Below are 53,581 nucleotides of genomic sequence, written 5' to 3'. Positions count from 1 at the left end.
AGGCCAAGAAAAGACGACCCCGCTGCCCGTGTCCCCCTCGCTGGTGGCGAGGGGGCAGCCTGCGATGCTCGAAGCTGGGGTGCGCCTCGGAACTCGCTGCGTTCTTCGAACTCCGCTCAAACATCTGCGGCGAGCCAGATGACGAAGCGCGTGTGTCCTGCGGCACACGCGCCACCCCAGCTTCTGCGCTTCTCGGCACGGTCAGAAGGGGGTGGAAGCGGGCTCCATACGGGCCATTGCTTCGCTCGGCCTGTGGTCCTTCGCTGCGCTCGGCTCGCCAGAGCGATTGCGCCCCGCCCGTCGGCAGCGCCTAGCGCGACCCGACACCCGGCGCAGCTGCGAAGCAGCAGCCGTTTGGACCCCGCTCCCCACCCCTACTGGCTGCGCCGAGAAGCGCAGGGCCTGGGGTGGGTGCGTGTGCCGAAGGACACACGCACTTCGTGATCTGGCTTGCCGCAGCTGTTTGAGCGGAGTTCGAAGAACGCAGCGAGTTCTGCGGCACCACCCCAGGCCCGAGCATCGCAGGTTGCCCCCTTCGCCCACCGGGCGAAGGGGGACGCAGACTGGGGGCCGCCTTCTCTTTGGTGACTTTCTCTTGGCGGCCAAGAGAAAGTTACTGCGCCGCCGGGCGCACACCCCGGCTCCCGCCCTTAATCAAAGCATGCAGCCACCATCAAAGCATGCAGCCACCACGCGCCGCAAGCACCGCACAAGACGCAAAGAGCTACCTCAACACCAACACCGGAATGTGCGAATGGGTCAACACATGCTGCGTCTCACTCCCCATCAACAACCGCTTGACCCCCTTGCGCCCATGCGATGCCATCACGATCAGATCCGCCTTGTGCTTCCTGGCAGCCGCGATGATCGCCTCGGCCACCAGGTCGGATTTGTGGACCACGGCCTTCACCGTGATGCCACGCGCTGCGCCGCGGGCCTTGACGGCATCGACCATGGCCTGTGCGGCATCGTTCCACTGCTGCTCGATGCGTTTCACATCGCTCATCTCCACGGGCATGCCGCCTTCGAAGTAGCTGCGCGGGTAGCGCGGCACCACCTTGAGCGCGATGACGGTGGCCGAGGTCAGCTCGGCCAGAGCGAGGCCATGGTCCACCGCCTTCTCCGAGAGGGTGGAGCCATCGGTGGCAATCAGGATGCGTTGGTACATGGTGGTCTCCTTGCTTGTAGATAGTGCAAGCGTACGGGCCATGATGTTCCCCGCCTTGATCCAGGTCAACAAGCCAACCGGGCTGCGGCGATAGGCTTGAGCCATGTCAAATGCCACCCCCAGCCCCGCAGATGCAAGCTCGCAGGTGACCTCGCCACAGCAGCTGCACACCGCACTGCTCGATGATCCGCAGGAGTGGCCTTCCTTCGGCCGCCCCTGCGATGGCCACGGTGCGCCGGTGGAGTCCGCCCCTGGGGACGCACCCGCGTGGGAATCGCATGTAGTGCTCTCGGGCATGCACTGCGCGGCCTGCGCCCTCAGCATCGAAGACGCGCTGCGCAGTGTGCCTGGCGTGATGCAGGCCGATGTGAGCGCCACCACGCACCGTGCGCGCGTGGTGTGGCAGCCCTCGCAGGTGCTGCCCTCCAGCTGGTTGGCCGCCGTGGCCCGCGCGGGCTACCAGGCGTTGCCGGCCATGGACGCGCTCGCACGCACCCAGCGCCAGCAGGAGAGCCGGCGCGCGCTGTGGCGCTGGCTGGTGGCGGGATTTTGCATGATGCAGGTGATGATGTACGCGTGGCCCGCCTACGTGGCGCAACCGGGCGATCTGTCGCAGGAGATGGAGACGCTGCTGCGCTGGGCCTCGTGGGTCATCACGCTGCCGGTGGTGTGCTTTGCCTGCGGCCCGTTTTTCGCCAGTGCGCTGCGCGATGTGCGGCTGCGCCGCGTGGGCATGGACCTGCCCGTGGCGCTGGGCATGGCCATCACCTTTGCCGTGAGCACGGCGGGCACCTTCGACCCGGCGGGCATCTTCGGCAAGGAGGTGTACTTCGACTCGCTCACCATGTTCGTGTTCTTTCTGCTCACCGGCCGCTGGCTGGAGCTGCGCCTGCGCGACAGCACGGCCGGTGCGCTGGAGGCGGTGATGAACCGCCTGCCCGACAGCGTGGAGCGGCGCAATGCCGATGGCGCATTCTCCCGCGTGGCCACGCGCCGCCTTGAAGTGGGCGATGTCATCCGCGTGCTGCCGGGCGAGGCCTTCCCGGCCGATGGCCGCATCACCGACGGCAGTACGCATGCCGACGAGGCTCTGCTCACCGGCGAGTCCACCCCCGTGGCGCGCCCGCTGGGCAGCACCGTGGTGGCGGGCAGCTACAACCTGCAGGCGGCGGTGCAGATGCGCGTGGAGGGCACGGGCAGCGCCACGCGCTTTGCACAGATCGTGGCGCTGATGGAAAGCGCATCGCTGCAGAAGCCGCGCCTGGCGCAGCTGGCCGACCGCGTGGCGCGGCCCTTTCTCATCGCCGTGCTGCTGGCCGCCGTGGTCGCCGCCGCCTGGTGGTGGCCCAGCAGCCCCAGCCACGCGCTGATGGTGGCGGTGGCGGTGCTCATCGTCACCTGCCCTTGCGCGCTGTCGCTGGCCACACCGGTGGCCATGCTGACCGCCGCCGGCACACTGGCACGCCATGGCCTGCTGGTGCGCAACCTGCAGGGGCTCGAAGCCCTGGCGGCGGTGGACACCATCGTGTTCGACAAGACCGGCACGCTCACACGCGATGGCATGGCACTGCAGGGCGTGCACACCATCCCCGGCCTGGCGCGGCACGATGCCCTGGCGCTGGCCGCTGCCCTGGCGTGCCAGTCCATGCACCCCGCGTCACGCGCCCTGTGCGCGGCGGCGGATGGCGACTCCGGTCGCTGGGCCGCCACCAATGTGGTGGAAGAAGCGGGGCAAGGCCTCACCGCCCGCGTGATCGACACCACCGGCGCGGTGGCCCCGCGCCGCCTGCGCCTGGGTTCTGCGCGCCATGCGGGCGTGGGGGCGGGGCAGGGCGCCGACAGCGCGGCCCTGCAGGTGGTGCTGTCTGAGGAAACCGATGAGCGTGGAGCGGCCGTTGAGCTGGCCCGCTTCACCCTGGCCGAGAGCCTGCGGCCCGAGGCCCGCGCCGTGGTGCAGGCGCTGCAGCGCGAAGGCGTGGCGGTACACATGCTCTCGGGCGACCGCATGGCGTCGGTGCAGCGCGTGGCCATGCAGGCCGGCATCGTGCACGCGCAGGGTGATTGTTCGCCCGGGGGCAAGCTGGCCGCGCTGCAGGCACTGCAGTCGCAGGGCCGCCAGGTCGCCATGGTGGGCGACGGACTCAACGATGGGCCGGTGCTGGCCGGGGCCCATGTGTCCTTCGCCTTCGGCAGCGCCGTGCCGCTGGCGCGCTCGCGCGCCGACTTCGTGGTGCTGGGCGGCAGCCTGCAGCTGGTGCTGCAGGCCGTGCTGCTGGCGCGCAAGACGCTGCGCGTGGTGCGCCAGAACCTGTGCTGGGCTGCCGCCTACAACGCGCTGTGCGTGCCGCTGGCGGTGCTGGGCTATATGCCGGCGTGGCTGGCCGGGCTGGGCATGGCATTGAGCTCGCTGCTGGTGGTGCTCAACGCCTCGCGCCTGGCCCGGCTGGTGGGAGAGGAGAGGCTTGCACAAGACGCTGCTGGTGCCCTCCCCAGAACCGCGCTGGAGACCGTGTGATGGACATCCTGTACCTGCTGATCCCCCTGTCCGTGGTGCTGGTGCTGCTGATCCTGGCCGGCCTGTGGTGGGCCGTCTACCGGGGCCAGTTCGAGAGCGTGGAGCAAGAGGGCGAGCGCATTCTCCGGAATGATTGACATGCGTCAATACCCACCGGGCCGTGCTGCAGGAGACTCACTGCAACACAAAGAGGTGCCCGATGGATTTAACTCACAACACAGCTGCCGCGCACTACAACGACACAGTCGTGCGGCAGTTTTCTATCATGGCAGTGGTATGGGGGGTGGTGGGTATGTTGGTGGGCGTCATCATCGCCGCCCAGCTTGCCTGGCCTGAACTCAACTTCGGCATTCCGTGGCTCAGCTACGGGCGCCTGCGGCCACTGCATACCAACGCCGTCATCTTCGCCTTTGGCGGCTGCGCGCTGTTCGGCACCAGCTACTACGTGGTGCAGCGCACCTGCCAAGTGCGGCTGTTTGCCGCACCGCTGGCCGCCTTTACCTTCTGGGGCTGGCAGCTCGTGATCCTGGCGGCGGCCATCAGCCTGCCCATGGGTTATACGTCGGGCAAGGAATACGCCGAGCTCGAATGGCCCATCGACATCCTGATCACGCTGGTCTGGGTGTCCTACGCCATCGTGTTCTTCGGCACCGTGGGCATGCGCAAGGTGCGCCACATCTACGTGGCCAACTGGTTCTTCGGCGCCTTCATCCTGGCCGTGGCCATTCTGCACCTGGTCAACAGCGCCGCGGTGCCTGCGGGCTGGATGAAGAGCTACTCGGCCTACGCCGGTGTGCAGGACGCCATGGTGCAGTGGTGGTACGGCCACAACGCGGTGGGTTTCTTCCTCACCGCAGGCTTCCTCGGGATGATGTACTACTTCATCCCCAAGCAGGCTGGCCGCCCGGTGTACAGCTACCGCCTGTCCATCGTGCATTTCTGGGCGCTGATCTTCACTTACATGTGGGCCGGCCCGCACCACCTGCACTACACCGCGCTGCCGGACTGGACGCAATCGGTGGGCATGGTGTTCTCGCTGATCCTGCTGGCCCCCAGCTGGGGCGGCATGATCAACGGCGTGATGACCCTGTCGGGCGCCTGGCACAAGCTGCGTGACGACCCCATCCTGCGTTTTCTGATCGTGTCGCTGTCGTTCTACGGCATGTCCACCTTCGAGGGCCCGATGATGTCCATCAAGACCGTCAACGCCCTGAGCCACTACACCGACTGGACCGTGGGCCACGTGCACTCCGGCGCCCTGGGCTGGGTGGGCCTGATCTCCATGGGCTCGCTGTACTACCTGATCCCCCGCCTGTTCGGCCGCGAGAAGATGCATTCCGTGCCGGCCATCGAGCTGCACTTCTGGATGGCCACCCTGGGCATCGTGCTGTACATCGCCGCGATGTGGATCGCCGGTGTCATGCAGGGCCTGATGTGGCGCGCCATCAACCCCGACGGCACGCTCACCTACACCTTTGTCGAGAGCGTCAAGGCCACCTACCCCTTCTATGTGGTGCGCCTGGCGGGCGGCCTGCTGTACCTGGGCGGCATGCTGGTCATGGCTTGGAACGTGTGGGCCACCGCCATCGCCGGCCGCTCGGTCAAGGTCGCCATCCCTGCTGTGCACTCTGCCCATGCAGCCGCCCACGCCTGAGCCTGTACGAAAGACCTGATCCATGTCTGACAACAAGACCCCTGCGACCACCGGTTTCAGCCACGAAAAGGTGGAGACCAACAACTTCCTGATGATCGTGCTGATCTTGCTGGTGATCGCCATTGGCGGCCTGGTGGAGATCGTGCCCCTGTTCTTCCAGAAGTCCACCACCGAGGCCGTCAAGGGCGTGGAGCCCTACACCGCCACGCAGCTCATCGGGCGCGATATCTACATCCGCGAGGGCTGCTACAACTGCCACTCGCAGATGATCCGCCCCTTCCGCGCCGAGACGCTGCGCTACGGCCACTACTCGGTGGCTGGCGAGTTTGTGTACGACCACCCCTTCCAGTGGGGCAGCAAGCGCACCGGCCCCGACCTACACCGCGTGGGCGGCAAGTACAGCGACGAGTGGCATCGCATCCACCTGACCAACCCGCGCGACGTGGTGCCCGAGTCGAACATGCCCGCCTACCCATGGCTGGAGAAGACGCCTGTCGACGCCGCCGTTGCAGCCCCCCGCATGAAGGCGCTGCGCACCGTGGGCGTGCCCTACACCGACGGGCAGATCGCCGACGCGGCCGCCGAGCTCAAGGGCAAGACCGAGATGGACGCCCTGGTGGCCTACCTGCAGGTCATGGGCCGCGCGCTCAAGTAAGGAGTTTGAAATGGACATCACCACCATGCGCATCGTCGCCACTCTGGCTTCCCTTGCGTGCTTCGTCGGCATCTGGGTCTGGGCCTACCTGGGCAGCAACAAGGACCGCTTCGACGAAGCGGGCCGCGTGCCTTTCGAGCACGAATGACCGTGCCCGCCTCAAGAACAACAACGACCACATGAACAAGAGAGCACCCCATGAGTGACTTCACCAGCAATTTCTGGTCGGTCTTCGTGACCGCCGTGACCCTGGGCGGCATCATCGCCTGCGGCCTGCTGCTGTGGATGGCCGGCCGCAAGAAGGTCATGGCCACCGCCGACAACACCACCGGCCACGTCTGGGACGAAGACCTGGTCGAGATGAACAACCCCCTGCCGCGCTGGTGGGTGTGGATGTTCGTCATCACCATCGTCTTCGGCCTGGCCTACCTGGCCGCCTACCCGGGCCTGGGCACATTTGCCGGCAAGCTCGGCTGGACGCAGCTGGGCGAGTACCAGGCCGAGATGGACAAAGCCAAGGCAGAGCTGGCACCGCTGTACGCCCGCTTCGCCGACATGAAGCCCGAGGACATGGCGCGCGACCCGCAGGCCCATGCGATTGGCGAGCGCCTGTTCATGAACAACTGCGCGCAGTGCCACGGCTCCGACGCACGCGGCAGCAAGGGCTTTCCCAACCTGGCCGACAGCGACTGGCTGCACGGCGGCGCGCCCGAGAAGATCCGCGAAACCATTGTGCAGGGCCGCACTGGCGTGATGCCGCCCATGGCGGCCGCCGTGGGCTCGCCTGAGGACGTGCGCAACCTCTCGCACTATGTGCTGAGCCTCTCCAAGAGCCCGCACGACTCGCTGCGCGCATCGCTTGGCAAGTCCAAGTTTGCCGCCTGCGCTGCCTGCCACGGCATGGACGGCAAGGGCAACCAGGCCCTGGGCGCCCCCAACCTCACCGACGACGTGTGGCTGCACGGCTGGGGCGAAGCCGCCATCACCGCCATGATCAATAACGGCAAGACCAACCAGATGCCCGCCCAGGCCGAGAAGCTGACCGAGGCGCAGATCGCCGTGCTGGCCTCCTACGTGTGGAGCCTCTCCAACAACGGTGCCGCAGCCGCCGCGCGATGACCGTGTGACCTGAACCCTGGCGCACGGGCTTCGCCGCCATACGGCGGGCGGTAACGCGCCGGCCGGTGCATGCCCCGAAGGGCATTGCGCCCGGCCTCCTATTCGAGAACTGCCATGAAGCCACCCAGCGGGCCTGCCCGCAAGGTCATTCCCATCACCCCGGTCGCTGCCGCCCCTGGGGGCAGCACCGACACAGCGGCCGAAGTCGTGTCGCTGTACGAAGCGCAAAAGAAGATCTACCCGCGCTCCATCAGCGGCACCTTCGCCCGCTGGCGCTGGGCCATGGTGGCCCTCACGCAGCTGGTGTTCTATGTGGTGCCCTGGCTGCAGTGGGGCGAGCGGCAGATGGTGCTGTTCGACCTGGGCGCACGGCGCTTCTACCTGTTCGGGTTGGTGCTGTACCCGCAGGATTTCATCTACCTCACCGGTCTGCTCATCGTCAGTGCGATGTCGCTGTTCCTGTTCACCACAGTGGCGGGGCGCCTGTGGTGTGGCTTTGCCTGCCCGCAGACGGTGTACACCGAGATGTTCATGTGGATCGAGCACAAGGTGGAGGGCGAGCGCAGCGCGCGCCTGCGCCTGGATGCGGGTGGCTGGACCTGGGAGAAGATCCGCAAGAAGTCCGTCAAGCAGTTCCTCTGGATCAGCGTGGCGCTGTGGACGGGTTTCACCTTCGTGGGCTACTTCGTGCCCATCCGCGCACTGGGCGGCGAACTGCTGGCGCTGCAGGGCAGCTGGCAGATCTTCTGGGTGCTGTTCTACGGCTTTGCCACCTATGGCAACGCGGGCTACATGCGCGAGCAGGTGTGCAAGTACATGTGCCCGTATGCACGCTTTCAGAGCGCCATGTTCGACAGGGACACCCTGGTCGTCAGCTACGACGTTGCGCGTGGCGAACCCCGGGGCCCGCGCAACAAGACCGTGGATTACAAGGCCAAGGGCCTGGGCGACTGCATCGACTGCACGCTGTGCGTGCAGGTCTGCCCCGTGGGCATCGACATCCGCAACGGCCTGCAGTACGAATGCATCGGCTGCGGCCTGTGCGTGGATGCCTGCAATACGGTGATGGACAAGATGCACTACCCGCGCGGCCTTATCCGCTATGCCACCGAGAACGCCGTGGCCGCCCGCTGGAGCGGCGCGCAGATGCTGCGGCGCGTGCTGCGGCCCCGCGTGCTCATCTACAGCGCCATCCTGCTCGCGCTGTGCGTGGGCCTCACGGCCAGCCTGGCACTGCGCACCGCCTTCAAGGTCGATGTGGTGCGCGACCGCGCCGCGCTCTCGCGCATCGTCGCGGGTGGGCAGCTCGAGAACATCTACCGCCTGCAGATCATGAACGCCACCGAGGCCGGCCAGCGCTACCGCATCGGCGCGCACGGGCTCGATGGACTCACGGTGGCATCGGAGGCCGAAGTCGAGATCGGCGCCGCCGAGTCGCGCTGGGTCGCCGTGCGCCTGCAGATCCCCTACGGCTCTGCCCCGCCCGGCTCGCACTCTGTGCAGTTCGAGATCGAGGCCCTGGGTGGCGGGGGCCATGTCACCGAGAAGTCGGTGTTCCTGGTGCCACGCTGACCGTGCCCGCCAGCCGCTGCCGCCCCTTTGTTGTCCTTGTCCGTCAGGAGTAACCCATGCCATCCCCTTCCGTAGCCGCATCGCCCGCTGCCGCCCCCGCCGCCGCTCCCTGGTGGAAGTTCGGCCATGTCTGGCTGGTCATCTCCGGCCCGGCCATCGTCGTCGTCGCGGGCTTCGCCACGCTGTGGATCGCCATCGCCCGCCCCGACCCCGTGGTGGCCGAGGACTACTACCGCCAGGGCATCGAGATCAACAAGACGCTGGAGGACAACCCCAGCAGCCTGGCCCCCGCCATGAAGGCGCGCAACCATGCGGCCACGCCCGATCAGGACAAACCGCGTTGAGCAAATCAGAACAATCCAGGTGAAGGAGACAAACCCATGAGACTGCAGCGACTGATGTGGATCGCCTGGCCCGCCTTTCTGACAGCGGGCGTGCTGGAGATGCTGGTCTTCGCTTTCGTGGACCCGCAGGACATGCACTGGTTCGGCCAGCCCCTGGCCCTGTCGCGCGAGGGCGTCTACACCGTCGCCTTCTTCGTGTTCTGGCTGGTGACCATCGCTTCGAGCGCGCTCACCACGCTGCTGTCCATGTCGCCGTTCGAGGTCAACCGCTGCCCGGTGCCGGTGACGGAGCGACCTACAGATTGCGCACGGCACCACCCGCCCTGAGCAGGGCAGGGAAAACCGGGAGGGCGCGGGCTGGCACAGCTCTTGAATGCGGGCAGTGATGTCCCTACAGTAGCGGCTGGCCAGCACCATCGCTGTGCCTAAGCCTCGCACCCTCCCGCCATGTACCTGAGCCATGCCCGCGTAGAAATGCTGTCCCGCCTGATGGGCCGGCTGGAGGCTGCCGAACTGCCTGGCAGCGCCCCCTTGCGGCTGGCCGTAGGCAGCGACCTGCTGGCCCTGCTGCAGGCCGACCATTTCGCCTCGTACGCCTGGGACGACACCGCTCAGCGCTTTGGCGACCGCGCCTCCATCCACATGGACGACGCCAACCTGCAGGCCTACGAGGCGTACTACCAGTACCGCGACCCCATCACCCACCAACTGCGCCAGCGCCGCGAGCCCACCCTGGTCACGCAGATCCTGCCCCAGCACGAGCTCATGAAGACCGAGTTCTTCAACGACTTTCTTGCACGCGACGGCCTGCACCACGGCGTGAACCTCTTTGCCTGGGACGGCGAGCGCAACCTCGGTGACCTGCGCATCTGGCGCAGCCGCCAGCGAGGGCCGTTCGACCGCGACACGCTGGATTTGCTGCGGTTGGTGCAGCCGGCGTTCACCGGTGCGCTGCGGCGGCTGCGTGAGCGGCCGGTGGACACGGCGCTGGACGCGCCTGTACCCGCTTCACCCGACCCCTGGCAAGGCCTCAACGGCCGCGCCCGCGAAATCGCCCAGGCCCTGTGCGCCGGCTGGCCCGACAAGAAGATCGCGGCGGAGCTGGGGATTGGCTACTCGACCGTGCGCACGCATGTGGATGCGTTGTTCGAGCGGTTTGGGGTGCATAACCGGACGGAGTTGGTGCAGCGCCTGTTGGGGGCGGGGCGGCCGCACTGAAGTTCGACCAGGCAGTTGCTCAATCCCCGGCCCGATACCGGTAGTCCACCGGCACAAACGCATACTTCCCCTTGCCCTCATCGCGCAGATAGCCCACGCCCGGGTAGGGGATGTGCGCCGCAGCCACCATGCGCCGCTCTTTCGCCAGACGCGCGAACTGCTGCTTGCGCTGCGCCTTGGCGTCGTGGGGCACCACGTCGTAGACGATGGTCACGTCCGGCCGGGGCATCTGCACCGATTGCACGTGCAGGATGTCGCCGATGAATTCCAGCGCCTCGCCGCCCTTGCCCTGCAGCACGAAGAAGGCGTGGCCGGGCGTGTGGCCCGGGGTGGGGCGTGAGCGGATGCCAGGCACCAGCTCCACCGCGCCGGCGAAGGGACGCACCTGGCCCGATTTCACGTAGGGCGCCAGGGCCGTGGTGGCCTGCTCGAAATAGGCCTTGTCGTAGCCGCGCACGCCCTGCTGGTTGGCGGGGGCGAGGAAGAAGTCCAGGTCTGGCTTGCCCACGTGCACCGTGGCGTTGGGGAACACGCGCTGGCCCTGTGCATCGACCAGGCCGCCGCTGTGGTCGGTGTGGATGTGGGTCAACAGCACGTCGTTGATCTGCGCGGGCTCCACGCCCGCAGCCTTCAAGCTGGTCACCAGCTTGCCGCCCGCACCGGGGCCGAAGAAGGCGCCGGCACCGGCGTCGACCAGCGCCAGGCGGTCACCCGCGTAGACCAGGTAGGCGTTGATCGAGGCCTCTACCGGGTTGGCAATAAAGCCGCGCTGCAGCGCCTTGTCGGTCTGTGCGGGCGTGGTGTTGGTGAGCAGGGCGTGCAGGTCCTGCGGCACCGAGCCGTCGGACAGGGCGACGACCTGTACGCCGCCCACGCTGAAGCGGTAGAAGCCGGCCTGTTGGGTTGCGGTGGGAACGCTGGCCGGGGCGGCAGGCGCAGCGGCCTGGGCGATGGCCAGAACGGGGCCGAGCAGCGATGCGGCGACGGCCAGTGAAACGAGAGAACGGCGTGTAGTGGTCATGTCTTGGAATGGATGGAGTGAGGGAACGTCTTGAGAGGAGCCGTGGGCTCAGGCAACGCGGCCATGCGGAAACAGCTGGGCCTTGGCATCGGCATCGAGTTCGGCCTTGAAGGCATGCTGCGTGGCCAGGGCCATGGCCGCGATGGCGGCGGGCCGGGCATTGAGTTCGTCGAAGTGGCGCTTGATGTTCGGGAACTTCGCCCACGCCGCGTCGCCCAGCAGGTAGTGCAGGCCGCCGCACCAGCCCCAGAGCGACATGTCGACGATGCTGTGGTGGTCGTCGCCCAGCACATAGCGGCGCGTGGCCAGGCGTGCATCGAAAAGCGCCCAGTGGCGCTCGGCCTCGAAGAGGTAGCGGTGCAGCGCATACTCCTTGGGTTCGGGGGCGTAGTGGGTGAAGTGCACGGCCTGGCCGGTGAAGGGGCCCAGGCCCGTGGCGGCCAGCATCAGCCACGACAGCATCTCGGCGCGGCCCGCCGCGCCGGGTGTGCCCAGAAAGCGCCCGGTCTTCTCGGCCAGGTGCAGCAGGATGGCGGCGCTGTCGAACACCACCGCATCGCCATCGACCAGCGCCGGCACCTTGCCGTTGGGGTTGATGGCGCGGTAGGCGGCGGTGTGCTGCTCGCCCTTCGAGGTATCGACGGGCACCATCTGGTAGGGCAGGCCCAGCTCCTCCAGCAGCAGCGCGACCTTGCGCGGGTTGGGTGTGGGGTGGTAATAAAATTGGATCATCTGAAGCTCACAGTCGGTGCAGTGGAAAGGTGCGCAACGATAGGGCGTACCGGCGCCGCAGCGTGAGTCGGAATTGCCGATAGGAGGTATAGGCACCATGGATATCCGGCGTTCCGATCTACCGCTGTTGATCTCGCTCGATGCGCTGCTCGATGAGCTCAACGTCACGCGCGCTGCGCGGCGCCTGAACATCAGCCAGCCCAGCCTGTCGGGCCAGTTGGCCAAGCTGCGCGACCTGTTCGAAGACCCCCTGCTGGTGCCCGCCGAGAACGGCCGTGGCATGGTGCCCACGCACCGCGCGCTGGAGCTCAAGCCCCGCTTGAGCGAGGCGCTCAACCAACTGCGCGGGGCCGTGGAGCTGGGCGACAGCTTCGACCCTGCCACCGCGCGCCGCGCCTTCGTGATCGCCGCCAACGACAGCGTGTTCAGCATCCTCGGCCTGGCAGCGCTGGGCCGCATCGTGGGCATCGGCAACCCGGAGCTGCGCGTGAGCTTCGTGCCTGCGGCCGACTCCGGGCTGGTGGAGCGCATGGAGCGCGGCGAGGTGGACCTGTACCTGGGCGACGTGGGCAAGGTGCCGGGCCCGCTCAAGTCGCGCTTTCTGATGGGCGACCGCTTCGAGATGGCGCAGCGCATCGGTCACCCGCGCGGCAATGTGGCCGCCACGCTCGACGAATACTGCGACCTCTCGCATGTGCTGGTCTCGCAGGTGGGCCACCCGCACAGCCAGATCGACGACCTGCTCGCGACCCTGTCACGCAGCCGGCGCGTGGTGGTCACTGTGCCCAGCTACAATCAGGTGGCCCTGGTGCTCACCCACACCGACTGCGTAGCCACCCTGCCCAGCCACCTGCTGCGCCGCTACTCGCAGATCTTGGAGATACTGCCCGCGCCGTTCGAGATACCGCCCTTCAACCTGGCCATGGCCTGGCACACCCGCGCGCAGGCCGATGCGGGGCACCGCTGGCTGCGCGAACTGTTCGTCACGGCGGTAGCGGAGCAGGCGGGTGAAGAAGCAGTCAACCCGCCTGCGCAGGATTAGAGCCTGGGCGCGGGCAGTCTGCCCAGCACTTTCTCGATTTCCAGGCCAATGGCCAGCAGCCTGCGGTCGCTGCCCACGGGCCCGTCAATCTCCAGCCCCACGGGCAGTCCGGCGCTGGTCAGGCCGGCAGGCACCGAGAGGCCTGGGATGCCGGCATTGCTGCCGGGGTCGGTGTTGCGGATGAAGGTGGCGAATGTGTCCGCATCCGCGCCGCCGTTGACCTTGACGGTGGACGAGCCTTTGGCTCGGTCCATGGGTACGGCCGGCAGTGGCGTGGTCGGGAACAGCAGGGCATCGAATTGGCCCTGCGCAAAGGTGGTGGCATACAGCGCTTGCAGCTGCGGCCGGTGCACGGCCATGGCCTCGGGGTACGCGGCGCCAAAGGCATCGGCTGTGATGGCGCCGAAGGCGCCCTGCACGTCGGGGCTGGCGACCTTGGCTGCCACCTCGGCCACCGTTTTCACGGGCGCGTTGTTGGCTGCCAGGTAGGCGGGCAGGTCGGCCACGGGCTCGTGCAGCGCGATCTGGAACGACATCTTCTCGTTGAGCGGCAGCAACTGCGCCATGTCCACCTCCACCAGCGTGGCGCCGGCCGCGCGCAGTTGGGCCAGGGCGGCATTCACCACCGTGGCCAGCGAGGCATCGAGCCCCGCCCACAGCGGGCGCGGCAGGCCCAGGCGCACGCGGGCCAGCGGCATGGCGGGCAGGCTGGCGTCGCCGGTGATCACCGCGTCGAGCAGAGCCACGTCGGCCACGGTGCGGCCCATGGGGCCCACGGTGTCGCGCGTGTGACTGATGGGCACGACGGCCAGCGGGTCGTGGTAGCGGCGCTCGGCCCCGCCGTTGCCGACCGAGGGGCGCAGGCCCACGATGCCGCACAGGGCCGCAGGCACGCGGGTGGAGCCGCCCGTGTCGGTGCCCAGGCCTGCCGCCACCATGCGCGCGGCAATGGCTGCGGCCGTGCCGCCCGATGAACCGCCGGGGATGCGCGTGGGGTCGTAGGGGTTGCCCACGGCGCCCGCGAACGGCGAGAAATTGGTGCTGGTGATGCCGAAGGCCAGCTCGTGCAGGTTGGCCTTGCCCAGCACGATGGCGCCTGCGTCGATCAGTTTTTGCAGCGAGGGCGCCGTGCGCGCTGGCCGAAAGCCCTGCAGCGCGGGCGTGCCGCCCGTGGTGGGCAGGCCGGCGGTGTTGATGTTGTCCTTGGCCACGATCACCAGCCCTGCCAGCGGGCCCAGGGCTGCACCGGATGCCCGTGCCGCATCGATGCGCCGCGCGGCGGCCAGGGCCCCCGCTTCGTCGAGGGTGATCAGGGCATTAAGGGACCGCAGCGCCTTGGCGCGCGCCACCAGGGCGGCCACATAGTCCACGGCCAACAGCCGGCCGCCCTTGATCTGTGCGATGGCCTGCGCGGAGGTCAGCTGGGTGAGGTCCGATGGCGTGGATGCCGTGCTCGCGCAGGCGGCCAGCCAGGCAGGGGCGGTGAGGGTGCCGGCCAGGGCGCCAGTGCGTTGCAGAAACCGGCGGCGGGGCTCGGGCGAGGGGTGGCTCATGAAGGCGCTCCTGAAGGTCGATGGCATGGAGTCTTCAGGTTATCGGCGCATGGCCGGGCGCGGTATCCCCAGGATTGAGGAGGCGGGCCCCCAACGGAACCAGCCTTCCCTCACAGAAAGAGAACGACGCGCTCCCCCGCTGCCCGCGAGCAGCAGGCCATCATGCGCTGGTTGGCCTGGCGTTCGGTCTTGGTGAGCACCTTGTCGCGGTGGTCGATGTCTCCGCCCGCCACCTGCACCTCGCAGGCGCCGCACAGGCCCTCGCCGCAATCGCAGGGCACATCGACGCCCGCGGCCTGCAGCGCCTGGAGCAGGGTCTGGTGGCGGGGCACCTCGATGGTAAGGCCCGAGTCCTTGAGTTCGGCGAAGAATGCGTGCTCCTTGCTCGGGTCCAGCGCCGCGTTGTCGGTGCTGAAGTGCTCGAAGCGCAGCACGCTCTCGGGCCACTGCTCGCCCAGGGCTTCGAGCTCGGCGATCAGGCGGTCGGGCCCGCAGGCATAGACGCGGGTGCCGCCGGCCACATGCCGCAGCATCGCGGGCAGGTCCATGCGCTGGCCCTCGGCCTTGACGTGCAGGGTGGCGTGGCCCGCATGGTCCTTGAGTACCCGGTCCAGCAGCGCCATGTTCTGGCGCGAGCGGCCCGCGTAGTGCAGCGCGTAGGGCAGGCCCAGGGCCTTTAGCCGGTCTGCCATGGCCAGGATGGGCGTGATGCCGATGCCCGCGGCCAGCAGGATATGGTGGGCGCCAGCTTCGTCGATGCGAAACAGGTTCTTCGGCCCGGCTAACTGCAGTTCGTCGCCAGGCTGCAAGGTGTCGCAGAAGTGCCGCGAGCCGCCGCGCCCACCTTCTTCGCGCTGCACCACGATCTCGTAGCAGCCCGGGTGGGCGCCCGCGCCGCACAGCGAGTACTTGCGGCGGTGGCCCCCGGCGATGAGGTCGATGTGCGAGCCTGCAGTCCAGGCCGGCAGGGGCGTGCTACCGGCAGCGGCGATCACGAAGCGGTACAGGCCATCGCCCTCGGAGATCTTGTCCTTGAGGACCACCGCGCGGGCAATGCCGTCCTTGGGCGGCGGGCCGATCTGGAACCTGGCGAGGACTGCAGGCGCCTTGTCGGTCTGGCGCTCGGGGTTCTGCAGCGGATCCCAATGCACCCACAGCGCCGACGGGCCGCGGAACGAGGTGTTCGAGAGGAACTCGAACTGCTGCCCTTCGACGAGCGCGATGTGCGGCAGGCGGCGCACGAATTCTTCGAGGAAGATGCGCATCTGCATGCGCCCGATGTTCTTGCCCATGCACTGGTGCGCGCCGTAGCCGAAGGTCAGGTGCTCGACGGCGTTTTCGCGGTGCAGGTCGACCCGGTCCGGGTCTTCGAAATGGCTGGCGTCCGCGTTGGCCGATGCCTGGAACAGCAGCAGCTTGCCACCCTGGGGGATCGCCACGCCGCCGACCTCGGTGTCGCGCGTGGCCATGCGCCGCCAGGCGATGATCGAGCCCGCCACGCGCAGGCATTCCTCCACCGCGTTGGGGATCAGCGCGGGCTGCGCGCAGATCTCCTCCCATGCGTGGCGGTGCGATAGCAGGGTCATGAAGGCGTTGGCCGTGGCGTTCGACGTGGTCTCGTGCGCAGCGGCCAGGATGGCCATCATCATCGAGCGCAGGTACGACTCGGTCACGATGTCCGGGTGCGCGTGGTGCTGGCGGATGGAGTCGTACATCCAGCCCTGGCCGTCGGGTTGGGCCATCATGGTGTCCAAGATGCCCTGCGCGGTCTGCCAGAAGCGGCCCACGTTGTGGGCGATCTCCAGTTGCTCCTGCGCCGTGGGCCGGCCCCAGGTGTTCAGGGTGTGCGCCACCGCGAAGTTGCGCAACTGCTCGGCCCCTTCGTCCGGCACGCCCAGGAAGTGCAGCGCGATGGTCAGCGGAATCTCGTAGAACATGTCGGCCACCAGGTCCGCGCGTCCCTTGTCCACGAAGCGGTCCATGTATTGGCGCGCCAAGTCGCGGATGGGCTGCTCGTAGTCCATCAGGCGCTCGGGCGTGAAGGCGTCCATCAGCAGGCGCCGGCGCGCCATGTGGTCGGGCTCGTCCTCGTTGACCATGGTGCGGTTCATCGCGAAGCCATAGCTCTTGAGGATGGCCAGCACCTCGTCGGTGGCGGGGGTGATTTTTTCGAGCGCGACCGAGGGCGAGAACAGGAGGTTGTCGCGGAACACCGCCTTCACGTCCTCGTAGCGCGTCACCACCCAGTAGCCCAGCTCGGGGCTGTAGAAGACGGGCTCATCCTCGCGCGCCCAGCGCACCACCTCGGCCGGGTTTTGCTGGTAGCTGGGCGCGAACGGGTCGAACGCCGCCGCACGCGCGCTCACGGGGCAGCCCGTGGGGCTTTTCTGGGCGGCGGCCATCGCCGCATGGTCGACCGGGCAGCGGGAAACGTTGGCGGGGGCTGTCATCGTGAATCTCCTTTTGCGTAAATGTATTACGCAATGTGGTTGCAAAGATTCGGGTTAACCCTTGGTTTGCTATGTCCCCTGATAGCCCATCGCGCGGCTGATCAGTCGGGCCTCTTGCAGCAGTGCGGGGCAGATGGCGCCGTCGGGCCGCAGGTCGAATCCGCCCGTGGCGCCCAGGGTGGTCAGGCAGGCGCACACATTGCCCGTGGCGTCGAAGACCGGGGCGGCCAGCGCGCTGATGCCCTTGAGCAGCGAGTCATTGGCCATGGCCCAGCCCCGCGCGCGCACCTGCTGGCGCAACTGCTCGACCGGGCGGGTGCCATCGAGCTGCGAGCGCCGCTCGGCAGAGGCCTCGGCCAGTTCCTGCTCGGCCATGTCGATCACCAGCCGGTCGCTGGAGAAACCCAGAAACACCCGGCCCGTGGCCGACCACAGCGTGGAGAGCACCGAGCCCGCGCGGATGTTCACCGTGACGGGCAGGGTGGGCTCTTCCATGCGCAGCACGGTGGCCCCCTTGTTGCCCATGACGGCCAGGAAGGCCGTGACCTCCAGCGCCTGGCGCAGCCGCTGCAGGGACGCCTCGCCCAGGCGGATGGGATCGCACTGGCGCAAAGCCGCCAGGCCGATGGCTATCGACTCCTGGGCCAGGTAGTAGTGCTGGTTGACGGGCGACTGCTCGACAAAGCCCTGCTGGCACAGGCTGGCGAGGTAGCGGTGCACCTTGGCGGGGCTCTCGTCGACCTCGGCGGCCGTGGCGGTGAGGCTGGCGGCGCCGCCCAGGCGCGTCAGCGCCTTGAGGACGCTGAGCCCCATTTCGGCCGATTGGACCCGTTGCCGGCGGTCGGCAACACGGCCGTTGGAGGGAAGTGTGGTCATGGTGTTTTGGTCGAAAACCTAGGGTAAACGCTGCCCCAGGCTATTACGCATAGCGGAGTAACATCACGCAGATATTAATCCCCTGAGGTGCAGACATGTTGAAGAATCGTCGCTTGTTGGCTGGAATGCTCGCTCTGCCGGCCCTGCTGGCCTGGGCCGCCCCGGCCAGCGCGCAAACCTACCCGGCCAAGGCCATCCGCTGGCTGGTGCCGTACCCGGCGGGCGGCGGATCCGATTTTCTGGCGCGCACGGTGGGCCAGCAGCTGTCGACCCAGGTCGGCCAGCCGGTGCTGATCGACAACAAGCCCGGTGGCAACACGGCCATCGCCGCAGTGGAGACGGGCCGGGCCACGCCCGATGGCTACACCATCCTGTCGGCCGACAACGGCACCATGGTGTTCAACCCCGCGCTGTACAGCAAGCTGACCTACAACCCCAGCAAGGATCTGTTGCCCGTGACCCTGATGGGCAAGTTCCCGATGATCCTGGTGGTCAACCCGGGCGCCGACTTCAAGGACGCCAAGGACTTTGTCGCCAAGGCCAAGGCCAAGCCCGGTGCCATGAGCTTCGGCTCGGCCGGCGCGGGCAGCCCGCACCACCTGGCGATGGAGCTGCTCAAGGTCGACGCCGGCCTGTTCATGACCCACATCCCCTACCGCGGCGCTGCGCCCGCGCTGACGGACCTGGCCGGCGGGCAGATCCCCGCCATGATGGTCGACCTGGCCGCCGGTGGCGCCTTCATCAAGGCCGGCAAGGTGCGCCCGCTGGCCGTGGCCAGCGCCAAGCGGCTGCCACAGCTGCCCGATGTGCCGACCTTCGCCGAACTGGGCTTCAAGAACGTCGAGGCGTCTGCCCAGGTGGGCATCGTCGCGCCCGCAGGCACGCCTGCGGATGTGGTGGCTTCGCTGCAAAAGCAGGTGGCCGCAGCCATCAACCAGCCTGCGGTCAAGCAAAAGCTGATCGACTTCGGCATCGAGCCCGTGGCGAGCACGCCGGCCCAATATGCGGACCTGATCCGCACCGAGACGGACCGGTGGCACAAGCTGATCAAGGCGCAGCGCATCACCCTGGACTGAACTGCCTCAACCCTGGCAAGACCCCATGGCGCCTACTGGTTTGCAGCGGGCCTGGTGCCATCGTGCGACTCCCCGTTACAGTTGAAAACCCATCAGTTCAACTCAATACCGGAGAGTTTCATGCTGTCACGTCGCCATTTCCTGGGTGCTGGGCTTGCCGCCCCTGCCTTTTACGCTGCGGGCTCGTTCGTGCCCGTGTGGGCGCAGAATGCGCCCAACTTCGGTACGCCCACCCTGCCCAACCCCGGCTTTCGGCGCATGAAGGTGGGCGATGTGGAGGTGGTGGCGCTGGTCGATGGCATCACGCGCCGCCCGCTGGGCGAGGAGTTCGTGAAGAACGCGCCGCTGGCCGAAGTGCGCGCGCTGCTCACCTCGCAGGGCCTGCCCACGGACTACATCGACGTGCCCTACACCCCCTTCCTGGTGGTGGCAGGCGGGCGCAAAATCCTGATCGACACGGGCCTGGGTGAGTTTGGCGGCCCCACCACCGGCAAGCTGCTGGAGAGCCTGGCCGCTGCAGGCCTGAAGGCCGATGACATCGATACCGTGCTCATCAGCCACTACCACGGCGACCACATCAACGGCATTCGCAACAAGGCGGGCGCGCTGACCTTCCCCAAGGCCAAGGTGCTGGTGCCGGCCGCCGAGCATGCCTTCTGGATGGACGATGCCCGCATGGCGGCCGCCCCTGCGGGCATGAAGGGTGCCTTCGAGAACGTGCGCCGCACCTTCGCCACCATGCCGGCCGACACGCTGGTGCCGTTCGGCGCGGGCACTGAGGTGGCGCCGGGCATCCAGTCCGTGGCGGCCTACGGGCACACACCGGGCCACACCCTGTTCGAGCTCAAGTCCGCCGGCCAGAACTTCATTTATGTGGCCGACCTGACCAATGTGCCGGCCCTGTTCGCCCGCAACCCCGACTGGGCCGTGACCTTCGACATGGATGCCGAGGCCGCACGCAAGGTGCGGCGCGAGGTGTTCCAGCGCATCACCGCCAGCAATGCCATGCTGGGGGGCTTTCACTTCCCGTTCCCGGCTTTCGGGCGCATGGCGGCATCGGGCAATGGCTATGCCTTCCAGCCCGCAGCCTGAAGCGGTCGTTGGCCGGCGCACCGTGCTGGGCGCCGGGCTGGCGTTGACCACGCTGCAGGCCTGGGCCGCTCAGGATTCAGAGGCCGAGGCCCTGCTGCGCAAGGGCGGGGTGGTGGCCGCGTTCCGCCATGCGATGGCACCCGGCACCTTCGATCCACCGGGGTTTCGCCTGGGCGATTGCGGCACGCAGCGCAACCTCAGCGAAGAAGGGCGCGAGCAGGCGCGGCGCACCGGGGCGTGGTTCAAGGAGCGCCAGTTGCAGCCCGCCAAGGTGCTTTCGAGCCCCTGGTGCCGCTGCATCGACAGTGCCACGCTGGCATTCGCCGCGCCCCAGGTGTGGCCCGCGCTGGGCTCGCCGCGCGGCGCGCCGGAGACCACCGGTGCCGGTCACCTGCGCGAGCTGCGCCAGGCGCTGGTGGCCGCGTCGGCGCGGGGCGCAAGCTTCGAGGCCTGGTTCACCCATATGTTCGTGCTGTCCGATCTGGCCAGCACCAACACCAGTTCGGGCGAGGCGCTGATCCTTCGTGCAGACCGCAGCGGCAAGACCGAGGTGCTGGCCCGCCTGCAAGTCTCTTAGCTACAGGTCTGCGAGTTGACGATGCGTTTCAACGCATCGGTATCCAGAATGCGCACATGGCGCTGCTTGACCTCGACGATGCCGTCCTCGGCGAACTTGGAGAAGGTGCGGCTCACGGTTTCGAGCTTGAGGCCCAGGTAGCTGCCGATTTCTTCGCGCGTCATGCGCAGCACCAGCTCGGACTGCGAGAACCCGCGCGCGTGCAGTCGCTGCACCAGGTTGAGCAGAAAGGCGGCCAGGCGCTCCTCGGCGCGCATGCTGCCCAGCAGCAGCATCACGCCGTGCTCGCGCACGATCTCGCGGCTCATGATCTTGTGCACATGGTGCTGCAGGGCCGTGACCTCGCGCGAGAGCTCTTCGATGCGGTCGAAGGGCATCACGCAGACCTCGGCATCTTCGAGCGCCACGGCGTCGCAGGTATGGTGGTCGTTCACGATGCCGTCCAGGCCGATGATCTCGCCCGCCATCTGAAAGCCCGTCACCTGGTCGCGACCGTCCTCGGTGGCCACGCAGGTCTTGAAGAAGCCGGTGCGGATGGCGTACAGCGAGGTGAAGGTCTCGCCGTTGTGGAACAGCGTGCCCCCGCGCTTGACCTTGCGCCGCACGGCCACGATCTCGTCGATGCGCGTGAGCTGCTCGTCGTTCAGGCCCACGGGCATGCACAGCTCACGCAGGTTGCAGTTGGAGCAGGCGACTTTGATGGTGAGCGGGTTCATGGGCACAGCAGCTGATTGGGGGTGCGAACGGATCGCATCCGGGGAGAGGAGCGTGGTGGTGGCTGACATGCATCAAATTGTGGGCCCTGCGACTCCGTGATCACTTGATCTGCGTCAAGGTGGGTGGGCAAAGGCTGCGGCACAGTCAGTACCCAACAAGGAACCGCTCCCCATGACCGCTGTGACGCCCGAACTTCTGAGCCGCTTCGACGTGCCTGGTCCCCGCTACACCTCCTACCCCACGGCTGATCGTTTCGTCGAGGCTTTCGGCGAAGACGAGTATGTGCTGGCACTGGCCCAGCGCAAGGCCGGTGCGCCGGGCAAGGCGCTGCCGTTGTCGCTGTATGTGCACATCCCGTTCTGCGAATCGCTGTGCTACTACTGCGCCTGCAACAAGATCATCACCAAGCATCACGACCGGGGCGACGTGTACCTGCGCTATCTGGCGCGCGAGGTGGAGCTGCACACGGCCCACTGCGGCACGGGCCAGGTGGTCAGCCAGCTGCACCTGGGTGGGGGCACGCCCACCTTTCTGTCGGACGACAAGCTGCGCGAGCTGATGGCGGTGCTCAAGCGCAGCTTCACGTTTGCGCCGGGCGGCGAATACTCCATCGAGGTGGACCCGCGCACGGTGACCCCCGAGCGCCTGGCGGTGCTGGCCGGGTTGGGGTTCAACCGCCTGAGCTTTGGCGTGCAGGATTTCGATGCCGACGTGCAAAAGGCCGTGCACCGCGTGCAGCCGGCCGCGCAGGTGTTTGCGCTGGTGGAGGCGGCGCGCAGCCTGGGCTTCGACTCGGTCAACGTGGACCTGATCTATGGCCTGCCCCGGCAGACGCCTGAATCCTTCGACCGCACGCTGGAGCAGGTCAAGCAGCTGCGGCCCGACCGCATTGCCCTGTATGCCTATGCCCACCTGCCCGAGCGCTTCAAGCCGCAGCGGCGCATCGTGCCGGCCGAGCTGCCTGCTGCGCCTTCCAAGGTGGCCATGCTCTCGCGCTCGCTGCAGCAGTTCATGGACGCGGGTTATGTGTACGTGGGCATGGACCACTTCGCGCTGCCCACCGACGCGCTGGCCGTGGCCAAGCGCCAGGGACGGCTGCACCGCAACTTCCAGGGGTACAGCACCCAGCCCGACTGCGACCTGATCGCCCTCGGGGTCTCGGCCATCGGCCGGGTGGGCGCCACCTACAGCCAGAATGCCAAGACCCTGGACGAGTATTACGACCTGCTGGACCAGGGCCGCCTGCCCGTGGTGCGTGGTCTGGCGCTGAACCGCGACGACCTGGTGCGCCGCGCCGTGATCATGGCGCTGATGTGCCAGGGCGAGTTGCTGTTCGAATCCATCGAGGCGGGCTGGCTGATCGACTTCCGGCGCACGTTTGCGGCCGAGCTGGAGCAGCTCGCGGGCCTGCAGGCGCAGGGCCTGGTGAGCGTGACCGACGAGGGCATCACCGTCTCGGCCATGGGTTGGTTCTTCGTGCGCGGCATCGCCATGGTGTTCGACCGCTACCTGCAGGCCGACCGCAACCGCGCCAGATTCTCCCGGATCATCTGACCATGCTGGCCACCCTGGGCTGGACCGCGCTGCTGATGGGCCTGGCCGGTGGCCCGCACTGCTTGGCCATGTGCGCGGCGCCGTGCGGGGCGCTGGTGGGGCAGGGTGGGGAACAACCCGTTCGCTGGGCCGGGCAGGGGGGCGCGGGGCTGGCTGAACCCGCAGCATCGCTTGTGCTGGGCCGGCTGCTGGCCTTCCATGGCGGGCGGGTCGCCGGCTATGCGGGCCTGGGCGCGGCCGCTGCGACCGCGATGGACAGCCTGGCCTGGCTGACCCAGCGCACCGCCGCGCTGCAGCCGGCCTGGACCTTCTTGCACCTGGCCATCATGGCCTGGGGTCTCTTGCTCCTGGTGCAGGCGCGCCAGCCGGCCTGGGTGGAGGGCCTGGGCCGCTCGGTGTGGCGGCGCGTGCAGCCCCTCACGGCGGGGGCGGGGGGCGTGGGTGCGGCCGGGCTGCTCTGGGCGCTGATGCCCTGCGGCCTGCTGTACTCGGCCCTGCTGGTGGCGGCGCTCAGCGGTGGGCCGGTGCAGGGGGGCGCCACCATGGCGCTGTTCGCCCTGGGCAGTGGCCTGTGGCTGGTGGGCGGGCCGTGGCTCTGGTCGCGCCTGCGCAGCCGCATCAACCATGCCCGGGCGGACTGGGGCACGCGCGTGGCCGGGGGGCTGCTGTGCGCGGCGGCCGGCTGGGCGCTGTGGATGGACCTGGTCTACAAGCCCTCGCTGTGGTGCCGGTGAGACAGTCGGCCCGCCAGGAGGTGAAGGACATCCCGCTGCTGCCACCCCCTGTTGTTTTGCGCGTCCTACGCAGTTGCACGGATCGCACGGGCGCTTGATCGGTGCATTGCCGGAGCTCTGCTCTGAGAACATGTTCTGGGGGCTGCGGCAGCAGGCGAAGCGAGGCTTTGGCGCAACGCTCCGGTGCAGGGTTTTCCCCGGGGATATTGCGCATTGCATCACCGAATTCGGGGCAGTATCGCCATGGCTATGTCCTATGACATTGCAAGACAAGACAGGCCTTCAGAACTGGTGATAATGGTGTAACCAATGGTGGCAGCGGTGCCGCCGTGCTTCCACCCGTACGCCCCGAAGTGAATTCTTCCATCCTCATCGACATCAGCCAGCTGCGCATCGGCATGTACATCCAGCTCGACCTGGGCTGGATGCACCATCCGTTTCCGGTGAGCAGTTTCCGGGTGGCGTCTGCCGAGCAGATCGCCACCTTGCGCGAACTGGGGCTGACGGAGGTGCGCTACGTCCCCAAGAAGAGCGATCCCGACCTGCGCGAGCTGGTGCTGCCCCCGTTGGGCAGCCCCGAGGAGGCGCCGCCCGCCAATGATCCAGGCGCCGAGCGGGAGGCGACGGCCCCCGCTCCGCTGGCTGTGCCACACGACCCCGCTGTGGACGAAGCCGCCGCCCGCAGGCGCCGGCAGCTGGAGGCGCAGAACCGCGCCCTGGCCCAGTGCAACCAGCGCTTTGGCGAGGCCACGCGCCGCTACGTGGCGCTGGAAAAGGTGGTCGTGGACCACCCCGAACGCGCCCGCACCGACGGCGAAGTGCTGGTGGCCGGCTGCGTCAGCGACCTGCTCAACAACGGCGATTCGGTGATCCGCCTGCTCTCCGAGGGGGTGGGCGAACCCGGTGCGCTGCACCCCGTGAATGTGCTGGTCGTCAGCCTGCTGCTGGGCAAGGCCCTGGGCATGATGGCCGAGGACCTGCAGGACCTGGGGGTGGCCGCCCTGATCCATGACGTGGGCAAGATGCGCCTGCCCGACGCATTCAAGAACGTGCAGGCCCACATGCCCGCGCCCGACCGCGCTCGCTACGAAGGCCATGTGCGCGAATCCGTGGCGCTGGCGGGCCGCATGGGCCTGGGCAAGCCGGTGCTGCTGGCCATTGCGCAGCACCATGAAATGGTGGACGGCAGCGGTTTTCCGATGCGGCTCACGGCGGCAGACCTCTCGCGCCCCGGCCAGGTGCTGGCGCTGGTGAACCACTATGACCGCCTGTGCAGCCCTGGCAGCGGCATGGGCGGGCTGACCCCGCACGAGGCGCTGTCCGTCATCTTCGCCCAGCACAAGGCGCGTTTCGACGCCGTGGTGCTGGGTGCCTTCATCCGCATGATGGGGGTGTACCCGCCGGGCTCCATCGTGCAGCTGGTCAACGACCGCTATGCCATCGTGGCCTCGGTCAACTCATCGCGGCCCCTGCGGCCCAAGGTCATCGTGCACGACCCGCGCGTGCCCAAGGACGAGGCGCCCATCCTCGACCTGGAGACGGTGCCCGAGCTCGGCATACGCCGCAGCCTCAAGCCTGCGCAGCTGCCGCGCGAGGCGCTCGACTACCTGTCGCCGCGCAAGCGCATCTGCTACTTCTTCGAGCGTGCCGTGGCCCCCGTCCCCGAAGAGGGTGGAGCGTGATTCGGCCGCTGCCGCAGGCATGGATCGACGGTTTGCTGGAGGCGGTATGGCTCGTCGATGAAAAGACCCTGTATATCCTGGCCGCCAACCAGGCGGCCGAGCACCTGACGGGCCTGAGCATTGCCGACATGCTGGGCACGCCGGTGACCCTGCTGGCGGCCACGCCGCAGGACCAGATCTTCTGGAGCCAGCCGGCGGCCGTGGTGGCCGACGGCATCCATTCGCACACCAGCGTGCTGCACGCCACCGGCATTCTGGTGGCGGTGGAGCGGCGCGTGACGCGCGTGCCCCGGCTCGAAGGCGGCACGGCCTTCCTCGTCACCATGGTGGACCGCAGCCACCAGCAGGCCACGGAGCGCGAGCTCGAAACCCTGCTCGCCGAGCTGCGTGCCACGCTCGATTCGGCCGCCGACGGCATGCTCGTGTGCGGCCTCGATGGCCGGGTGCGCGCCTTCAACCAGCGGCTGGCCCAGCTGTGGAACGTGCCGGCGCCGCTGCTGGTGCGCCGCGACGACGAGGCCTTGTTTGCCCACATGGCCGACCAGGTGGCCGACGTGCCCACCTATGTCGAGCGCCTGGCCGCCGTGGTGGCCGAGCCCATGCAGGAGAGCATCGACATCCTCGGGCTGCGCAACGGCATGAGCCTGGAACGCCGCTCGGTGCCCCAGTTCAGCCAGGGGCGTGCCGTGGGGCGGGTGTATTCGTTTCGGGACATCACGCGCCAGAACGAGGTGCAGGCCAGCCTGCGCCTGGCGGCACGGGTGTTCGAGTCGAGCATGGACGCGATCTTCATCGCCGACAGCCACCACCGCCTGATGCGCATGAACCCCGGCTGCGAGCGCCTGGTGGGCAAGACGGCGCGCGCCTTCGAGGGCGCGGGCGCAGCCTCGCTGTTCGGTGGCGGGCCCGATGCCGACTTCATGGCCCAGGTCGAGGCCGGCTGGGCGCGCGAGGGCTTCTGGGAGGGCGAGTTGTGGCTGCCGCGCGAGAACGACGCCTACTGCGCCGTGCAGCTGTCCTGGGTGGCGCTGCGCGACGACGAGGACCGGCTGGTGCAGAGCATCGGCTTCATGCGCGACCTCACCTTGCAGCACGCCGCGCAAAAGCGCATCGAAGAGCTGGCCTACAGCGACGTGCTCACCGGCCTGCCCAACCGGCTGCTGCTGTCGCAGCGCGTGGACACGGCGATCCAGGGCGCGCGCCAGAGCGACACCGGCTTTGCCATTTTGTTCCTGGACCTGGACCGCTTCAAGATCATCAACGACTCGCTGGGCCACCCGTTCGGCGACCGCGTGCTGCAGCTGGTGGCCGAGCGCCTGCAGACCTGCCTGCGCCAGACCGACATGCTGTGCCGCCTGGGCGGCGACGAGTTCGTGATCTACCTGCACGGCGGTGATGCCGTGGTGGCCGAGAGCGTGGCGCGCCGCATCCTGGATGAGATGCTGCGCCCCTTCACGCTCGACAGCATGGGCTTTTCGATCCAGTGCAGCATCGGCATGGCGCTGTACCCGCAGGACGGCAGCTCGCTGGACGAGCTCATCAAGCAGGCCGATACGGCGATGTACCAGGTCAAGGAACGCGGCCGGGGCAGCTACGGCTTCTACCAGCCGCAGATGAACGCCAACCTGCTCTCGCGCATGAAGCTGGAGCACGCCATGCGCCAGGCCCTGGGCGAGCAGCGCATGGCCGTGCACTACCAGCCGCAGGTGAGCATGGAGACCGGTGCCATCACCGGCGCCGAGGCGCTGATCCGCTGGACCGACCCCGAGTTCGGCTCCGTCTCGCCCGGCATGTTCATCCCGCTGGCCGAAGAATCGGGCTACATCGTCACGCTGGGCGCCTGGGTCATGGAGCAGGCCGTGCGTGAGGCGGCGGCCTGGATCCACAGCGGCCACCCCATCGTGGTGTCGGTCAACGTCTCGGCGCTCGAATTCCGCCAGCCCGATTTCGTGGAGCGGCTCACCCGCCTTTTGGCCGTGCACCAGTTGCCGCCCACACTGCTGGAGCTGGAGCTGACCGAAACCATTTTGCTGCAGGACGCCGCCGAGATGGAGCAGCGCCTGCACGAACTGGCGGGCCTGGGCGTGAGCCTGGCCATCGACGACTTCGGCACCGGCTATTCGAGCCTGGCCTACCTCAAGAAGCTGCCCATCCACAAGCTCAAGATCGACCAGTCCTTCGTGCGCGGCCTGCCCGACGACGATGGCGACCGCGCCATCGTCAGCGCCATCATCAGCATGGGCCGCGCGATGCGCATCGAGGTGGTGGCCGAAGGGGTGGAGACCGAAGTGCAGCGCGCCGTGCTGCAGCAGATGCACTGCGACCACTACCAGGGGTTTCTGTGCGCGCCCGGCCTGCCGGCCGAGGACTTTCGGCGCCTGCTGGGCCGGCCTACCGTGGCACCGCCCGGGGTGCCGGCGCCGCAACCCGTGGCTGTGAAGCCCGCTCCCGAGCCTGAGGGGGGCTGAGCATCCCTGCCCAGCCGGGCTTGTTTCAAAGGGACGAGAGGCCCTTGTACAGCATGTACGCGGCCAGGCAGAACAGCAGGCTGGCGAACACCCGCTTGAGCTGCTTGACCGGCAGGCTGTGCGCGGCCTTGGCGCCAAGCGGTGCGGTGAGTACGCTGCACACCGCGATCACGGCCAGGCCGGGCAGCCAGATGTAGCCCAGCGAGGCGGGTGGCAGGTTCTGCACGGTTTGCCCGCTGACGGCATAGCCCACCACGTTGGCCAGCGCGATAGGAAACCCGAGCGCGGCGCTGGTGGCCACGGCATTGTGGATGGCCACGTTGCACCAGGTCATGAAGGGCACGCTCACGAAGCCGCCGCCGGCACCCACCAGCCCCGACAGGAACCCGATCACGCCACCAGCGGCCAGTTGCCCGCCGGTGCCCGGCATCTGGCGCGAGGGTGCAGGCTTCTTGTCCAGCAGCATCTGGCTGGCCGAGAAGCTCACGAACAGCGCGAAGAAGATCGCCAGCGACGAGCCCTTGAGCAGCGCGAAGATGCCCAGGCTGGCCGCGAAGCCCCCGATCACGATGCCCGGCGCCAGGCGCTGGACGATGTCCCAGCGCACCGCGCCACGCTGGTGGTGCGCGCGCACGCTGGAGATGGAGGTGAAGACGATGGTGGCCATCGAGGTGGCGATGGCCATCTTCACCGCCAGGTCCGGCGCGATCTCGCGCGCGCCCAGGATGTAGGTCAGGAAAGGCACCATGAGCATGCCGCCGCCAATGCCCAGCAGCCCGGCGAGAAAACCCGTGCACAGGCCGAGGACGCCGAGTTCAACGATCAGGAGGGGGTCGAGCATGGGAAAGGGTGAGAGGGTTTTGAATGGAGCAGGACGCACCGCAAGGTGGCGCCAGGATTGTAGTGCGCGAGGTCTTGCGCCGCTGGCGGGGCACGCCCCATGTGTGCCTGGCCTGGACTCTTTGGATGGGTGCCTGCGGCTGCCCGCTGCGGCGCGCGCCATAGCTCTTGGGCAGGGCCAGTTTGCCGGGCCCGTCGCGTGCGGTGGCCCTGCTGCAAGGCCTGTGCAAAAAAATGGCTGCCGGATCGCTCGGGCAGCCATTTTGGGAATAGGTGTCTGCGGTATTGCTACCGGACCCTCATCCTGAACCGGGGGTTCAGGTGGGCGAGGGCAGCCAGGTGTTGGGTTCATCTGACGCGAGATGATCACGCTCCCCTGGCGATGTACCAAGCCCGTGCTCGTTGAGCATTGGTTCAAGGAAATATAAGACCCGGCGGCACCGCAGACACCTTTATTGTAGGCGCTGAAAATGCCCTTTGCAGCCGTTAGGCGATGTAAAGAAAATCTCCAGAATGTGTGCCGCTGATAGCGTGCGGCGCGGCGCTTTCCGGCTTTACAGCAGCCGCCCGTCGTCGCCCAGGGCCTGGTCCAGGCGCTGCACCAGGCTTTGCAGGCGCAGGGCCTCGTCCGCATCGGGTGGCAGCAGCGATTCCTGCACGCCGTTGCCGCTGTGCCGGGGCGGGGGCGCTGGCATGTCGTCGCCCATCGCCATGGGGGTGGCCATGGGCACGGGGTGGGGGTGGTCGGCCGCCTCGGCGAGGTCGGCGGCTTCGCGGTCGGCGATCTCGAAAGCGAGGTTCAGGGCGGCCAGCACCGCGATGCGTTCGCGGGCACGCACCTTGCCGGCATCGCGGATGCGCGTCATGGCGGTGTCCACGCGCTCCACTGCATCGAGCAGCCGGCTCTCGTGCCCCTCGGGGCAACTGAGCAGGTAGCTTTGCTGCAGGATCTGCACCTCGATTTGCTTCATGCGGCGTCTTTCGCGGGAGGGGCCTGGGGCAGGCGCTCGAGCAGGGCGTCCACACGCGAGCGCGCTGCGCTCAGGCGGGATTTCAGGGAGTCGCGCTCTTGGGTCAGTGCGGCCACCTGCTCGGACAGCAGGGCATTGGTGCGCTGCAGTTCGGCGTGGCGCACCAGCAGGCGCTCGACGCGCTCGGCGATCTGGTCAGTGGTCGATGGTGTTGTTGCCATACAGCCACCGATTGTAGGACGGCGGGTTGTAAACGGTCGTAAAATCACCGGGTTGGTGCTCGCGGTGTGGTTCACATGCTGCAGTTCAACGGGAAGCAGGGAGGTGGCGCCACGCATGGCGCGCCGAGCCTGCGCTGCCCCCGCAACGGTCAGCGGACGAAGCCTTCGGGCTTCTCTCTCCAGCCACATGCCACTGGGTGCCTTGAACAAGCACCTGGGAAGGCGTTGGGGAGTGTTCCGCCAGCCCGGATACCGGCCAACACGGTGGTTGCATGCGCCCTGGATTGCAGGGCGCGAGCAGCCGTATCACCCATTTCGCTGGCGGGAGGCCGGCACGGGTTTGTTTGCTGACGATTCGCCCCATGAAAATCCGTACCCCCCGTGCGTGCCTTGCTGCGTCCATCGCCAAGCCCCTGTGCCTGCGTCCCGCCCTGGTGGCGTTGGCCGTGCTCGGTGCCTGCGCCGCCCAGGCCCAGCAGGCCGGTGCCAATGGCTCCGTGCTGCTGGCGCAGAACCTGCGCGCGCCCTCGCTGAGCGAAACCGTGGTGACCGCCACGCGCACGCCGCAGCCCCTGTCCGACCTGGTGGCCGACGTGACCGTGATCGACCGCCAGACCATCGAGACCAGCGGCGCCACGGGCCTGGCCGACGTGCTGGCACGCGTGCCCGGTATCGAGATCTCGCGCAACGGCGGGCCCGGCACCACCACCGGCGTGTTCCTGCGCGGGGCGGAGTCGCGCTTCACCGCCGTCTACATCGACGGTGTGCGCATGGACTCGCAGTCCACCGGTGGCGCGGCGTGGGAGTCCATCCCGCTGGCGCAGATCGACCGCATCGAAGTGCTGCGCGGCCCGGCCGGCGCAGTGTATGGCTCCGACGCCATGGGCGGCGTGGTGCAGATCTTCACCAAGCGCGGCGAGCAGGGCGTGGCGCCCTACGTGGGCATCGGTTTTGGCAACCACGGCACGCGCAAGGCCGAGGCCGGCGTGAGCGGCGCCAGCGGCACCATCGACTATGCCTTCGGCATCGCACGCGAGGAGAGCAAGGGCTTCAACGCCCGCACCGTCGCCACGCAGAACCCCGACCGCGATGGCTACGAGAGCACCTCGGCCAGCGCCCGCGTGGGCCTGCAGGTCAACGCAACGCACCGGCTGGAAGCCACGCTGCTCGCCAACGACCTGGACAGCGGCTACGACAGCGGCCTGGGCAAGGATGACCGCAACCAGCACCAGCTGCACGCCCTGGGCCTGAACTGGCAGGCACAGTGGACCCCGCAGTACAAGACGCGGGTGCAGATCACCGATTCGCGCGACGAGTACCAGACCACGCCGTCCTTCTACCGGACCGAGACACGGCTGCGCGGCTACCTGTTCCAGAACGAATGGCGCCAGGGCCCGCACCTGGTGACGGCCGCGCTGGAGCGCCGCGAGGACCGCCTGGACAACGCCCCCATCGACCGCAAGCGCTCGCAGGATGCGCTGGCCCTGGGCTATGGCTACACCGCCGGTGCCCACACGCTGCAGGCCAACGTGCGCCACGACTCGGACAGTGAGTTCGGTGGCAAGGGCACGGGCAGCCTGGCCTATGGCTACACCTTTGCCCCGCAGTGGCGCGCCACGGCATCGGTGGGCACGGCCTTTCGGGCGCCCACGCTGTACCACCGCTTCAGCGAATACGGCACGGGCAGCCTGAACCCCGAGAGCAGCCGCAATGCCGAGCTCGGCCTGCGCTGGGCACAGGCTTCGAGCAGCTTCTCGGTGACCGCCTACCGCAACCGCGTGCAGGACCTGATCGTCTTCGGCCCCGCCGGGCGCTGCCCCTCCCCGCAAGGTTGCTATGCGAACGTGGCGCGTGCCGAATACAAGGGTGTGACCTTCGCAGGCTCCTACCGCCTGGGCAGCGTGCAGCTGCGCGGCTCGCTGGACCTTCAAAACCCGCGCGACCTCGATACCGGCAAGATGCTGGCGCGCCGCGCCAAGCGCCACGGCACCGTGGGCGCCGACACGCAACTGGCCGGCTGGACCGTGGGCGCCGAGGTGCAGGCCTCGGGCCGCCGTTTCGACACCGTGGCCAACACCTTTGTGCTGGGCGGCTACAGCCTGTTCAACCTGTACGCCAGCACGCGCATCGCACGCGACTTCACGCTGACCGCGCGGCTCGATAACGCGGCCGACAAAAACTATGAGCTGGCCCGTACCTACGCCACCCCGGGCCGAACGGTCTATGTGGGCGTGAAGTGGGCGCCGCTCTAAGCACAAAGACAACGAGAGAGAGCAGGGAAGGGAAGCAAGAAGAATGGTCACCCCGGCACGCTGTCCGGCGATATTGATCGCCGCCCCGGCATCGGGCCAGGGCAAGACCACCGTCACCGCGGCCCTGGCGCGCCTGCACGCGCGCCAGGGCCGACGGGTGCGGGTGTTCAAGTGCGGCCCCGATTTCCTAGACCCGCACTGGCACCAGCTCGCTAGCGGTGCGCCCGTGCACCAGCTCGACCTGTGGATGAACGGCGAGGCCGACTGCGCGCAGCGCCTGCATGCTGCGGCGTTGGAGAGCGACCTGGTCCTCATCGAAGGCGTGATGGGCCTGTTTGACGGCACGCCGAGCGCGGCCGACCTCGCGCAGCGCTTTGGTGTGCCTGTGCTCGCCGTGGTCGATGCCTCGGCCATGGCCGGTACCTTCGGCGCACTGGCCTTTGGCCTGCGCCACTACCGCGCGGGCCTGCCCTGGGCCGGCGTGCTGGCCAACCGTGTGGGGTCGGCACGCCATGTCGACATGCTGCGCGATGGCCTGCAGGATGCCGACGACTGGATGGGCGCGCTGATGCGCGTGGCGCCCGGCGATGTCGCCACCAAGGCATCGGCACCGCTGCTGCCCGAGCGCCACCTGGGCCTGGTGGTGGCGCATGAGCTGCACGATGCCATGCAACGCCTGGATGCCGCGGCCGATGCGCTGGCCGCCACGCCGCTCGGCCAGATGACCCTGGATGATCTGCAGCGCTGGGCGGTGGATTTTCCGCCCCCCGCAGCGACGCCTGTGGCACCGCTGCTCGCCGGCCGCACCGTGGCCGTGGGGCGCGACGAGGCCTTCTGCTTCATCTACGCGGCCAACCTGCAGTGCCTCGCGCAGATGGGCGCCCAGGTGGTGTTCTTCTCGCCGCTACACGATGCCGCGCTGCCCGCCTGCGATGCCGTATGGCTGCCCGGCGGCTACCCCGAGCTGCATGCCGCCACCATCGCAGCCAATACCGCCATGCAGGCCAGCCTGCGTGCCCATGTGGCTGCGGCCAAGCCCGTGTGGGCAGAATGCGGGGGCATGATGGCCCTGTTCGAAGCCATCACCCTGGCCGATGGCTCCGAGCAAGCGCTGTGGGGCCTGTTGCCCGGCCGCGTGGCCATGCAAAAGCGGCTGGCCGCGCTGGGCCCGCAGCACCTCACGGTGGCTGGGCACACGTTGCGCGGGCATACCTTTCACTACTCCACGGCGCAGAGCACGGCGCCCGTGGTGGGCCGCACGGCGCGCCCGGACGCAGTGCCTGCGCCCGATGCCGGCGAGGCGCTGTACCGCCAGTGCAGCATCCACGCGAGCTACTTCCATGCCTGGTTCGCGTCCGCCCCCGTTGCGGTGGCGCACCTGCTGGGCGGGGAGGGCGTGCCCGCATGACGACCATGCCATCCACCATCACCACCGAATTCATCCTCGGCGGCCAAAAGAGCGGCAAGTCGCGCCGCGCCGAGCTGATCGCGCGCGACTGGCTGGCCCGCTCGCCCGCGCACCGTGCCGTGCTGGTCGCCACGGCCCAGCCCTGGGACGAGGAGATGCGCCAGCGCATCGCCCGCCACCAGCGCGACCGCGCAGAGCGAGTGCCCGGCCTCGCCACTCTGGAAGAGCCGCGCGACCTGGCTGGCGCATTGCGCCAGCTCGGCAGTGCCGACACGCTGGTCGTGGTCGACTGCCTGACCCTGTGGCTCACCAACTGGACCATGCCGGCGGGCGCCGAGACCATGGGCCGTGAGGACCGCGACGCCCTGGACAGCGACTGGGCGGCCCAGCGCCAGCACTTCTTCACCGCATTGCAGCAAGCCCCCGGCCCCGTTGTTCTGGTGGGCAACGAAATCGGCCTGGGCGTCATCCCGCTGGGGCGCGAAGTGCGCGCCTTCGTCGATGCGCTGGGCGCGCTCAACCAGCAGGTGGGCGAGGTGTGCCCGCGGGTGACGCTGATGGCGGCCGGGCTGCCACTGACCTTGAAAGAACCGCGCTGATGGCCCCGACCCCCGTGCGCCGCATCCTCTGGGTGATCGCCATCATCGTGGTGCTGGGCCTGCTCATGGCGGGGCTGGCGCAGGCGCAGCCCTTGCAGGTGACGGACGACCGCGGCCGCGTGGTGTCGCTGCCCCAGCCGCCGCAGCGCATCGTGACGCTGCTGCCCTCGCTGACCGAGAGCGTCTGCGAGCTGGACCAATGCCACCGCCTGGTGGGAGTGGACCGCTATTCCAACTGGCCCGAGTCGGTGAACAGGCTGCCCAAGCTGGGTGGTGGCATCGACCCGAGCATCGAGGCCATCGTGGCCGCCAAACCCGACGTGGTGCTGCTGGCCATGAGCTCGCGCGCCAGCGAGCGGCTCGAAGCCCTGGGCCTGAAGGTCGTGGTGCTGGAGCCCAAGACCCATGCCGACGTGCGCCGCGTGCTCGGCGTGGTGGGCCAGGTGCTGGGCGTGCCCCAGGCCGAGGGCGCCGACCGGCTGTGGCGCGTGATCGACGCGGCCGTGCAGGCGGCCGCCCAGTCGCTGCCGCCCAAGGCGCGTGGCACGCGCGTGTACTTCGAGGTGAGCCGCGGGCCGTATGCGGCCAGTGAGTCCTCGTTCATCGGCGAATCGCTCACGCGCCTGGGCGCGCGCAACGTGGTGCCCGCATCCCTCGGCCCCTTCCCCAGGTTGAACCCCGAGTACGTGGTGCGCGCCAACCCCGATGTGATCATGATCGGCAACCGCAGCATGCAGGCCATGGTGCCGTACCCCGGCTGGGCCAGCATGCGCGCCATCCGCGATGACCGCATCTGCGTGTTCGGCCCCGGCGACTCCGACGTGGTGGTGCGGCCCGGCCCGCGCATGGCCGAGGCCGCGCGCATCATGGCGCGCTGCCTGACCGAAAAGGCACGATGACTGCTGCTGAAAAAGCCTTCCTGATCCCCTCGGCTGCGGGCCGGCGCCGCGCAGCCTGGTGCGCGCTGTGGCTGCTGCTGGCCAGCCTGGTCCTGCTGGTGCTGGGCATCGCCGTAGGCAGCACGGGGCTGGAGAGCCTGGTGCACATGGGCGACGACCCGGTGGCCCGCCAGATCGTGTGGGACATCCGCCTGCCCCGCACCCTGGGCGCCTGGCTGGCCGGTGCGCTGCTGGGCCTGGCCGGCGCGGTGGCGCAGGGCCTGTTCCGCAACCCGCTGGCCGACCCGTACCTGCTGGGCAGCGCCTCGGGCGCGGCGTTGGGCGGCGCGGTGGCCATGGCCATGTTCGGCGTATCGCCCGTGGCCGCGCAGTGGATGGCGCGCATCGGCATCACCGGCATGGCCTTTCTCGGTGCTGCCGGGGCCGTGGTGCTCACGCTGGTGCTGGCCAAGGGCGTGCAGCACACGCTGCGCCTGCTGCTGGCCGGCGTCATCGTGGGCGTGGTGCTGGGTGCCCTGCGCGACCTGGTCGAGCTGGCCTCGCCCGACATCCTGCAGGCCATGCAGGCCTTCATCCTGGGCAGCACGGCCTTTGTCGGCTGGATCGCCTGCGTGCTGATGGGCGCGGCCTGGGTGCTGTGCGCGCTGCTGGCCTGGGTGCTGGCGCGCGCGCTCGACGGCCTCACTCTGGGCGAGTCCACCGCCGCCAGCCTGGGCCTGCCGCTCGGCCCCATGCGCGCCGGCCTGGTGGCCGCCATGGCGCTGGCCACCGGCACCGCCGTGGCGCAGACCGGGCTGATCGCCTTCGTCGGCCTGGCCGCGCCGCACCTGGTGCGCTCCATGGTGCGCGTCACTCACGAGCGGCACATTTTGCTGTCCAGCCTGATGGGCGCGGTGCTGCTGGTGGCCGCCGACATCCTGGCGCGCTGGATGCTGGCGCCGCAGGAGCTGCCTGTGGGCGTGCTCACCGCGGCGCTGGGCGGCACCTACCTGCTGTGGCTGATGCACCGGCGCACCGCGCACGGGGGCGGCCTGTGAAGGGTATTGCGCTGAGCGCCCACCACATTACCGCGCGCGTGGGCGGGGCCGAGGTGCTGCACGGCATCGACCTGCACCTGCCCGAGGGCCGCTGGACCAGCATCGTCGGGCCCAACGGCGCGGGCAAGTCCACCCTGCTCAAGGTGCTGGCCGGCCTGCTGCCGCGCGGCCATGTCGATGGGCAGGTGGCGCTGCTGGGCCGCATGCTCACCCTGGTGCCGGCCCGCGAGCGCGCGCGCCAGCTGTCCTGGCTGGGCCAGAACGAAGGCTCGGCCGACGATTTGACGAGCTACGACGTGGCCATGCTCGGCCGCCTGCCGCACCAGCCCTGGCTGGCCCCGCCGTCGCCCGCCGACCATGCGGCCGTGGAGCAGGCCTTGCGCACCACGCAGGCCTGGGACTGGCGCGAGCGCCCGCTGTCGCAACTGTCGGGCGGCGAGCGCCAGCGCGTGCTGCTGGCCCGCGCCCTGGCCGTGCAGGCGAAGGTGCTGCTGATGGACGAACCCCTGGCCAACCTGGACCCGCCCCACCAGACCGACTGGCTGCACACCGTGCGCGCCCTGGTGGCCGGCGGTGCCACGGTGGTCAGCGTGCTGCACGAGGTGTCGCTGGCCCTGCAGGCAGACGATCTGGTGGTGATGGCCAAGGGCCGCATCACGCACCAGGGTGGCTGCGACGAGCCCGTGACCCACCGGGCGCTGGAAGCCGTTTTCGACAACCGCATCGCGGTGCACGCGCTGCTGGGGCAGTGGGTGGCCCTGCCGCGCTGATTACTGTTTTTTGTTTTCTCTCTTTCAATTGTTTTAACCAAGGAGCCGTGCCATGCACATCGAACCCGGACTGGTGGACACCACCAAGATCTTCCTGAGCTATGCCACGGGCGCCACGGCGCTGCTGTACGCCAGCAAGCTGGCGATCGACATGGTCAAGAAAGAGGGCCCTGTGGCCCTGCTGGCGCGCTCGGTCTTCACGATTGCGCTGGTGTTCGCGTTCTTCGAGCTGCTGCCGCACCAACCGGTGGGGGTGTCCGAGGTGCACCTGATTCTGGGCACCACCTTGCTGTTGCTGTTCGGCGCTGCGCCAGCGGCCATCGGCTTGGCGGGTGGTCTGTTGATCCAGAGCGTGTTCTTTGCGCAGCAGGATTTGCCGCAGTACGGGATGAATGTCACCACCTTGCTGGTGCCTTTGTTCGCAACGGCGGCGATTGCCAAGCGCATCGTTCCTGAAAGCATGGCGTATGTGGACATGACGTATGCGCAGACGTTCAAGCTGTCGGTGGCGTACCAGGGAGGGATCGTGATGTGGGTGGCGTTCTGGGCTATCTATGGGGCGGGGGTGGGGTCTGCGAATCTGGAGAGCATTGCTACGTTCGGGGCGGCTTACATGGCGGTGGTGTTGTTGGAGCCTCTGGTGGATTTGGGTGTGCTGGCGGCGGCCAAGGCGTTGCGTCGTCTGGAGGGTTCTTCTTTCGTTGAGCGGCGGTTGCACCAGGCGGCTTGAGTTTTTCTGATCTGTGGTTGTGGTCGCTGCTGTTTTTTTGCTGAGGGCGGAGGCCGGGTCTCGGCTCGGCGGCCTAAGGGCGTTCGATGGGCTGGTTGCTCTGGTGGCGACATGCCTGTGCGATGGACGGGAGCCGGGATGTGCGCCCGGCGGCGCAGTAACTTTCTTTTGCGTCGCCAAAAGAAAGTCACCAAAGAAAAGGCGACCCCACAGCCCGTGTCCCCGCTCGCCCGATGGGCGAACGGGGCAACCTGCGATGCTCGGGCCTGGGGTGGTGCCGCAGAACTCGCTGCGTTCGGCCTGCGGCCAAACTTCGCTCAAACAGCTGCGGCAAGTCAGATCACGAAGTGCGTGTGTCCTGCGGCACACGCACCCACCCCAGGCCCTGCGCTTCTCGGCACGGTCAGCATGGGGTGGGCGCGGGCTCCACACGGGCCATTGCTTCGCTCGGCCCGGGGGGCCGTCGCTGCGCTCGGCACGCAGAGCGGCTGCGCCGCCCGTCGGCAGCGCGCAGCGCGTAACCGACCCCAGGCGCAGCTGCGCAGCAGCAGCCGTGTTTGTCCCCGCTCCCCACCCCTGCTGGCTGCGCCGAGAAGCGCAGGAGCTGGGGTGGGCGTGTGTGCCGAAGGACACACACGCTTCGTGGTCTAGCTTGCCGCAGCTGTTTGAGCGAAGTTCGAAGAACGCAGCGAGTTCTGCGGCACCACCCCAGATCCGAGCATCGCAGGTTGCCCCCTTCGCCCGCCAGGGCGATGGGGGACGCAGACTGGGGGCCGCCTTCTCTTTGGTGACTTTCTCTTGGCGGCCAAGAGAAAGTTACTGCGCCGCCGGGCGCACATCCCGGCTCCCGCCATCTGAACAAGCAAGTAGTCACCACTGAACAGCGACATACATGCAAATCGAATCTCCACCGATCCTCCGCGACACCCCCAAACCCCAAGGCGAACGCCGAGGGCTGGTCATCGTCCACACCGGCACCGGCAAAGGCAAGAGCACCGCCGCCTTCGGCTTGGCCATCAGAGCCCACGGCCGCGGCAAAAAAGTCAAGATCTACCAGTTCATGAAGGTCCCGACCGCCCGCTTCGGCGAGCACCGCCTTTTCGAACAACTGGGCATGCCCATTGAAGGCCTGGGCGACGGCTTTAGCTGGAAGAGCCGCGACCTGGACCACTCGGCCCAACTCGCGCTGGACGGCTGGGCCAAGGCCGAGGCCACCGTCCTCGCGGGCGAGCACTTCATGGTCGTGCTCGACGAAATCATGTACCCCCTGCGCTACGGCTGGATCCCGCTCGAATCCATCCTGGCCTGCCTGCGCGAGCGCCCGCCCCATGTGCACGTGGTGCTCACCGGCCGCAACGCGCCGGCCGAGCTGATCGAGCTGGCCGACACCGTGACCGAGATGACGCTCATCAAGCACCACTTCAAGGCCGGCGTGCCCGCCCAGCGCGGGATCGAAGACTGACCATGAACGCCTCGATGTCCCTGCCGATGGCTCGCAGCCGCCTGCACCCCACCGTGCCGGCGCTGGCCGTGCTCGGGCTGCTGGGCGGCCTGGCAACACCGTTGGCGCAAGCCCAGCAACAGCACCGCATCGTCACGCTTTCCCCCTCGCTCACCGAAGCGGTGTGTGCCCTGGGCCACTGCGCCGAGCTGGTGGGCACCGACCGCTATTCGAGCTGGCCCGGCAGCGTGGCCAAGCTGCCCAAGGTGGGCGGCCTGCAGGACGCGCAGATCGAGCGCATCGTGGCCCTTCGGCCCGACATGGTGCTGCTGGGCCCGCGCAGCCGTGCGGGGGACCGCCTCTCGGCCCTGGGCGTGCCGGTGCAGGTGTTCGATGCGCGCACGCATGCCGATCTCAAGCGCATGCTGATCAGCGTGGGCCAGTCGCTCGGCGAATCGGCGCGTGCGGCCGAGCTGGTTGCGCGCATCGAGCGCGAGCTCGACGCCGCGGCGCGCCGCGTGCCGGCCCACCTGCGTGGGCGCAGTGTCTACGTCGAGGTGGGCGTGGGCCCCACGGCGGCCAGTGCCGCCAGCTTCATCGGCGAGACCGTGGCGCGCCTGGGCCTTGTGAACATCGTGCCCGGCGACATGGGCCTCTTCCCGCGCGTCAATTCCGAAATGGTGGTGCGCCGTGGGCCGGACCTGGTCGTCGGACCGCAGACCACCCTCTTCAACGTGGCCGACCGCCCCGGCTGGGCCGGCATGCAGGCGCTGCGCCAGCACCAGGTCTGCCAGCTCGATGCCGACCGCATGGACCTGCTCTCGCGCCCCGGCCCGCGCCTGGGCGAGGCGGCGCACATGCTGGTCGATTGCCTTCTTGGATTGCCGCAAGTCTTGCGTTGATTCGTACCACCTTACTTCCCCATTTTTCTGACTGGAGATTCCTTCCATGCAAGTCCACAAGATTCCCGCCACCATCGTCACCGGCTTTCTGGGCAGCGGCAAGACCACGCTGCTGCGCCACCTGCTGACTAACGCGCAGGGCAAGCGCATCGCCGTCATCGTCAACGAGTTCGGCGAACTGGGCATCGACGGCGAACTGCTGCGCAGCTGCGGCATCGGCTGCGACGAGAACGGCGTGGAGAACGGCCAGCTGTTCGAGCTGGCCAACGGCTGCCTGTGCTGCACCGTGCAGGAAGAGTTCGCTCCGGTGATGGAGCTGCTGGCCGCGCGCCGTGACCAGATCGACCACCTGGTGATCGAGACCTCGGGCTTGGCGCTGCCCAAGCCGCTGGTGCAGGCCTTCCAGTGGCCCGCGCTGCGCAACGTGTTCACGGTCGACTCGGTGATCACCGTGGTCGATGCGCCCGCCGTGGCCGCCGGCCAGTTTGCCGACGACCCCGTTGCGGTGGACGCCCAGCGCCGCGCCGACGAGAACCTGGACCACGACTCGCCCCTGGCCGAGTTGTTCGAGGACCAACTGGCGACCGCCGATCTGGTGGTGCTGCACAAGACCGATGGCCTGACCGCCGAGGACCTGGCCCGCGTGGAAGCCATCGTGCGCGGCGAGACCCTGCCGGGCGTGAAGTTCGTGCACGCACAGCATGGCCGCATCGACCCCAGCGTGCTGCTGGGCCTGGGCCGTGCGGTGGAGGACGTGATCGACGAGCGCAAGACCCACCACGACGAGGAAGAGGACCACGACCACGACGAGTTCGAGTCGGTGCACGTCACGCTCGACGTGGCCGACCGTGGCCGCTTGGTGGAGGCCCTGGTCGCGCTGGTGCAGCGCCACGAGATCTACCGCATCAAGGGCTTCGTGGCCCTGCCGGGCGCGGCCATGCGCCTGGTGGTGCAGGGCGTGGGCCAGCGCTTCGACAGCCATTTCGATCGCGCCTGGCGCGAGGGCGACCTGCGCGCCACGCGCCTGGTGGTGATCGGCGACCACCTGGATGCCGCCGCTCTGCAGGCCGAGCTGCAATCGGCGCTCGCCGAATCCGCCACCACCACCGCCTGAGGCGACCCGCATGCATCTGCTTTCCACACGCCCCGGTGGCTACGTCGAGGACGGGGGCCAGGGTCTGGTGCGCGTGGAGCAGACGCCCGGCGACATCGTCATCCTGAGCGCGGCCGACACCACGCTGTCGCTGCTGTCCGACGCGGCTGCCGGCCTGGGCGAGGGCTTCCCCAGCGTGCGCCTGGCCAACCTGATGTGGCTGCGCCAGCCTGCGTCCACCGACATGTATGTCGACGACGTGCTGCGCCATGCGCGCGTGGTCGTCATCGACCACCTGGGCAGCCCGAGCGACTGGGCCTACGTGGTCGAACAGGCGATGTCGCTGGCCGGCAAGCGCGGCCAGTGGCTCGCACTGTTCTCGGGCGACAACGTCGAAGACCCGCAACTGCTGATGCGCAGCACCGCCAGCCCGCAAGACTGCCACCAGCTGTGGCGCTGCCTGCGCGAGGGCGGGCGCGACAACGCGCTGGCGTTTTTCGCGCTGATCGGCCATGCAGCCTTCGGCATCGGCGCACGCCCGCCGCCGCCCCGCCCGCTGCCGCCGGTGATGGCCTACACGCCGGCCGCGGCTGCGCCCTGGGTGGCGGGTGCGCCGGTGGCGATGCTGGTGTTCTACCGCGCCCACCTGCAGGCGAGCAACACGGCGGTGTTCGATGCAATGCAGGCAGCGCTGGCGCAGGCCGGGCTCAACACCCTGGCCGTGGCCGTCGATTCGCTCAAGAACCCCGAGAGCCTGGCCGCGCTGCAGGGCATGGCCGCAGAGCAGGGCGTGGGCGTGGTGCTCAACGCCACGAGCTTTGCCGTGGCCTCCATCGATGGCAGTGACGACGACGCAACGGCGGTCGCCCTGGCCGGCGATGCGCCGGTGCTGCAGCTCATCACCGCTGGCTGCTCGCAAGAGCAGTGGCAGGCCGACCCGCATGGCCTGGCGCCGCGCGACCTGGCCATGCAGGTGGTGCTGCCCGAGGTGGACGGGCGCATCGGCGCGCGCGCCATCAGCTTCAAGGGCCTGGCCTGGCGCTGCGAGCGCACCGAGGTCGACGTGGTGCGCTACCAGCCCGAGCCAGAGCGCATTGCCTTCGTGGCCGAGCTGGCGCGCCGCTGGTGCGTGCTGCGCAGCAAGCCGCACGTGGGCAAGCGCGTGGCGCTCATCCTGGCCAACTACCCCAACGACGACGCGCGCCTGGCCAATGGCGTGGGCCTTGATACACCGGCCTCCACCGTGCTCATCCTGCAGGCGCTGCGCGATGCCGGCTACACCACCGGCGAGCTGCCCGAGGGCGGCGATGCGCTGATCGCGCAGCTGGTGGAGGGCGTGACCAACAACCTCAATGCCAACGCCGACCGCCCAGCGGGCCAAAGCCTGGCCATGGCCGACTATCTGGCCGACTTCCATGCCCTGCCGCAGGCCAGCCAGGACGCTGTGAATGCCCTGTGGGGCCCGCCCGGCGCAGACCCCATCGTGCGCAGTGGCCGCTTCATGGTGCCGGGAATTCGCCTGGGCAACGTCTTCGTGGGCATACAGCCCGCGCGTGGACGCGACCTGGACCTGGTGGCCACCTACCACGATGCCGACCTGGTGCCCACGCACGGCTACCTGGCCTTCTACTTCTGGCTGCGCCGCGTGTTCGCGGTGGACGCCGTGGTGCACGTGGGCAAGCACGGCAACCTCGAATGGCTGCCGGGCAAGAGCGTGGCGCTGGGCGCCGCCTGTTGGCCCGATGCCATCCTGGGCCCGCTGCCGCACCTGTACCCCTTTATCGTCAACGACCCGGGCGAGGGCAGCCAGGCCAAGCGGCGCACGCAGGCCGTCATCATCGACCACCTGATGCCCGCGCTCACGCGCGCCGAGACCTACGGTCCGCTGCAGCAGCTTGAGCGGGCGATGGACGAATACTACGAAGCCCTGTCCCTCGACCCGCGCCGCGCCAAGCTGCTGCGCCAGAGCATCCTCGACCAGGTGCTGCAGCACCGCCTGCACCAGGAGCTTGGCTTTGCGCCGCCGGCCGACGACGCGCAGCGCGAAGCCCTGCTCGGCCGGCTCGACGCCTACCTGTGCGAGATCAAGGAGTCGCAGATCCGCGACGGCCTGCACATCCTGGGGCGCTCGCCGCAGGACCGCCAGCGCACCGATACGCTCGTGGCGCTGGCGCGCTTTCCCGGCGGTTCGGCGCCGGGGCAGGGCAGCCTGCTGGTGGCGCTGGCCCGCGACCTGGGCCTTGGCGATTTCGACCCGCTGAACCCCGAGTGGGCCGCGCCCTGGACCGGGCCGCGTCCCGAGGCATTGCAAGTGTTGGTCGACGAGCCCTGGCGCCATGTGGGCCACACGCGCGAGCGGCTCGAAAAGCTGGCCGCGCAGTGCGTGCAGCAGCACCTGGCGGTGGACGGCGCGGGCCGCATCGTCGGCCCGTCCTTGGACGCCGCGCAGTGGCCGCACAGCGCACAGGTGTTGGCGCGCATGCGCGCGGTGCTGGCACCCCGGCTCGACGCCTGCGGCCCGAACGAGATGGGCCAGCTGCTGCGCGGACTGGCCGGCCGCTTCGTGCCGCCGGGCCCCAGCGGTGCGCCTTCTCGCGGCCGGCCCGACGTGCTGCCCACGGGCCGCAACTTCTATTCGGTGGACACGCGCGCCGTGCCCACGCCCACGGCCTACAGCATGGGCGCATTGGCGGCGGACCGCGTGGTGGAGCGGCACCTGCAGGACCACGGCAGCTTTCCCACCGCGGTGGGCCTGTCGGTCTGGGGCACGAGCACCATGCGCACGGGCGGTGAGGACATTGGCCAGGCGTTTGCCTTGCTGGGTGTGCGCCCGAAATGGGCGCCTGGCAGCCACCGCGTGGTGGACATCGAGGTACTGCCCATGGCGATACGCAAGCGCCCGCGCATCGACGTGACGCTGCGCGTGTCGGGCTTTTTCCGCGATGCCTTCCCGGGCGTGATCGACCTGTTCGACACGGCCGTGCGTGCCGTGGCCGCCATCCCCGAGGACGACGAACCCGACGACGTGAACCCCATCCGCGCCCGCGTGCGGCGCGAGGCGGCCGAGAGCGAAGCCGGCGGCATGGCCGCCGAGGACGCCGAGCGCCGCGCCACATGGCGTGTGTTCGGCCCGCGGCCTGGCGGCTATGGCGCAGGGCTGCAGGAGGTGATGGCCAGCGGGCGATGGAGCACTTCGGACGACCTCGCACAAGCCTACCTGCGTGCGGGTGCCTTCGCCTACGGCCAGGGTGGGCACGGCGAGGCGGCGCGCGCCGCCTTCGAGCAGCGCCTTGCCGCGGTGGATGCAGTGCTGCACAACCAGGACAACCGCGAGCACGACATCCTCGACTCGGACGACTACTACCAGTTCCAGGGCGGCATGGCCGCCGCAGTGCAGCACCTGGCCGGCGCGCCGGCCGCGCTGTACCACGGCGACTTCAGCACCCCCGGCGCACCGCGCATCCGCACCCTCAGTGAAGAGGTGGCGCGCGTGGTGCGTGCCCGGGCCGTGAATCCCAAGTGGATCGACGGCGTCAAGCGCCACGGCTACAAGGGCGCGTTCGAGATGGCGGCCACGGTGGACTACCTGTTCGCCTTCGACGCGACCACCGGCGTGGTGGGCGACCACCAGTACGCGCTGGTGGCCGACGCCTACCTGCACGACGACGCCACGCGCGACTTTCTGCAACAGCACAACCCGCTGGCCCTGCGCGGCATCGGCGAGCGCTTGCTCGAAGCCATGCAGCGCGGCCTGTGGGCCGAGCCCGGCGAGCACCGCGAGCGCATCGAGCAGCACCTGCTGGCGCTGGAGCACCGTCTCGAAACCCAGGGCGAAGGACCCTTGCCATGACCGTTTTTTCTTTGTCCCCTGTGCCTGCCACCGCGTTCCCCTTTACCGCCCTGGTCGGCCACGAGGCCCTGCAGCGCGCGCTGCTGCTGGCCGCCATCGACCCCGGCATGGGCGGGGTGCTCATCAGCGGCCCGCGCGGCACGGCCAAGTCCACCTCGGCGCGCGCGCTGGCGGCGCTGCTGCCCGATGCGCCCTTCGTCACGCTGCCCCTGGCGGCCAGCCTGGAGCAACTGGTGGGTACGCTGAACATCGAAGACGTGCTGCGCGACGGCCAGGTGCGCCTGGCACCCGGCCTGGTGGCGCGCGCGCACGGCGGTGTGCTCTATGTGGACGAGGTCAACCTGCTGCCCGATGCGCTGGTGGATTCGCTGCTCGACGTGGCCGCGAGTGGCGTGAACACAGTGGAGCGCGACGGCGTGTCGCAGCAGCATGCGGCGCGCTTCGTGCTGGTGGGCACCATGAACCCCGAGGAGGGCGAGCTGCGCCCGCAACTGCTCGACCGCTTCGGCCTGTCGGTGGCCCTGCACAACCCGGCCGATGCGGCCCAGCGCCAGGCCATCGTGCGCGCCCGCCTGGCCTTCGATGCCGACCCTGCGGCCGTGGTGGCGCAGCATGCCGCTGCGCAGGCCGAACTCGCCGCATCGGTGGCCCGCGCCCGCGCGGCGCTGGCGGGCCTGGAATGGACGGACGCCGTGGTGCAGCATGCCGCGAACCTGGCCCTGGCCGCCGGGGTGGATGGCATTCGCGCCGACCTGGTGATGCTGCGCGCCGCGCGGGCGCTGGCCGCGCTGGAACAAGCCGACAGTGTGGGCGTGGCGCATGTGGATGCCGTGGCCGAACTGGCGCTGGCGCACCGGCGCACGGAGAGCAACACCGGCTCGGCACCACCCTCCGGTGCCACGCAGCCGCCGCCTTCTTCATCGCCCAAACCTTCGCCTGTCGGCGCGCAGGGCCCTGCCTCGTCGCAGAACGCGCCTGAAGGCGACTGGGGTGCCTTGCCACCCGAACCCCAACCCATGGCGCGTGTGCGCAGCACCGGAGCATGGCCGCCAAAAAAAGCCTGAGCCACCCCGGCCCGCGCTCTCCTGGTTCTACCAAGACAAGCGCAGGCTGGCGGTGGCAAGCCCCCCGCAATGCCTGGCTGCGCACGCCGCAGGCCGTGGCCCGGCCTGCAGACACAGAGGGCGCGGGCATCGATTGGCTGCGCACGTTGGTGGCCAAGGGCCCGGCGCGTCTGAAGGCCGCGCATTTGCGGCGCCGGCCCCCCAGCGCCGTGCAGCCCTGCCTGCACCTGATCGCCCTCGACACCTCGGGCTCCATGCGCCAGGGCGGGCGCCTGGCCTGGGCCAAGGGCTATGCCGCGCGCCTGATCGAGCAGGCCGCGCGGGCCGGCGACCATGTGGCCTTGCTGTGCTTTGGCGGCCAGGGCGTGGAGCTGCTGCTGCCCCCCGGCCCCGCGCGTATGGCTGGCACGGCCCGCGTGCGCCCGCTGGGCGGCGGTGGCGGCACGCCCCTGGCGGCGGGCCTGGCCGAGGCCGAGCGCCTGCTGCGCGCCACGCGGCGCAAGCGCGGCGCGGGCGCACCGTCGTGCCTGTGGCTGCTGACCGATGGCCGCACGCTGGAGCAGCCCGCCGCGCCCGCTGCGGCCACGCATGTCGTGGTCGTGGATTTCGACGATCCGCTGCGGCCCCTAGGGCGCTGCGGCGCCTGGGCCGCGCGCTGGCAGGCCGAGCACCGCATGCCTGAACCCCTTTCTTCCTAGAACACGAGCTTTTCCTGATGTCCGAAACCGCATCCCCGACACCTTTCCCCACCGACGTGATCGTCTGCACCACCTGCCGTCCGGCCGGTGCCTCGCGCGAACTGCCGGCCGACGGCGAGTTGCTGTTCGAGGCCGTGCAGGTGGCGCAGCTCGAAGACGACACCGGCGCGTGGGCCCAGGTGCGCGTGCGCGGCGTGGCCTGCCTGAGCAGCTGCGGGCGCGCCTGCTCGGTCGCCTTCCAGGCCCCCGGCAAGCACACCTTCGTATTCGGCGACCTCAAGCCCGATGAAGAAACGGCGCGCCATGTGCTGGAGTGCGGCGCCATGCATGCCCGCGCCAGCGACGGCATGCTCAATCGCAACGAGCGGCCCGCGCGCCTCAAGAGCGGCATCGTGGCCCGGCTGCCGCCCTTCGTGGCCTGACTCTCTGTACCATGCGTGCCGCCATGATGTATTGCGTTGACGCCACCCGCACCAGTGCTCTGTCACTGCTGGAGGTCCCATGGTCGGTCTGATCGATCTGCTGCTGCCCGGCATGCATTGGGATGCCCTGCGCGTGCTGATCTGGGTGCCCTTTGTGGCCCTGGCCCTCGACTGGTGGCGCGGGGAGCCACCGGTGGCCGTGCACCCCGTGGTGTGGATGGGCAAGGCCCTGCACTGGTGCGGCGAGCGCTGGGCGCCGCTGGCGCCCGTGCCGCGCGATTTCAGGGCCTTCTGGTGCATGGCGCTGGCCTGGTGCATGCTGGCAGGCACGGTGATGGCCGCAGCTTGGGGACTGCAGTGGCTGGCGCTGCGCTTTCACGACGTGATTGCGGCGGCGCTGCTCGGGCTGCTGCTCAAGCCGATGCTGTCCTGGCGCATGCTGCACGACGAGGTGCTGGCCGTGGAGGCGGCGCTGGCCCGCTCGCTGCCCGAGGGCCGCGCGCAGCTGGCACGCCTGGTGAGCCGCGACGTGAGCGAGCTGAACGCCGAGCAGGTGCGCGAGTCGGCCATCGAATCGCTGGCCGAAAACCTCAACGATTCGGTGGTGGCGCCGCTGTTCTGGTTCGTGCTGCTGGGCCTGCCGGGCGCCGCGCTGTACCGCCTGGCCAATACGGCCGATGCCATGTGGGGCTACCCCGGCATGCGCGGCGGGCGCTACTGGCAGTGGGCCGGCAAGTGGGCTGCGCGCGCAGACGACGTGCTCTCGTGGCTGCCCGCGCGCATCACCGCGCTGCTGCTGGCCGTGCTGGCGCGCGGGCTGTCGCCGGCCACGTTGGCGCGCCAGGCGCGCCGCACGCCGTCGCCCAACAGCGGTTGGCCCATGGCGGCCATGGCGCTGGCGCTGGGCGTGCGGCTCGGCAAGCCCGGGGTGTATGTGCTCAATGCCAGTGCACGCGACCCGGGTCCGCTCGATACCCGGCGCGCGGCCAAGCTCGGCTCGCTGGTGGCGCTGTCGCTGATCCCCCTGGCAGTGGGCGCCCACCTGCTGATCACCATCGTGTCCGCATGGGTGGGTGCATGACGTTGCAGGCCATGCCACTGCACCACCACGGCGGCCCCGACGCGCTGGGTGCGCCCGTGCACGACTTTTCCACCAACAGCAATGCCTGCGGCCCCTGCCCCGAGGCCCTGCTGGCTGTGCAGCAGGCCGACGCCACGCGCTACCCCGACCCGCACTACACGGCGCTGCGCGGGGCGCTTGGTGCCTTTCATGGCGTAAAGGCCGAGCGCATCGTGCTGGCGGCCAGCTCCAGCGAGTTCATCCACCGCATCACGGCGCTGGCGGTGCAGCAGGGTGCCGTGCAGGTGGGCCTGCCGCTGCACAGCTACGGCGACTATGCCCAGGCCGCGCAGGCGCGCGGGCTCGCGCTGCTGCGTTCGGTGGACGCCGCACCCGCTCTGCAATGGGCCTGCGAGCCATCCAGCCCCCTGGGCCGGGAGGATGCTGCCCTGAGCGCATGGCTCAAGCCGCCGGCCGAAGGAGGCGCGACGCTGCGCGTGCTCGACTGTGCCTATGCCCCGCTGCGCCTTGGCACCGATGGCCCGGGCCCCTGGGCCGGCTCGCCCGCGCTGCCGCCCATGCCCTGCTGGCAGCTGTGGACCCCCAACAAGGCCCTGGGCCTGACGGGCGTGCGCGCCGCCTATGCCGTGGCGCCCGAGGGGTCTGCAGCACAGGTGCAGGCGCTGCTGGCGCTGGCCCCTTCCTGGGCCGTGGGCGCGCATGGTGTGGCCCTGCTGCAGGCCTGGGTGCAGCCCGGCGTGCAGCGCTGGCTGGTGCACAGCCTCGATACCCTGCGCGACTGGAAGCAGCGCCAGCTCACCCTGTGCATGGACCTGGGCTGGGGCGTGCATGCGGGCAGCCTGACCAACTACTTCTGCGCGCAGCCCGCCTGTGCCGATCTGCCCGGCGCGCTGGCGGCCCTGCGCGCGGCGGGCATCAAGCTGCGCGATGCCGCCTCGTTCGGCCTGCCCGGCGCCGTGCGCATGGGCGTGCTGGCGCCGGGGGCGCAAGATGCGCTGCGCGCCGCATGGCCTGCCGCCATGGCCGTACGATCCGGTGCACAACCCAAGGAAAGCGACCACCCCCGATGAGAACCATCACCGTCACCCGCTATGTCACGCCGCTGCGTGAGGGCGGCTCCATGCCTGCCGTGGTCGAAGGCGACGACCTGGGGCTGTACGTGCTCAAGTTCCGCGGCGCAGGGCAGGGCGTGCGCGCCCTGCTGGCCGAGATGATTTCGGGCGGCATTGCCCGGGCGCTTGGCCTGCCGATCCCCGAGATCGTGCTCGCCGAGCTCGATACGGGCCTGGCCCAGACCGAGCCCGACCCCGAGATCCAGGACCTGGTGCGCGCCAGCGGCGGCCTCAATGTGGGCCTCGACTATCTCTCGGGCGCGCTCAACTTCGACCCCGCGGTGGACGTGGTGAGCGACGACTTCGCCTCGCGCCTGGTGTGGTTCGATGCCCTGGTGGCCAATGTGGACCGCACGGCGCGCAACACCAACCTGCTCATGTGGCACCGCAAGCCCTGGCTCATCGACCATGGTGCCTCGCTCACCTTCCACCATGCCTGGAACGGCGCGGTGGCGCAGCCGGCCAAGCCCTTCCCGCCGATTGCCGACCATGTGCTGCTGCACCAGGCCACTGCACTGGCCCAGGTGGATGGCGAGCTGGCGGCATTGCTCACACGCGAGGTGCTCACGGGCATTCTGGCCGATGTGCCCGACGAGTTCCTGGCCATTGCCGGGGCCGAGCATGCCGAGGGGCCGCTGGCTGCATCGCCCAGCCACCGCCAGGCCTATGTCGAGCATTTCTGCGCCCGCCTGGAAGGGCGCGAGGCCTGGCTGAAAGGGGTCATCGATGCACGCGGCTGAGGTGTACGACTACGCCATCGTGCGCGTGGTGCCGCGCGTGGAGCGCGAGGAATTCATCAATGCCGGGGTCATCCTTTCGTGCCAGAAGAGCGGCTTTCTGCAGGCAGCCATCGCCCTGGACGAGGAGCGCCTGCTGGCGATGGACCCGCATGTGGACATCGACACCGTACGGCGCCACCTGGCGGCCATCGTCGCAATCTGCGCGGGGGACGCGGGCTGCGGGCCGATTGCGCAGCTGCCGTTTCGCCAGCGCTTTCACTGGCTCACGGCCAGGCGCAGCGCCATCATCCAGACCTCGCCGGCGCACACCGGGCGCTGCAGCGATGCGGCTGCGGCGCTCGAACACATCATGGACCGCATGGTGCGGCCTTTGCCTTGAGCACTTCCAACTCCCCCCGCCTGGCACGCTGCGTGATGGTGCTTGGCACCACCAGCGGCGCCGGCAAGAGCTGGCTGGCCACGGCGCTGTGCCGCTGGTACAGCAACCAGGGCTACAAGGTCGCGCCGTTCAAGGCGCAGAACATGAGCAACAACGCGCGCGTGGTGGCCAGCGAGCATGGCCACGGCGAGATCGGCAGTGCCCAGTATTTCCAGGCGATTGCTGCGCGCACCGTGCCCGACGTGCGCATGAACCCGCTGTTGCTCAAGCCCGAGGCCGACACCAAAAGCCAGGTGGTGCTGCTCGGCCAGGTGAGCGCCGAGCTCACGGCGCTGCCCTGGCGTGGCCGCAGCGAGCGCGTGTGGCCGCAGATCGCTGCTGCGCTCGACGCGCTGCGTGCCGAGAACGACGTGGTGGTGATCGAAGGCGCGGGCTCGCCCGCCGAGATCAACCTGCATGCCAGCGACGTGGTGAACATGCGCGTGGCGCGCCACGGCGGCGCCCGCTGCCTGCTGGTGACCGACATCGACCGCGGCGGCGCCTTTGCCCACCTGTACGGCACCTGGGCCCTGCTGCCCGAAGACGAGCGTGCGCTGATCCATGGCTTCGTGCTCAACCGCTTTCGCGGCGATGCCACGCTGCTCGCGCCCGCGCCGCAGATGCTGCAGGAGCTGACCGGCGTGCCCACGGTGGCCACCATCCCCATGCAGTGGCACCACGGCCTGCCCGAGGAAGACGGCGTGTTCGACGACCGCAGCACGGCGGCCGGCGCGGTGCACACGACGGTGGCCGTGATTGCTTACCCGCGCATCAGCAACCTCGACGAATTCCAGCCGCTCAAGAACGTGCCCGGCGTGCGCCTGGTGTGGGTGCGCAGCCCTGCCGAACTGGCGGGCCTGAAAGCCACGGACTGGGTCGTGCTGCCCGGCTCCAAGGCCACGGCGTCCGACCTGGCCTGGCTGCGCGCGCAGGGGCTCGACGAGGCCATCACTGCGCATGCGGGGCAGGGCGGTCGCGTGCTCGGCGTCTGCGGCGGCTTGCAGATGCTGGGCGAGGCGTTGATCGACACCGCCGGCATCGACGGCAACGCGCCAGGTCTCGGTCTGTTGCCGCTGGTCACCACGTTCGAGCCCGCCAAGACTGTGCAGCGCAGCACCGTGCGCTTCGGCGCGCTGCGGGGTGCCTGGGCGGCACTGTCGGGCATCGCCGCCAGCGGCTACGAGATCCACCACGGCCAGACCGCACAGCACCCGGCCATGGCGGCCGGTGGCGACGTGGCGCGCGAGGTAGTGCCTGGCCTGGCCTGGCAGAACGGCGTGGGCAATGTGCTCGGCCTGTACCTGCACGGCCTGCTCGAAGACCCCGCCGCGCTGCAGGCCCTGTTCGGCCGCGAGGGCGCCGCCCCCGTGCCCACGCTCGACGCCGTGATGGAGGGCCTGGCCCGCACGGTGGATGCCCATTTCGAACCCGGCGTGCTGAATGCGCTGGTGGCCTGATCCCATTCCCTTACTTGACGAACCCATGTCCTTCGCTATCCCCACCATTGCCGACATCACCGACGCCACGCTCACGGCGCGCCTGCAGCACATCCTCGACTTCAAGACCAAGCCCCTGGGCTCGCTGGGCCGGCTCGAGGCGCTGGCCCTGCGCATCGGCCAGGTGCTGGGCACCGAGGCACCGCAGCTCGTGCAGCCGCAGATGCTGGTCTGCGCGGGCGACCATGGCATTGCGGCGCGCGGCGTGTCGGCCTTTCCGAGCGACGTGACCTGGCAGATGGTGGAGAACTTCCTGGCCGGCGGTGCGGCCGTGAGCGTGCTCGCACGCCAGCACGGCCTGGCCCTCACGGTGGTGGACTGCGGCGTGGCCAAGCCGATTGCCGAGCGCGATACGCCCCCGGGTGCGCCGCGCCTGCTGCTGCGCAAGGTGGCGCCCGGTACGGCCGATGCATCGGCGGGTCCGGCCATGACGGCTGAGCAGTGCGGCCAGGCCATCGCCAACGGCGTGGAGGTGGTGCGCGGCCTGCCGGGCAATGCGCTGCTGCTGGGCGAAATGGGCATTGCCAACACCTCGGTGGCCTCGCTGCTGCTGGCGCGCCTGGCCGGCCTGCCGCTGGCCGAGGTGACGGGTGCGGGCACAGGCCTGGACGCGGCCGGCATCGAGCGCAAGCGCGCCGTGCTGCAGCAGGCCCTGGATGTGAACGCCGAAGCCACGAGTCCCTTCGACGCGCTGGCCGCCCTGGGCGGCTACGAGGTGGCCACCCTGGTGGGCGCCGTGCTGCAGGCGGCGGCCGAGCGCCGTGTCATCGTCGTCGATGGCTTCATCACCAGCGCCGCCGTGCTGGTGGCCAGCCGCCTGCAGCCGGCCGTGCTGCAGCGCTGCGTGTTTGCCCACCGCTCGGGCGAGCGCGGCCACAGCCTGATGCTGGCGCAGATGCAGGCCGAGCCGCTGCTCGACCTGGGCCTGCGCCTGGGCGAGGGCTCGGGCGCGGCGCTGGCCTGGCCGCTGCTGCAGTCGGCTTGCGCGGTGCTGGCGGAGATGGCTAGCTTCGAATCGGCCGGTGTGGACAACCGCGTAGGCTGAGATTCAGCGCTTGCGCCGTGCCTTGGCGGGCACTGCCGCAAGCGCCTTCTGGTGGTGCGCACACAGCAGGTCGATCAGCGACTGCGCATACGCCGGCATGCGCGCCTCCTCGCGCACCAGGATGTAGCGCTCGCGCACGCTCCAGGTGTCTTCCAGGTCGATCAGCACCAGGCCCATGGGGGCGAGGTAGCGCCGGGCGGCGCTCTCGGGCACGATGCCGATGCCCACGCCGGCACCGATCATGCGGCACATGGCGTCGAAGCTGGACAGCTGCACGCGCAGTTTCTGCGGCTGCCCGAGCTGCTCGGTGACCTGGGCCAGAAAGACCTGCAGCGTGCTGGCCGGGTGCATGCCCACCATGGGCTCGTCCAGCGTCTGGGCAAAGGCCATGCGCCGGCGCCGGGCGAAGCGGTGGCCGCGCGGCACCACCAGGGCCAGGCGGTCGGTGCTGAAGTAGATGGCGGTGAGGCCCAGCGTGTCCACCTGGCCCGCGACGATGCCGATGTCGGCCCGGCCGTCGAGCACGCCGCGCGGGATCTCGGCGTTCGGTTTTTCCTGAAGCTCCACATTCACGCGCGGGTTGGCCGCGAGGAAGGCGGGCAGGATCTCGGGCATGAAGTCCGTCACCGCCGTGGTGTTGGCGAACACGCGCACATGGCCGCGCAGGCCACCG

Annotated in this window: 49 protein-coding genes, 1 other RNA gene and 1 riboswitch (1 of these 51 running past the window's edge); of the genes, 38 read left to right on the top strand and 12 right to left on the bottom strand. The window is 69.1% G+C overall.

Translation table 11 applies throughout. The features are described 5' to 3' along the window. Positions 1 to 724: 724 nt before the first annotated feature. Positions 725 to 1,168, bottom strand: a complete 444-nt coding sequence (locus QYL93_RS26740; RefSeq protein WP_305746523.1) for a universal stress protein — start codon at positions 1,166 to 1,168, stop codon at positions 725 to 727. Between the two features lie 103 nt (positions 1,169 to 1,271). Between QYL93_RS26740 and QYL93_RS26735 the strand changes: the two genes are divergently transcribed. The 10 genes from QYL93_RS26735 to QYL93_RS26690 all read left to right on the top strand — a co-directional run bounded on the left by QYL93_RS26735 (position 1,272) and on the right by QYL93_RS26690 (position 10,245). Further along, on the top strand, positions 1,272 to 3,683 hold the full coding sequence (locus QYL93_RS26735; RefSeq protein WP_305746522.1) for a cation-translocating P-type ATPase: 2,412 nt from the start codon (positions 1,272 to 1,274) through the stop codon (positions 3,681 to 3,683). Next, a complete protein-coding gene (gene ccoS, locus QYL93_RS26730) occupies positions 3,683 to 3,820 on the top strand; it encodes a cbb3-type cytochrome oxidase assembly protein CcoS (RefSeq protein ID WP_007860012.1) in 138 nt (45 codons plus the stop codon). The genes QYL93_RS26735 and ccoS overlap by 1 nt, the downstream gene beginning before the upstream one ends. 62 nt (positions 3,821 to 3,882) lie before the next feature. Next, the gene (gene ccoN / locus QYL93_RS26725; protein WP_305746521.1) at positions 3,883 to 5,337 is read left to right on the top strand and encodes a cytochrome-c oxidase, cbb3-type subunit I; all 1,455 of its coding nucleotides are present in this window, start codon (positions 3,883 to 3,885) and stop codon (positions 5,335 to 5,337) included. Between the two features lie 22 nt (positions 5,338 to 5,359). After that, positions 5,360 to 5,992: a cytochrome-c oxidase, cbb3-type subunit II gene (gene ccoO / locus QYL93_RS26720; RefSeq protein ID WP_305746520.1), complete on the top strand. Its 633-nt coding sequence runs from the start codon at positions 5,360 to 5,362 to the stop codon at positions 5,990 to 5,992. 10 nt (positions 5,993 to 6,002) lie between these two features. Then, positions 6,003 to 6,140: a cbb3-type cytochrome c oxidase subunit 3 gene (locus QYL93_RS26715; protein WP_057206393.1), complete on the top strand. Its 138-nt coding sequence runs from the start codon at positions 6,003 to 6,005 to the stop codon at positions 6,138 to 6,140. Between the two features lie 50 nt (positions 6,141 to 6,190). Then, the gene (gene ccoP / locus QYL93_RS26710; RefSeq protein ID WP_305746519.1) at positions 6,191 to 7,111 is read left to right on the top strand and encodes a cytochrome-c oxidase, cbb3-type subunit III; all 921 of its coding nucleotides are present in this window, start codon (positions 6,191 to 6,193) and stop codon (positions 7,109 to 7,111) included. 114 nt (positions 7,112 to 7,225) lie between these two features. Beyond that, a complete protein-coding gene (gene ccoG / locus QYL93_RS26705) occupies positions 7,226 to 8,683 on the top strand; it encodes a cytochrome c oxidase accessory protein CcoG (RefSeq protein WP_305746518.1) in 1,458 nt (485 codons plus the stop codon). A 56-nt stretch (positions 8,684 to 8,739) separates the two neighbouring features. Continuing rightward, complete coding sequence (locus QYL93_RS26700; protein ID WP_305746517.1) at positions 8,740 to 9,027, top strand: FixH family protein; 288 nt, start codon at positions 8,740 to 8,742, stop codon at positions 9,025 to 9,027. Between the two features lie 36 nt (positions 9,028 to 9,063). Continuing rightward, on the top strand, positions 9,064 to 9,354 hold the full coding sequence (locus QYL93_RS26695; protein ID WP_305746516.1) for a hypothetical protein: 291 nt from the start codon (positions 9,064 to 9,066) through the stop codon (positions 9,352 to 9,354). A gap of 120 nt (positions 9,355 to 9,474) precedes the next feature. Continuing rightward, positions 9,475 to 10,245: a helix-turn-helix transcriptional regulator gene (locus QYL93_RS26690; protein WP_305746515.1), complete on the top strand. Its 771-nt coding sequence runs from the start codon at positions 9,475 to 9,477 to the stop codon at positions 10,243 to 10,245. A 19-nt stretch (positions 10,246 to 10,264) separates the two neighbouring features. Here the strand turns inward: QYL93_RS26690 and QYL93_RS26685 are convergent, their stop codons facing one another. Both QYL93_RS26685 and QYL93_RS26680 read right to left on the bottom strand, forming a co-directional pair. Further along, positions 10,265 to 11,266: an MBL fold metallo-hydrolase gene (locus QYL93_RS26685; protein WP_305746514.1), complete on the bottom strand. Its 1,002-nt coding sequence runs from the start codon at positions 11,264 to 11,266 to the stop codon at positions 10,265 to 10,267. Positions 11,267 to 11,314: 48 nt separating this feature from the next. Further along, on the bottom strand, positions 11,315 to 11,998 hold the full coding sequence (locus QYL93_RS26680) for a glutathione S-transferase family protein (protein ID WP_305746513.1): 684 nt from the start codon (positions 11,996 to 11,998) through the stop codon (positions 11,315 to 11,317). Positions 11,999 to 12,095: 97 nt separating this feature from the next. Here QYL93_RS26680 and QYL93_RS26675 point away from each other — a divergent pair, with 97 nt between their 5' ends. Beyond that, a complete protein-coding gene (locus QYL93_RS26675; protein WP_305746512.1) occupies positions 12,096 to 13,040 on the top strand; it encodes a LysR family transcriptional regulator in 945 nt (314 codons plus the stop codon). On the opposite strand, the gene iaaH is transcribed toward QYL93_RS26675, so the two are convergent. From iaaH to QYL93_RS26660, 3 genes are all read right to left on the bottom strand, one after another. Then, positions 13,037 to 14,593, bottom strand: a complete 1,557-nt coding sequence (gene iaaH, locus QYL93_RS26670; protein WP_305746511.1) for an indoleacetamide hydrolase — start codon at positions 14,591 to 14,593, stop codon at positions 13,037 to 13,039. The two genes, QYL93_RS26675 and iaaH, sit on opposite strands and share 4 nt — an antisense overlap. A gap of 110 nt (positions 14,594 to 14,703) precedes the next feature. Beyond that, positions 14,704 to 17,043 (bottom strand): cytochrome P450/oxidoreductase, encoded by a 2,340-nt coding sequence (locus QYL93_RS26665; RefSeq protein ID WP_305746510.1) that lies wholly within the window; start codon positions 17,041 to 17,043, stop codon positions 14,704 to 14,706. Between the two features lie 69 nt (positions 17,044 to 17,112). Continuing rightward, positions 17,113 to 17,919 (bottom strand): IclR family transcriptional regulator, encoded by an 807-nt coding sequence (locus QYL93_RS26660; protein WP_305746509.1) that lies wholly within the window; start codon positions 17,917 to 17,919, stop codon positions 17,113 to 17,115. A 95-nt stretch (positions 17,920 to 18,014) separates the two neighbouring features. Between QYL93_RS26660 and QYL93_RS26655 the strand changes: the two genes are divergently transcribed. From QYL93_RS26655 to QYL93_RS26645, 3 genes are all read left to right on the top strand, one after another. After that, complete coding sequence (locus tag QYL93_RS26655) at positions 18,015 to 18,995, top strand: tripartite tricarboxylate transporter substrate binding protein (RefSeq protein ID WP_305746508.1); 981 nt, start codon at positions 18,015 to 18,017, stop codon at positions 18,993 to 18,995. A gap of 120 nt (positions 18,996 to 19,115) precedes the next feature. After that, on the top strand, positions 19,116 to 20,087 hold the full coding sequence (locus tag QYL93_RS26650) for an MBL fold metallo-hydrolase (RefSeq protein WP_305746507.1): 972 nt from the start codon (positions 19,116 to 19,118) through the stop codon (positions 20,085 to 20,087). Further along, positions 20,059 to 20,664: a histidine phosphatase family protein gene (locus QYL93_RS26645; protein WP_305746506.1), complete on the top strand. Its 606-nt coding sequence runs from the start codon at positions 20,059 to 20,061 to the stop codon at positions 20,662 to 20,664. The genes QYL93_RS26650 and QYL93_RS26645 overlap by 29 nt, the downstream gene beginning before the upstream one ends. Here the strand turns inward: QYL93_RS26645 and fnr are convergent. Further along, positions 20,661 to 21,380 carry a fumarate/nitrate reduction transcriptional regulator Fnr gene (gene fnr, locus QYL93_RS26640; RefSeq protein WP_305746505.1) on the bottom strand — a complete coding sequence of 240 codons (720 nt, stop codon included), beginning with the start codon at positions 21,378 to 21,380 and terminating at the stop codon, positions 20,661 to 20,663. The genes QYL93_RS26645 and fnr overlap by 4 nt on opposite strands. A gap of 172 nt (positions 21,381 to 21,552) precedes the next feature. Here fnr and hemN point away from each other — a divergent pair, with 172 nt between their 5' ends. The 4 genes from hemN to QYL93_RS26620 all read left to right on the top strand — a co-directional run bounded on the left by hemN (position 21,553) and on the right by QYL93_RS26620 (position 27,819). Next, positions 21,553 to 22,935, top strand: a complete 1,383-nt coding sequence (gene hemN, locus QYL93_RS26635) for an oxygen-independent coproporphyrinogen III oxidase (protein WP_305746504.1) — start codon at positions 21,553 to 21,555, stop codon at positions 22,933 to 22,935. A 2-nt stretch (positions 22,936 to 22,937) separates the two neighbouring features. Continuing rightward, positions 22,938 to 23,669, top strand: coding sequence for a sulfite exporter TauE/SafE family protein (locus QYL93_RS26630; protein WP_305746503.1), 732 nt, complete (start codon positions 22,938 to 22,940; stop codon positions 23,667 to 23,669). A 353-nt stretch (positions 23,670 to 24,022) separates the two neighbouring features. Further along, on the top strand, positions 24,023 to 25,351 hold the full coding sequence (locus tag QYL93_RS26625; protein ID WP_305746502.1) for a DUF3391 domain-containing protein: 1,329 nt from the start codon (positions 24,023 to 24,025) through the stop codon (positions 25,349 to 25,351). Then, positions 25,348 to 27,819: a bifunctional diguanylate cyclase/phosphodiesterase gene (locus QYL93_RS26620; RefSeq protein WP_305746501.1), complete on the top strand. Its 2,472-nt coding sequence runs from the start codon at positions 25,348 to 25,350 to the stop codon at positions 27,817 to 27,819. Before QYL93_RS26625 ends, QYL93_RS26620 begins: the two co-directional genes overlap by 4 nt. A gap of 25 nt (positions 27,820 to 27,844) precedes the next feature. Here the strand turns inward: QYL93_RS26620 and QYL93_RS26615 are convergent, their stop codons facing one another. From QYL93_RS26615 to QYL93_RS26600, 4 genes are all read right to left on the bottom strand, one after another. After that, positions 27,845 to 28,660: a sulfite exporter TauE/SafE family protein gene (locus tag QYL93_RS26615; protein ID WP_305746500.1), complete on the bottom strand. Its 816-nt coding sequence runs from the start codon at positions 28,658 to 28,660 to the stop codon at positions 27,845 to 27,847. A gap of 269 nt (positions 28,661 to 28,929) precedes the next feature. Continuing rightward, a non-coding RNA gene (ssrS, locus tag QYL93_RS26610) (6S RNA) lies at positions 28,930 to 29,111 on the bottom strand. Between the two features lie 102 nt (positions 29,112 to 29,213). After that, positions 29,214 to 29,630 (bottom strand): cell division protein ZapA, encoded by a 417-nt coding sequence (locus tag QYL93_RS26605; protein ID WP_305746499.1) that lies wholly within the window; start codon positions 29,628 to 29,630, stop codon positions 29,214 to 29,216. Continuing rightward, positions 29,627 to 29,851, bottom strand: a complete 225-nt coding sequence (locus QYL93_RS26600; RefSeq protein ID WP_007858570.1) for a hypothetical protein — start codon at positions 29,849 to 29,851, stop codon at positions 29,627 to 29,629. Before QYL93_RS26600 ends, QYL93_RS26605 begins: the two co-directional genes overlap by 4 nt. Before the next feature lie 36 nt (positions 29,852 to 29,887). Further along, positions 29,888 to 30,127, top strand: a riboswitch (cobalamin riboswitch). Positions 30,128 to 30,213: 86 nt separating this feature from the next. Between QYL93_RS26600 and QYL93_RS26595 the strand changes: the two genes are divergently transcribed. From QYL93_RS26595 to cobT, 20 genes are all read left to right on the top strand, one after another. After that, on the top strand, positions 30,214 to 32,103 hold the full coding sequence (locus QYL93_RS26595; RefSeq protein WP_305746498.1) for a TonB-dependent receptor domain-containing protein: 1,890 nt from the start codon (positions 30,214 to 30,216) through the stop codon (positions 32,101 to 32,103). 43 nt (positions 32,104 to 32,146) lie between these two features. Beyond that, positions 32,147 to 33,511, top strand: coding sequence for a cobyrinate a,c-diamide synthase (locus tag QYL93_RS26590; protein ID WP_305746497.1), 1,365 nt, complete (start codon positions 32,147 to 32,149; stop codon positions 33,509 to 33,511). Continuing rightward, the gene (locus QYL93_RS26585; RefSeq protein ID WP_305746496.1) at positions 33,508 to 34,110 is read left to right on the top strand and encodes a bifunctional adenosylcobinamide kinase/adenosylcobinamide-phosphate guanylyltransferase; all 603 of its coding nucleotides are present in this window, start codon (positions 33,508 to 33,510) and stop codon (positions 34,108 to 34,110) included. Before QYL93_RS26590 ends, QYL93_RS26585 begins: the two co-directional genes overlap by 4 nt. After that, positions 34,110 to 35,009 (top strand): ABC transporter substrate-binding protein, encoded by a 900-nt coding sequence (locus QYL93_RS26580; RefSeq protein ID WP_305746495.1) that lies wholly within the window; start codon positions 34,110 to 34,112, stop codon positions 35,007 to 35,009. Before QYL93_RS26585 ends, QYL93_RS26580 begins: the two co-directional genes overlap by 1 nt. After that, positions 35,006 to 36,046: an iron ABC transporter permease gene (locus tag QYL93_RS26575; protein WP_305746494.1), complete on the top strand. Its 1,041-nt coding sequence runs from the start codon at positions 35,006 to 35,008 to the stop codon at positions 36,044 to 36,046. The genes QYL93_RS26580 and QYL93_RS26575 overlap by 4 nt, the downstream gene beginning before the upstream one ends. Continuing rightward, complete coding sequence (locus QYL93_RS26570) at positions 36,043 to 36,816, top strand: ABC transporter ATP-binding protein (RefSeq protein ID WP_305746493.1); 774 nt, start codon at positions 36,043 to 36,045, stop codon at positions 36,814 to 36,816. Before QYL93_RS26575 ends, QYL93_RS26570 begins: the two co-directional genes overlap by 4 nt. A gap of 52 nt (positions 36,817 to 36,868) precedes the next feature. Next, positions 36,869 to 37,546 carry an energy-coupling factor ABC transporter permease gene (locus QYL93_RS26565; RefSeq protein ID WP_305746492.1) on the top strand — a complete coding sequence of 226 codons (678 nt, stop codon included), beginning with the start codon at positions 36,869 to 36,871 and terminating at the stop codon, positions 37,544 to 37,546. Between the two features lie 892 nt (positions 37,547 to 38,438). Then, positions 38,439 to 39,008: a cob(I)yrinic acid a,c-diamide adenosyltransferase gene (gene cobO, locus QYL93_RS26560; protein ID WP_305746491.1), complete on the top strand. Its 570-nt coding sequence runs from the start codon at positions 38,439 to 38,441 to the stop codon at positions 39,006 to 39,008. A 2-nt stretch (positions 39,009 to 39,010) separates the two neighbouring features. Beyond that, positions 39,011 to 39,889 carry an ABC transporter substrate-binding protein gene (locus tag QYL93_RS26555; RefSeq protein ID WP_305746490.1) on the top strand — a complete coding sequence of 293 codons (879 nt, stop codon included), beginning with the start codon at positions 39,011 to 39,013 and terminating at the stop codon, positions 39,887 to 39,889. Between the two features lie 46 nt (positions 39,890 to 39,935). Next, entirely contained in the window at positions 39,936 to 41,003 is a 1,068-nt protein-coding gene (cobW, locus tag QYL93_RS26550; RefSeq protein ID WP_305746489.1) for a cobalamin biosynthesis protein CobW, read from the top strand. A 10-nt stretch (positions 41,004 to 41,013) separates the two neighbouring features. Further along, positions 41,014 to 44,832, top strand: coding sequence for a cobaltochelatase subunit CobN (cobN, locus tag QYL93_RS26545; RefSeq protein WP_305746488.1), 3,819 nt, complete (start codon positions 41,014 to 41,016; stop codon positions 44,830 to 44,832). After that, the gene (locus QYL93_RS26540) at positions 44,829 to 45,896 is read left to right on the top strand and encodes an ATP-binding protein (protein WP_305746487.1); all 1,068 of its coding nucleotides are present in this window, start codon (positions 44,829 to 44,831) and stop codon (positions 45,894 to 45,896) included. Before cobN ends, QYL93_RS26540 begins: the two co-directional genes overlap by 4 nt. Continuing rightward, positions 45,875 to 46,594 carry a VWA domain-containing protein gene (locus QYL93_RS26535; RefSeq protein WP_305746486.1) on the top strand — a complete coding sequence of 240 codons (720 nt, stop codon included), beginning with the start codon at positions 45,875 to 45,877 and terminating at the stop codon, positions 46,592 to 46,594. The genes QYL93_RS26540 and QYL93_RS26535 overlap by 22 nt, the downstream gene beginning before the upstream one ends. Before the next feature lie 17 nt (positions 46,595 to 46,611). Then, positions 46,612 to 47,016, top strand: a complete 405-nt coding sequence (locus QYL93_RS26530) for a DUF1636 domain-containing protein (RefSeq protein ID WP_305746485.1) — start codon at positions 46,612 to 46,614, stop codon at positions 47,014 to 47,016. 79 nt (positions 47,017 to 47,095) lie between these two features. Beyond that, positions 47,096 to 48,097: an adenosylcobinamide-phosphate synthase CbiB gene (cbiB, locus tag QYL93_RS26525; protein ID WP_370877042.1), complete on the top strand. Its 1,002-nt coding sequence runs from the start codon at positions 47,096 to 47,098 to the stop codon at positions 48,095 to 48,097. Beyond that, positions 48,094 to 49,167 (top strand): aminotransferase class I/II-fold pyridoxal phosphate-dependent enzyme, encoded by a 1,074-nt coding sequence (locus QYL93_RS26520; RefSeq protein ID WP_305746484.1) that lies wholly within the window; start codon positions 48,094 to 48,096, stop codon positions 49,165 to 49,167. Before cbiB ends, QYL93_RS26520 begins: the two co-directional genes overlap by 4 nt. Continuing rightward, entirely contained in the window at positions 49,164 to 49,949 is a 786-nt protein-coding gene (locus QYL93_RS26515) for a HipA family kinase (RefSeq protein ID WP_305746483.1), read from the top strand. Before QYL93_RS26520 ends, QYL93_RS26515 begins: the two co-directional genes overlap by 4 nt. Then, the gene (locus QYL93_RS26510; RefSeq protein ID WP_305746482.1) at positions 49,936 to 50,328 is read left to right on the top strand and encodes a DUF3037 domain-containing protein; all 393 of its coding nucleotides are present in this window, start codon (positions 49,936 to 49,938) and stop codon (positions 50,326 to 50,328) included. The genes QYL93_RS26515 and QYL93_RS26510 overlap by 14 nt, the downstream gene beginning before the upstream one ends. Before the next feature lie 35 nt (positions 50,329 to 50,363). Continuing rightward, complete coding sequence (locus QYL93_RS26505; protein WP_305746527.1) at positions 50,364 to 51,824, top strand: cobyric acid synthase; 1,461 nt, start codon at positions 50,364 to 50,366, stop codon at positions 51,822 to 51,824. Positions 51,825 to 51,849: 25 nt separating this feature from the next. Continuing rightward, complete coding sequence (cobT, locus tag QYL93_RS26500; RefSeq protein WP_305746481.1) at positions 51,850 to 52,908, top strand: nicotinate-nucleotide--dimethylbenzimidazole phosphoribosyltransferase; 1,059 nt, start codon at positions 51,850 to 51,852, stop codon at positions 52,906 to 52,908. Between the two features lie 3 nt (positions 52,909 to 52,911). Here cobT and QYL93_RS26495 read toward each other — a convergent pair whose 3' ends face one another. Further along, positions 52,912 to 53,581, bottom strand: the 3' portion of a protein-coding gene (locus tag QYL93_RS26495) for a LysR family transcriptional regulator (protein ID WP_305746480.1). The gene runs 263 nt beyond the window's last position; 670 of the gene's 933 nt are visible here — the last part of the coding sequence; the start codon falls outside the window, past its right edge — the gene reads right to left on this strand; its stop codon occupies positions 52,912 to 52,914.

This window comes from Acidovorax sp. A1169, assembly GCF_030704685.1.
GTDB lineage: Bacteria > Pseudomonadota > Gammaproteobacteria > Burkholderiales > Burkholderiaceae_C > Acidovorax.
This window is presented reverse-complemented; position numbering and strand designations above follow the sequence as displayed.

Coding starts and splice junctions, on each gene's coding strand:
- QYL93_RS26740 (WP_305746523.1), bottom strand. CDS start 1,168: ATGTACCAACGCATCCTGATTGCCACCGATGGCTCCACCCTCTCGGAG.
- QYL93_RS26735 (WP_305746522.1), top strand. CDS start 1,272: ATGTCAAATGCCACCCCCAGCCCCGCAGATGCAAGCTCGCAGGTGACC.
- ccoS (WP_007860012.1), top strand. CDS start 3,683: ATGGACATCCTGTACCTGCTGATCCCCCTGTCCGTGGTGCTGGTGCTG.
- ccoN (WP_305746521.1), top strand. CDS start 3,883: ATGGATTTAACTCACAACACAGCTGCCGCGCACTACAACGACACAGTC.
- ccoO (WP_305746520.1), top strand. CDS start 5,360: ATGTCTGACAACAAGACCCCTGCGACCACCGGTTTCAGCCACGAAAAG.
- QYL93_RS26715 (WP_057206393.1), top strand. CDS start 6,003: ATGGACATCACCACCATGCGCATCGTCGCCACTCTGGCTTCCCTTGCG.
- ccoP (WP_305746519.1), top strand. CDS start 6,191: ATGAGTGACTTCACCAGCAATTTCTGGTCGGTCTTCGTGACCGCCGTG.
- ccoG (WP_305746518.1), top strand. CDS start 7,226: ATGAAGCCACCCAGCGGGCCTGCCCGCAAGGTCATTCCCATCACCCCG.
- QYL93_RS26700 (WP_305746517.1), top strand. CDS start 8,740: ATGCCATCCCCTTCCGTAGCCGCATCGCCCGCTGCCGCCCCCGCCGCC.
- QYL93_RS26695 (WP_305746516.1), top strand. CDS start 9,064: ATGAGACTGCAGCGACTGATGTGGATCGCCTGGCCCGCCTTTCTGACA.
- QYL93_RS26690 (WP_305746515.1), top strand. CDS start 9,475: ATGTACCTGAGCCATGCCCGCGTAGAAATGCTGTCCCGCCTGATGGGC.
- QYL93_RS26685 (WP_305746514.1), bottom strand. CDS start 11,266: ATGACCACTACACGCCGTTCTCTCGTTTCACTGGCCGTCGCCGCATCG.
- QYL93_RS26680 (WP_305746513.1), bottom strand. CDS start 11,998: ATGATCCAATTTTATTACCACCCCACACCCAACCCGCGCAAGGTCGCG.
- QYL93_RS26675 (WP_305746512.1), top strand. CDS start 12,096: ATGGATATCCGGCGTTCCGATCTACCGCTGTTGATCTCGCTCGATGCG.
- iaaH (WP_305746511.1), bottom strand. CDS start 14,593: ATGAGCCACCCCTCGCCCGAGCCCCGCCGCCGGTTTCTGCAACGCACT.
- QYL93_RS26665 (WP_305746510.1), bottom strand. CDS start 17,043: ATGACAGCCCCCGCCAACGTTTCCCGCTGCCCGGTCGACCATGCGGCG.
- QYL93_RS26660 (WP_305746509.1), bottom strand. CDS start 17,919: ATGACCACACTTCCCTCCAACGGCCGTGTTGCCGACCGCCGGCAACGG.
- QYL93_RS26655 (WP_305746508.1), top strand. CDS start 18,015: ATGTTGAAGAATCGTCGCTTGTTGGCTGGAATGCTCGCTCTGCCGGCC.
- QYL93_RS26650 (WP_305746507.1), top strand. CDS start 19,116: ATGCTGTCACGTCGCCATTTCCTGGGTGCTGGGCTTGCCGCCCCTGCC.
- QYL93_RS26645 (WP_305746506.1), top strand. CDS start 20,059: ATGGCTATGCCTTCCAGCCCGCAGCCTGAAGCGGTCGTTGGCCGGCGC.
- fnr (WP_305746505.1), bottom strand. CDS start 21,380: ATGAACCCGCTCACCATCAAAGTCGCCTGCTCCAACTGCAACCTGCGT.
- hemN (WP_305746504.1), top strand. CDS start 21,553: ATGACCGCTGTGACGCCCGAACTTCTGAGCCGCTTCGACGTGCCTGGT.
- QYL93_RS26630 (WP_305746503.1), top strand. CDS start 22,938: ATGCTGGCCACCCTGGGCTGGACCGCGCTGCTGATGGGCCTGGCCGGT.
- QYL93_RS26615 (WP_305746500.1), bottom strand. CDS start 28,660: ATGCTCGACCCCCTCCTGATCGTTGAACTCGGCGTCCTCGGCCTGTGC.
- QYL93_RS26605 (WP_305746499.1), bottom strand. CDS start 29,630: ATGAAGCAAATCGAGGTGCAGATCCTGCAGCAAAGCTACCTGCTCAGT.
- QYL93_RS26600 (WP_007858570.1), bottom strand. CDS start 29,851: ATGGCAACAACACCATCGACCACTGACCAGATCGCCGAGCGCGTCGAG.
- QYL93_RS26595 (WP_305746498.1), top strand. CDS start 30,214: ATGAAAATCCGTACCCCCCGTGCGTGCCTTGCTGCGTCCATCGCCAAG.
- QYL93_RS26590 (WP_305746497.1), top strand. CDS start 32,147: ATGGTCACCCCGGCACGCTGTCCGGCGATATTGATCGCCGCCCCGGCA.
- QYL93_RS26585 (WP_305746496.1), top strand. CDS start 33,508: ATGACGACCATGCCATCCACCATCACCACCGAATTCATCCTCGGCGGC.
- QYL93_RS26580 (WP_305746495.1), top strand. CDS start 34,110: ATGGCCCCGACCCCCGTGCGCCGCATCCTCTGGGTGATCGCCATCATC.
- QYL93_RS26575 (WP_305746494.1), top strand. CDS start 35,006: ATGACTGCTGCTGAAAAAGCCTTCCTGATCCCCTCGGCTGCGGGCCGG.
- QYL93_RS26565 (WP_305746492.1), top strand. CDS start 36,869: ATGCACATCGAACCCGGACTGGTGGACACCACCAAGATCTTCCTGAGC.
- cobO (WP_305746491.1), top strand. CDS start 38,439: ATGCAAATCGAATCTCCACCGATCCTCCGCGACACCCCCAAACCCCAA.
- QYL93_RS26555 (WP_305746490.1), top strand. CDS start 39,011: ATGAACGCCTCGATGTCCCTGCCGATGGCTCGCAGCCGCCTGCACCCC.
- cobW (WP_305746489.1), top strand. CDS start 39,936: ATGCAAGTCCACAAGATTCCCGCCACCATCGTCACCGGCTTTCTGGGC.
- cobN (WP_305746488.1), top strand. CDS start 41,014: ATGCATCTGCTTTCCACACGCCCCGGTGGCTACGTCGAGGACGGGGGC.
- QYL93_RS26540 (WP_305746487.1), top strand. CDS start 44,829: ATGACCGTTTTTTCTTTGTCCCCTGTGCCTGCCACCGCGTTCCCCTTT.
- QYL93_RS26535 (WP_305746486.1), top strand. CDS start 45,875: ATGGCCGCCAAAAAAAGCCTGAGCCACCCCGGCCCGCGCTCTCCTGGT.
- QYL93_RS26530 (WP_305746485.1), top strand. CDS start 46,612: ATGTCCGAAACCGCATCCCCGACACCTTTCCCCACCGACGTGATCGTC.
- cbiB (WP_370877042.1), top strand. CDS start 47,096: ATGGTCGGTCTGATCGATCTGCTGCTGCCCGGCATGCATTGGGATGCC.
- QYL93_RS26520 (WP_305746484.1), top strand. CDS start 48,094: ATGACGTTGCAGGCCATGCCACTGCACCACCACGGCGGCCCCGACGCG.
- QYL93_RS26515 (WP_305746483.1), top strand. CDS start 49,164: ATGAGAACCATCACCGTCACCCGCTATGTCACGCCGCTGCGTGAGGGC.
- QYL93_RS26510 (WP_305746482.1), top strand. CDS start 49,936: ATGCACGCGGCTGAGGTGTACGACTACGCCATCGTGCGCGTGGTGCCG.
- QYL93_RS26505 (WP_305746527.1), top strand. CDS start 50,364: ATGGTGCTTGGCACCACCAGCGGCGCCGGCAAGAGCTGGCTGGCCACG.
- cobT (WP_305746481.1), top strand. CDS start 51,850: ATGTCCTTCGCTATCCCCACCATTGCCGACATCACCGACGCCACGCTC.